This is a genomic window from Alcaligenes sp. 13f (assembly GCF_020496585.1).
Classification (GTDB): domain Bacteria; phylum Pseudomonadota; class Gammaproteobacteria; order Burkholderiales; family Burkholderiaceae_B; genus Alcaligenes; species Alcaligenes phenolicus.
On sequence record NZ_JAHKKC010000006.1, the window covers coordinates 172779 to 224380 of the forward strand.

General features: G+C 53.5%; 57 protein-coding genes and 3 pseudogenes (1 of these 60 only partly in view). 30 read left to right on the top strand and 30 right to left on the bottom strand.

What is annotated here, in order from left to right; translation table 11 throughout:
* Positions 1-1629, bottom strand: partial view of an ABC transporter substrate-binding protein gene (locus KOE80_RS07125; protein WP_226348736.1) — the 5' portion only. Its footprint begins 30 nt before the window's first position; 1629 of the gene's 1659 nt are visible here — the first part of the coding sequence; its start codon is at positions 1627-1629; the stop codon falls past the left edge of the window.
* Positions 1630-1697: 68 nt separating this feature from the next.
* On the bottom strand, positions 1698-2855 hold the full coding sequence (locus KOE80_RS07130; protein WP_226348737.1) for a mandelate racemase family protein: 1158 nt from the start codon (positions 2853-2855) through the stop codon (positions 1698-1700).
* A gap of 271 nt (positions 2856-3126) precedes the next feature.
* Here KOE80_RS07130 and KOE80_RS07135 point away from each other — a divergent pair, with 271 nt between their 5' ends.
* Together KOE80_RS07135 and KOE80_RS07140 are read left to right on the top strand one after the other, a co-directional pair.
* Positions 3127-3840, top strand: coding sequence for a FadR/GntR family transcriptional regulator (locus KOE80_RS07135; RefSeq protein WP_226348738.1), 714 nt, complete (start codon positions 3127-3129; stop codon positions 3838-3840).
* Positions 3841-3905: 65 nt separating this feature from the next.
* Positions 3906-5492, top strand: a complete 1587-nt coding sequence (locus tag KOE80_RS07140) for an IclR family transcriptional regulator C-terminal domain-containing protein (protein ID WP_226348739.1) — start codon at positions 3906-3908, stop codon at positions 5490-5492.
* Between the two features lie 156 nt (positions 5493-5648).
* Here the strand turns inward: KOE80_RS07140 and KOE80_RS07145 are convergent, their stop codons facing one another.
* Positions 5649-6842, bottom strand: a complete 1194-nt coding sequence (locus tag KOE80_RS07145) for an L-talarate/galactarate dehydratase (protein ID WP_226348740.1) — start codon at positions 6840-6842, stop codon at positions 5649-5651.
* A gap of 70 nt (positions 6843-6912) precedes the next feature.
* On the bottom strand, positions 6913-7908 hold the full coding sequence (locus KOE80_RS07150; protein ID WP_226348741.1) for a Bug family tripartite tricarboxylate transporter substrate binding protein: 996 nt from the start codon (positions 7906-7908) through the stop codon (positions 6913-6915).
* 298 nt (positions 7909-8206) lie between these two features.
* On the opposite strand from KOE80_RS07150, the gene KOE80_RS07155 reads away from it, so the two are divergent.
* From KOE80_RS07155 to KOE80_RS07190, 8 genes and pseudogenes are all read left to right on the top strand, one after another.
* Positions 8207-9247: a LacI family DNA-binding transcriptional regulator gene (locus KOE80_RS07155; protein WP_226348742.1), complete on the top strand. Its 1041-nt coding sequence runs from the start codon at positions 8207-8209 to the stop codon at positions 9245-9247.
* Positions 9248-9439: 192 nt separating this feature from the next.
* A pseudogene (locus KOE80_RS07160) lies at positions 9440-9622 on the top strand (SprT-like domain-containing protein); the annotation flags it as partial.
* A 426-nt stretch (positions 9623-10048) separates the two neighbouring features.
* Entirely contained in the window at positions 10049-11209 is a 1161-nt protein-coding gene (locus tag KOE80_RS07165; RefSeq protein ID WP_226348743.1) for a CaiB/BaiF CoA transferase family protein, read from the top strand.
* 61 nt (positions 11210-11270) lie between these two features.
* The gene (locus KOE80_RS07170) at positions 11271-12245 is read left to right on the top strand and encodes a Bug family tripartite tricarboxylate transporter substrate binding protein (protein ID WP_226348744.1); all 975 of its coding nucleotides are present in this window, start codon (positions 11271-11273) and stop codon (positions 12243-12245) included.
* A gap of 9 nt (positions 12246-12254) precedes the next feature.
* Complete coding sequence (locus tag KOE80_RS07175) at positions 12255-13103, top strand: fumarate hydratase (RefSeq protein ID WP_226348745.1); 849 nt, start codon at positions 12255-12257, stop codon at positions 13101-13103.
* An 18-nt stretch (positions 13104-13121) separates the two neighbouring features.
* Entirely contained in the window at positions 13122-13688 is a 567-nt protein-coding gene (locus KOE80_RS07180) for a fumarate hydratase C-terminal domain-containing protein (protein WP_226348746.1), read from the top strand.
* Position 13689: 1 nt separating this feature from the next.
* A complete protein-coding gene (locus tag KOE80_RS07185; protein ID WP_226348747.1) occupies positions 13690-14496 on the top strand; it encodes an HpcH/HpaI aldolase/citrate lyase family protein in 807 nt (268 codons plus the stop codon).
* A gap of 21 nt (positions 14497-14517) precedes the next feature.
* Positions 14518-15432 carry a LysR family transcriptional regulator gene (locus tag KOE80_RS07190; protein ID WP_226348748.1) on the top strand — a complete coding sequence of 305 codons (915 nt, stop codon included), beginning with the start codon at positions 14518-14520 and terminating at the stop codon, positions 15430-15432.
* A 30-nt stretch (positions 15433-15462) separates the two neighbouring features.
* On the opposite strand, the gene KOE80_RS07195 is transcribed toward KOE80_RS07190, so the two are convergent.
* The gene (locus KOE80_RS07195; protein WP_226348749.1) at positions 15463-15789 is read right to left on the bottom strand and encodes an FAD-binding oxidoreductase; all 327 of its coding nucleotides are present in this window, start codon (positions 15787-15789) and stop codon (positions 15463-15465) included.
* Between the two features lie 104 nt (positions 15790-15893).
* On the opposite strand from KOE80_RS07195, the gene KOE80_RS07200 reads away from it, so the two are divergent.
* Positions 15894-16727, top strand: coding sequence for an amidohydrolase family protein (locus KOE80_RS07200; RefSeq protein WP_226348750.1), 834 nt, complete (start codon positions 15894-15896; stop codon positions 16725-16727).
* A gap of 281 nt (positions 16728-17008) precedes the next feature.
* On the opposite strand, the gene KOE80_RS07205 is transcribed toward KOE80_RS07200, so the two are convergent.
* The 3 genes from KOE80_RS07205 to KOE80_RS07215 all read right to left on the bottom strand — a co-directional run bounded on the left by KOE80_RS07205 (position 17009) and on the right by KOE80_RS07215 (position 20332).
* Entirely contained in the window at positions 17009-18427 is a 1419-nt protein-coding gene (locus tag KOE80_RS07205; protein WP_226348751.1) for an aspartate ammonia-lyase, read from the bottom strand.
* Between the two features lie 98 nt (positions 18428-18525).
* Positions 18526-19794 carry a cation:dicarboxylate symporter family transporter gene (locus KOE80_RS07210; protein WP_226348752.1) on the bottom strand — a complete coding sequence of 423 codons (1269 nt, stop codon included), beginning with the start codon at positions 19792-19794 and terminating at the stop codon, positions 18526-18528.
* 112 nt (positions 19795-19906) lie between these two features.
* Complete coding sequence (locus KOE80_RS07215; RefSeq protein WP_226348753.1) at positions 19907-20332, bottom strand: VOC family protein; 426 nt, start codon at positions 20330-20332, stop codon at positions 19907-19909.
* 271 nt (positions 20333-20603) lie between these two features.
* Between KOE80_RS07215 and KOE80_RS07220 the strand changes: the two genes are divergently transcribed.
* Positions 20604-21494 (top strand): LysR family transcriptional regulator, encoded by an 891-nt coding sequence (locus KOE80_RS07220; RefSeq protein WP_226348754.1) that lies wholly within the window; start codon positions 20604-20606, stop codon positions 21492-21494.
* A 1132-nt stretch (positions 21495-22626) separates the two neighbouring features.
* On the opposite strand, the gene KOE80_RS07225 is transcribed toward KOE80_RS07220, so the two are convergent.
* The 6 genes from KOE80_RS07225 to KOE80_RS07250 all read right to left on the bottom strand — a co-directional run bounded on the left by KOE80_RS07225 (position 22627) and on the right by KOE80_RS07250 (position 25843).
* Positions 22627-23211, bottom strand: coding sequence for a flavin reductase family protein (locus KOE80_RS07225; protein WP_226348755.1), 585 nt, complete (start codon positions 23209-23211; stop codon positions 22627-22629).
* Positions 23212-23223: 12 nt separating this feature from the next.
* Complete coding sequence (locus KOE80_RS07230; protein ID WP_226348756.1) at positions 23224-23859, bottom strand: NAD-dependent dehydratase; 636 nt, start codon at positions 23857-23859, stop codon at positions 23224-23226.
* Between the two features lie 22 nt (positions 23860-23881).
* Positions 23882-24541 (bottom strand): SDR family oxidoreductase, encoded by a 660-nt coding sequence (locus KOE80_RS07235; RefSeq protein ID WP_226348757.1) that lies wholly within the window; start codon positions 24539-24541, stop codon positions 23882-23884.
* A gap of 65 nt (positions 24542-24606) precedes the next feature.
* Entirely contained in the window at positions 24607-25188 is a 582-nt protein-coding gene (locus KOE80_RS07240) for a TetR/AcrR family transcriptional regulator (RefSeq protein ID WP_226348758.1), read from the bottom strand.
* Positions 25185-25448 carry a hypothetical protein gene (locus KOE80_RS07245; protein WP_226348791.1) on the bottom strand — a complete coding sequence of 88 codons (264 nt, stop codon included), beginning with the start codon at positions 25446-25448 and terminating at the stop codon, positions 25185-25187. The genes KOE80_RS07240 and KOE80_RS07245 overlap by 4 nt, the downstream gene beginning before the upstream one ends.
* Complete coding sequence (locus tag KOE80_RS07250; protein ID WP_226348759.1) at positions 25406-25843, bottom strand: LysR family transcriptional regulator; 438 nt, start codon at positions 25841-25843, stop codon at positions 25406-25408. Before KOE80_RS07250 ends, KOE80_RS07245 begins: the two co-directional genes overlap by 43 nt.
* 152 nt (positions 25844-25995) lie before the next feature.
* Between KOE80_RS07250 and KOE80_RS20520 the strand changes: the two are divergent.
* The 8 genes and pseudogenes from KOE80_RS20520 to KOE80_RS07285 all read left to right on the top strand — a co-directional run.
* Positions 25996-26259: pseudogene (locus KOE80_RS20520) on the top strand (Bug family tripartite tricarboxylate transporter substrate binding protein); the annotation flags it as partial.
* A gap of 50 nt (positions 26260-26309) precedes the next feature.
* Positions 26310-26651, top strand: coding sequence for a Bug family tripartite tricarboxylate transporter substrate binding protein (locus KOE80_RS20525; protein ID WP_413228925.1), 342 nt, complete (start codon positions 26310-26312; stop codon positions 26649-26651).
* Positions 26652-26699: 48 nt separating this feature from the next.
* Positions 26700-26903, top strand: a complete 204-nt coding sequence (locus tag KOE80_RS20530; protein ID WP_413228926.1) for a hypothetical protein — start codon at positions 26700-26702, stop codon at positions 26901-26903.
* A 28-nt stretch (positions 26904-26931) separates the two neighbouring features.
* A pseudogene (locus tag KOE80_RS20425) lies at positions 26932-27105 on the top strand (hydroxyacid dehydrogenase); the annotation flags it as partial.
* 85 nt (positions 27106-27190) lie between these two features.
* The gene (locus KOE80_RS20430) at positions 27191-27412 is read left to right on the top strand and encodes a hypothetical protein (RefSeq protein ID WP_226348792.1); all 222 of its coding nucleotides are present in this window, start codon (positions 27191-27193) and stop codon (positions 27410-27412) included.
* A 137-nt stretch (positions 27413-27549) separates the two neighbouring features.
* The gene (locus KOE80_RS07275) at positions 27550-27765 is read left to right on the top strand and encodes a hypothetical protein (RefSeq protein WP_226348760.1); all 216 of its coding nucleotides are present in this window, start codon (positions 27550-27552) and stop codon (positions 27763-27765) included.
* Positions 27765-28079: an SLC13 family permease gene (locus KOE80_RS07280; RefSeq protein WP_226348761.1), complete on the top strand. Its 315-nt coding sequence runs from the start codon at positions 27765-27767 to the stop codon at positions 28077-28079. The genes KOE80_RS07275 and KOE80_RS07280 overlap by 1 nt, the downstream gene beginning before the upstream one ends.
* 104 nt (positions 28080-28183) lie before the next feature.
* Positions 28184-28330 carry a hypothetical protein gene (locus KOE80_RS07285; RefSeq protein WP_226348762.1) on the top strand — a complete coding sequence of 49 codons (147 nt, stop codon included), beginning with the start codon at positions 28184-28186 and terminating at the stop codon, positions 28328-28330.
* A gap of 42 nt (positions 28331-28372) precedes the next feature.
* Here KOE80_RS07285 and KOE80_RS07290 read toward each other — a convergent pair whose 3' ends face one another.
* From KOE80_RS07290 to KOE80_RS07310, 5 genes are all read right to left on the bottom strand, one after another.
* The gene (locus tag KOE80_RS07290; RefSeq protein ID WP_226348763.1) at positions 28373-29419 is read right to left on the bottom strand and encodes an aldo/keto reductase; all 1047 of its coding nucleotides are present in this window, start codon (positions 29417-29419) and stop codon (positions 28373-28375) included.
* Positions 29420-29492: 73 nt separating this feature from the next.
* Positions 29493-30596, bottom strand: a complete 1104-nt coding sequence (locus KOE80_RS07295; RefSeq protein WP_226348764.1) for an alkene reductase — start codon at positions 30594-30596, stop codon at positions 29493-29495.
* Positions 30597-31003: 407 nt separating this feature from the next.
* Positions 31004-31996 carry a zinc-dependent alcohol dehydrogenase family protein gene (locus tag KOE80_RS07300; RefSeq protein WP_226348765.1) on the bottom strand — a complete coding sequence of 331 codons (993 nt, stop codon included), beginning with the start codon at positions 31994-31996 and terminating at the stop codon, positions 31004-31006.
* 2 nt (positions 31997-31998) lie between these two features.
* On the bottom strand, positions 31999-32346 hold the full coding sequence (locus KOE80_RS07305) for a cupin domain-containing protein (RefSeq protein ID WP_226348766.1): 348 nt from the start codon (positions 32344-32346) through the stop codon (positions 31999-32001).
* Between the two features lie 17 nt (positions 32347-32363).
* Positions 32364-33023 carry a TetR/AcrR family transcriptional regulator gene (locus tag KOE80_RS07310; RefSeq protein WP_226348767.1) on the bottom strand — a complete coding sequence of 220 codons (660 nt, stop codon included), beginning with the start codon at positions 33021-33023 and terminating at the stop codon, positions 32364-32366.
* A gap of 264 nt (positions 33024-33287) precedes the next feature.
* Here KOE80_RS07310 and KOE80_RS07315 point away from each other — a divergent pair, with 264 nt between their 5' ends.
* Positions 33288-34448, top strand: a complete 1161-nt coding sequence (locus KOE80_RS07315) for an NADH:flavin oxidoreductase/NADH oxidase (protein WP_226348768.1) — start codon at positions 33288-33290, stop codon at positions 34446-34448.
* 74 nt (positions 34449-34522) lie between these two features.
* Positions 34523-34906 (top strand): nuclear transport factor 2 family protein, encoded by a 384-nt coding sequence (locus tag KOE80_RS07320; RefSeq protein WP_226348769.1) that lies wholly within the window; start codon positions 34523-34525, stop codon positions 34904-34906.
* A gap of 70 nt (positions 34907-34976) precedes the next feature.
* On the opposite strand, the gene KOE80_RS07325 is transcribed toward KOE80_RS07320, so the two are convergent.
* From KOE80_RS07325 to pcaC, 6 genes are all read right to left on the bottom strand, one after another.
* Entirely contained in the window at positions 34977-36674 is a 1698-nt protein-coding gene (locus tag KOE80_RS07325) for an MFS transporter (protein WP_226348770.1), read from the bottom strand.
* Positions 36675-36791: 117 nt separating this feature from the next.
* Positions 36792-37919, bottom strand: a complete 1128-nt coding sequence (locus KOE80_RS07330; RefSeq protein ID WP_226348771.1) for a zinc-dependent alcohol dehydrogenase family protein — start codon at positions 37917-37919, stop codon at positions 36792-36794.
* On the bottom strand, positions 37919-39394 hold the full coding sequence (locus tag KOE80_RS07335) for an aldehyde dehydrogenase family protein (protein ID WP_226348772.1): 1476 nt from the start codon (positions 39392-39394) through the stop codon (positions 37919-37921). The genes KOE80_RS07330 and KOE80_RS07335 overlap by 1 nt, the downstream gene beginning before the upstream one ends.
* 36 nt (positions 39395-39430) lie before the next feature.
* Positions 39431-40399, bottom strand: coding sequence for a tripartite tricarboxylate transporter substrate-binding protein (locus KOE80_RS07340; RefSeq protein WP_226348773.1), 969 nt, complete (start codon positions 40397-40399; stop codon positions 39431-39433).
* Positions 40400-40520: 121 nt separating this feature from the next.
* Positions 40521-41384 carry an NAD(P)-dependent oxidoreductase gene (locus tag KOE80_RS07345; protein WP_226348774.1) on the bottom strand — a complete coding sequence of 288 codons (864 nt, stop codon included), beginning with the start codon at positions 41382-41384 and terminating at the stop codon, positions 40521-40523.
* Positions 41385-41394: 10 nt separating this feature from the next.
* Positions 41395-41796 (bottom strand): 4-carboxymuconolactone decarboxylase, encoded by a 402-nt coding sequence (gene pcaC / locus KOE80_RS07350; RefSeq protein ID WP_226348775.1) that lies wholly within the window; start codon positions 41794-41796, stop codon positions 41395-41397.
* Between the two features lie 142 nt (positions 41797-41938).
* Here pcaC and KOE80_RS07355 point away from each other — a divergent pair, with 142 nt between their 5' ends.
* The gene (locus KOE80_RS07355; RefSeq protein WP_226348776.1) at positions 41939-42610 is read left to right on the top strand and encodes a GntR family transcriptional regulator; all 672 of its coding nucleotides are present in this window, start codon (positions 41939-41941) and stop codon (positions 42608-42610) included.
* A gap of 57 nt (positions 42611-42667) precedes the next feature.
* Here the strand turns inward: KOE80_RS07355 and KOE80_RS07360 are convergent, their stop codons facing one another.
* The 3 genes from KOE80_RS07360 to xerC all read right to left on the bottom strand — a co-directional run bounded on the left by KOE80_RS07360 (position 42668) and on the right by xerC (position 45024).
* Positions 42668-42841 (bottom strand): hypothetical protein, encoded by a 174-nt coding sequence (locus tag KOE80_RS07360; protein ID WP_226348777.1) that lies wholly within the window; start codon positions 42839-42841, stop codon positions 42668-42670.
* A gap of 517 nt (positions 42842-43358) precedes the next feature.
* Positions 43359-43820: a GNAT family N-acetyltransferase gene (locus tag KOE80_RS07365; protein WP_226348778.1), complete on the bottom strand. Its 462-nt coding sequence runs from the start codon at positions 43818-43820 to the stop codon at positions 43359-43361.
* Positions 43821-43899: 79 nt separating this feature from the next.
* Complete coding sequence (gene xerC, locus KOE80_RS07370) at positions 43900-45024, bottom strand: tyrosine recombinase XerC (RefSeq protein ID WP_226348779.1); 1125 nt, start codon at positions 45022-45024, stop codon at positions 43900-43902.
* Between the two features lie 181 nt (positions 45025-45205).
* Between xerC and KOE80_RS07375 the strand changes: the two genes are divergently transcribed.
* Positions 45206-45571 carry an SH3 domain-containing protein gene (locus tag KOE80_RS07375; RefSeq protein ID WP_226348780.1) on the top strand — a complete coding sequence of 122 codons (366 nt, stop codon included), beginning with the start codon at positions 45206-45208 and terminating at the stop codon, positions 45569-45571.
* Between the two features lie 158 nt (positions 45572-45729).
* On the opposite strand, the gene KOE80_RS07380 is transcribed toward KOE80_RS07375, so the two are convergent.
* Positions 45730-46314, bottom strand: coding sequence for a hypothetical protein (locus KOE80_RS07380; protein WP_226348781.1), 585 nt, complete (start codon positions 46312-46314; stop codon positions 45730-45732).
* A gap of 215 nt (positions 46315-46529) precedes the next feature.
* Here KOE80_RS07380 and KOE80_RS07385 point away from each other — a divergent pair, with 215 nt between their 5' ends.
* Genes KOE80_RS07385 through KOE80_RS07395 form a run of 3 tightly spaced genes read left to right on the top strand, consistent with a single transcriptional unit; the run spans position 46530 to position 48285 of the window.
* Positions 46530-47099, top strand: a complete 570-nt coding sequence (locus KOE80_RS07385) for a cytochrome b (RefSeq protein ID WP_226348782.1) — start codon at positions 46530-46532, stop codon at positions 47097-47099.
* Entirely contained in the window at positions 47096-47659 is a 564-nt protein-coding gene (locus tag KOE80_RS07390; protein WP_226348783.1) for a YceI family protein, read from the top strand. Before KOE80_RS07385 ends, KOE80_RS07390 begins: the two co-directional genes overlap by 4 nt.
* 53 nt (positions 47660-47712) lie before the next feature.
* Positions 47713-48285: a YceI family protein gene (locus KOE80_RS07395; RefSeq protein ID WP_226348784.1), complete on the top strand. Its 573-nt coding sequence runs from the start codon at positions 47713-47715 to the stop codon at positions 48283-48285.
* Positions 48286-48316: 31 nt separating this feature from the next.
* Here the strand turns inward: KOE80_RS07395 and arsC are convergent, their stop codons facing one another.
* Positions 48317-48661 (bottom strand): arsenate reductase (glutaredoxin), encoded by a 345-nt coding sequence (gene arsC, locus KOE80_RS07400; protein WP_226348785.1) that lies wholly within the window; start codon positions 48659-48661, stop codon positions 48317-48319.
* Between the two features lie 122 nt (positions 48662-48783).
* On the opposite strand from arsC, the gene KOE80_RS07405 reads away from it, so the two are divergent.
* From KOE80_RS07405 to KOE80_RS07420, 3 genes are all read left to right on the top strand, one after another.
* Positions 48784-49482, top strand: a complete 699-nt coding sequence (locus tag KOE80_RS07405) for a glutathione binding-like protein (protein ID WP_226348786.1) — start codon at positions 48784-48786, stop codon at positions 49480-49482.
* A 12-nt stretch (positions 49483-49494) separates the two neighbouring features.
* Positions 49495-50286, top strand: coding sequence for an RsiV family protein (locus tag KOE80_RS07410; protein WP_042480716.1), 792 nt, complete (start codon positions 49495-49497; stop codon positions 50284-50286).
* Between the two features lie 167 nt (positions 50287-50453).
* Positions 50454-51293, top strand: coding sequence for a DUF2789 family protein (locus KOE80_RS07420; protein WP_319002386.1), 840 nt, complete (start codon positions 50454-50456; stop codon positions 51291-51293).
* Positions 51294-51602 lie beyond the last annotated feature (309 nt).

Genomic DNA, 51602 nt, shown 5'->3' on the forward strand with positions numbered 1-51602 from the left:
CGTGGTAGCGGCGGGATGCCCGACATATCCTTGCAGATCACGGGCATGAACGGCCGTGTCAACCATCTGTGAAATCGGAAAAATAGCCCCGACCTCGTCGTCGTAGGCTTGCTGCGCCTGCTGGTACAACGCCAGTTGATGCCGCGCATCCGTCTCCACGACAGCCTGCTCAATCAAGGTGTTGATCCGAGGGCTGTGAAAGGAGGTGCGCCAGCCCTGGAAGTTGGTCAGCTTGGCGGCATCAGTATTGTTTGGGTTGTAGACCAGCGCACGCAGGCTGCTATGCGGATGCGGCTCGGCTCCACCCCCTCCCCGTCCCACAATGATGTCGAACTTGCGCTCGCGCATGGCGCCGTAAACCTGATTGCCTGTACCGGGCAATATGGCGGCTTCAATTCCCGCCTGCGCCAACGTTTCCTGAACGCTGGTCGCGATATTGATAAAGGGGGCATCCGCCAACACGCGTATGGTGGTGCTAAAGCCAGAGGCATAGCCCGCCTCGGCCAGCAAGGCCTTGGCGGCCTCCACATCCAGTCGATAACCCGGATCCGGCAGCGTCGCCTCCAGCCCCATCTGCACGGGGCGTTGGTGCAACTTCCCATAACCAGGCATGATGCTGCGATTAATACCTTGATAATCAATCAGGACTCGCACCGCCTGTCGCACCCGGCGATCCGCAAAAGGGCCTTCTTTAGCACTGACGGCCACGTAATACATCGTGCCGCGTCGCACCGATTGACTGCCTAAGTCAGGATTGTCCTGCAAGGCTCGTATATCCGGCTGTGACATGCCTGTCGCAATATCAATATCGCCACGCTCCATCATCAAGCGCAACGCCTGCGACTCGGTGATGTGGCGCATCACGACCCGTTTGAAGTTGGCTGGGCCTCGCCAATACGCGTCAAACCGACTCATCAGCAACACATCTTTAGCGCGCCACTCATCCAATGTGAAAGCACCAGAACCGGCGGCACGTGTTTTCAGCCACCGGTGCCCCATATCCCCATTGCGTTCATGCGACATGATGGTCTTGCGATCCAGTACGGCGGCACTAACACTGGTTCCCAGTGTGTAAATCACCAACTTGGGATCCATAGGCTGCGCCAGTGCGATACGTACGGTACGCTCATCGGGCGCTGTGATCAGGGAATCCACATTGTCAGCGGTAAAACCGTAGCTTTTCCAGGCGCTGGCCAGCGCCAAATTCAGCTTCAATACGCGCTGTAAAGACCAAACCACATCCTGTGCAGTGACGGGATTGCCAGACTGAAACCGTACCCCTTCACGCAACTGAAACACAATGCTTTGGCCCTCAGGATCCACCTCCCATTGATAGGCCAGCCCGGGCTGTACATTTTCTGGATTGCCAGGATCCAGCTCCACAAGAAAGTCATAGAGATTGGCAATGATTTCCACCACATCATTACCTGTTGCTGCCGCAGGATCCAACGACAGCACATTATTCATACTCATGCCCATAATGAGCTGATCCGGCGGTGTGCGCGCCCATGCGCCCGTCGTTGACGCCAACACGACCGCCGCCGCCAGCGTCGTCATCGCCGCCACCTTGCCAGCCAAGCGTCCCGAATGACCACCAACTCGGTGAAATAGATCCGATACCTTCTGCACCTTATGTCCCCTTCATCCTGCCTTTTTTTTGGAAGGTGTGCGCCACCAGGGCGCACAATACACGCCAATTAATAGGTACTGATCGTATGGGCGTCGATATAGTCCAGGTTCAGGTCCTCGCCCAGCCCCGGCTCCTGCGATAGATGGACAAATCCTTCCGAGTCCATCGGATCCCAGATCGTGTTCAGGTACGGAGGCGGCTCGTCATACTCAAGGAAAGGGTGCAATAAACCCCGCTCGTACCAACGGCAATTGGCAATGGCCGCGCACGCGGCCAGGTTGCCGGCACTGCTGCCATGCACTTCGCAATCCATGCCAAATGATTCGGCCAGATGCGCTACTTTCAGCACGGGGCCAATCCCACCCACGCCGGGAACCCCCGCCCGCAAAATATCCGTCGCGCCGGCCCGTACCCAATCGGCACGCGCCCAATGCTTACCCGCTGCGGATTCAGGCCCAAGAATCGGCACATTGAGCTGGCCTGCCAGCCACGCATAGGAGTCGATGCTTTGCTCATTCATCATTTCTTCAAACCAGGTGAAATTGAGCCGCTCCAAGGCGCGGCCAATCGTCAAAGCATCCATGCGGCTGTACCAGTGAAAGCCATCCAGCATCAAGGGCACATCAGGCCCGACGGCCTCGCGCACCGCTTCACACGCCTTGATATCCATCGCCACACTGGGCGCAAAGGACACCGGCGGCATCCAGGTATGCAATTTAATGCCCTTGTAACCTCGCTTCACCATCTTGACGGCAAAATCGGCGTACTCATCAGGCGTGGACAAGCCTCCTTTGAGCTCATCACCGCACATCGTGCTGCCATAAGCGGGCACCTTGTCCCGAAAGCCTCCAATCAATTTATAAACAGGCAAACCCAGCTTGCGCCCGGCCAAATCCCACAATGCCTGTTCGAACGCGGCCAGTGCCCGATCTGTTAACTGACCGGCGCTACCGCGCTGCCATTGCTCTAAGGCATGCCATAAGCGCTCCCGATCAAAGGGGTCCTGACCAATCAACACCTTGCGCGCAAAGCTGTCCAACACAAATGGTCGGATAACCTCGACAGGCGCTAGAATTCTGCCTTGTGTGCCATCATCCGCCGTGATGGTCAGCAGGGCCATTTTTGCTTCGGTAACCGTTTCACTCGGGTGCGAATGACCTGCACTGTCAGAGCAGCGATAGGATGGAAAGACAAACACCTGACCCTGGATTGTTTCAATTTTCATGCATGTACCAGCCAACGTATTCATAGAAGGAAAGAGCGGCATATCGCCAAGTCATATGACATCATACTTAATGACAATTTATAGAAAGCCATATGATGGGTATACTAGTACTATCCCTGATTCAGACGGTGATGCCCTTTCAACACCCCTAAAATAGCCCCTCTCACTCATCCTACGGGTTTCTCATCGAGCAAGTTTCATCGTCCATCCTGCTTTGTCGTATGATGAGCGCTGGGATAAACCCAACCACAGATATCCATTTAGAAGAAACATGAGCCGACGCGAAACACTGACTGAACGAGTCACCCGCATTCTGGCGGAAAACATCCGCAGCGGGACTTACCCGCAAGGCCAACGCTTACCCAGTGAGCAAGCCATGGTCGACGAGTTTGGCGTCAGCCGAACCGTGGTCCGCGAAGCCATCGCCAATTTACGCGCCAGTGGCAAAGTATCCACTGTGCCAGGCATCGGTATTTTTGTGCGTGAGTCCATCGCACCGGTCACCGATGCGTTTGCCATCCGTCCGGAAAGCCTGACAGCGGCGGCCTCCTTATTGAATGTGCTGGAGTTGCGCCTGGCAGTCGAGTCCGAAGCCGTGATGCTGGCCTCTCAACGGCGCACACAACAGCATCTTGATGACATGCGTCAAGCCATTGCCGACATGCTGACGGCCATTGATCAACAACGGGAACCATTCGAGGCCGACCTGCGCTTTCATCGCACCATTGCGGAGGCGACCGATAATCAGGAGTTTGTGCGGCTTTTTAATTATATTGGCGGCTTACTGATCCCCCGCACACAGCTACGCTCCCAAAAACTGGATGACAAAGCGCGACTGGCATTGCGCAATCGTATGGAAACGGAACACGAGCACATTTGCTATGCGCTGCAACGACATGATGCCGATGCCGCCCGTGCCTTGCTGCGACTGCACCTGTCCAGCAGCCGCAACCGGCTGCGTGAAAGTCTGTCACGCACATCCTGAACGACACTCTCTGATAAGGTGCTGGATCAAAACGCCACATAGCACGACACGGGCAGGAGCATGCCATGAGTCAGTCCGTAGAAGGAACCAAGGTACTGGACAAAGCCCTGGATGTTATTGAGGCGGTTGGCAGCACGCCTACAGGGTTGAGCCAGCGTGAGCTGGCCGACCAACTGGGCTTGCCACGCAGTACCGTTTACCGACTGCTGTCTACCCTGCTTGCTCGCGACCTGCTGTGGCGTGACCCGGTGCGCAAGGTCTACTGCCTGGGAGTAGGATGGTTCAAAATAGCAGGGACCATCCACACAGCACCGGACATCCAGGCTGCGGCGGCACTGGAGATGCGTCAATTACGTGATTTGACTGGGGAAACGTCCTATCTTGCCACTCTGGATGGTCTGGATGCCTTGTCGCTAAGTCGTTGCGAAGGCGCGCACAACCTACGCTCTACAGCCATCCCAGGTCAGCGCAAACCCCTTTATTGCACCAGTCAGGGTAAAGCGATGCTCGCAACGCTGCCCAAGCAAGATCGTGAGCGCTTGGTGCGCTCGCTCACCCTCAAACCCATTACCAGCAAAACCATTGTCGACCGCCGCCGCTTGAACACGGAACTACGCCTGACCGCAGAACGCGGCTATGCCCTGGACGACGAAGAAAACGTATTGGGCATACGCTGCGTTGGAGCAGCCATCATCGACGTGCAAGGACAAGTGCGCGGCGCCATCAGTGTCGCAGGCCCCGCCTACCGCCTAACACAGGCGCGGCTGGCACTACTCGGCCCGGAAGTGGCCGATGCTGCCCGACGCATTGGCGCGCAATTACCTACGTCTTCGCCCCTTTGCGATGCAACGGACCTGAGCTTGGTATCCGGACGCTGGGCTTTTCATGGTGCCTACGCCCAATGGCACACGCCAAGCCAACAATTGTTTTGGGCTGATGTACTGGCCCCTGCCCTGCACCTCACACGACAAACTCCAACGGGCACCTTTGAAGACCAGGTACTGCTTAGCGTGGATCAGCCTATTCTTGGGCTACTGGTCCGTGACCATGAACTGCTGCTGATACAGGAACAAGGCGCTTTCACGCTGTCCTTACAGGGCCAGAAACGCAGTCCCCGCCCTTGGCCGCAAGGCGTCTTGCAAGCGCTGTGCCAAGATGATCGTGGCCGGATCTGGGCGGCCTTGCAAACACGCTCAGGCTGCGCCGTGGGCGAAATTACGGCAGATGGACGGCTGAGCATACACTGGTATCTAAATGAAGTCTTGCAGGACTTATGCTGGCACACTCCTCAAAACGCCTTATATGCCACGGCACCCGAATCGGGCAGCATTCTCATCTTGAGTCCCGCACGACCAGCCCCACGCCGTCTGGCCTCTATCCCAAAAGGATCGGGTAGGCTCAATGGGCTCGCTTTGGATGCGCAGGGCGGCGTCTGGACGGCGTTACGCGACGGCTGGAGCATCGTACGCTTAAGCCCGGATGGTGCCATGGATCGTGTTATTGGCCTGCCCGTACCCTGCCCCACCGCACTGGCCCTCTCGCATGACGAACGTCAACTCTTCGTGGTGTCAGCCCGCCAAGCGGTTGCGCTGGATACGCTCGGCAATGCGCCATTGTCCGGCCAAGTCTTTAAGCTAACACTATTAGCCTAAGTCAGTACATCTTCATCAGCCCACAAGCTAACCAGTCCTATTGCCCCAACCCAGTGGCGATGCCACCTTGATACAAACAGCAAACAGCCCGAACACAGCGAAGCATGTGCTCGGGCTGCACGGGCAAACCCGCTAAGCCCATTAGATATGAGCCGGTCAGGGCTGGTTATCGAACTCCTGATAATCCGCACGCCAACCTAGCGCTTGCTCGGACAGAGAGATCCCCAGCCCAGGCCGATCACTGACATGCATTCGACCCTCTTTTAACTGCATTTGCTCATTGAACAACGGCCCCAGCCACTCAAAATGTTCCAGCCACGGCTCAATAGGATACGCTGCAGCCAAATGAAGGTGAATTTCCATCGCAAAGTGTGGAGCCAGCTTGCAACCTTGCAACGCCCCCATCGACATAATCTGCAAAAAGGGCGTAATACCGCCGACACGCGGTGCATCCGGCTGAATGAAATCCCCACCGCCCGCCTGAATCAATTGAGCATGCTCAGCCGCACTGGTCAGCATTTCTCCTGTTGCAATCGCCGTATCAAACCGGTCTGCCAATTGCGCATGACCGGCAAAGTCATACGCATCCAAGGGTTCCTCAATCCAGGTCAAGTCAAATGCCTCCAGCGCTCGACAAGCACGGGTGGCCTGCTGACGATCCCACTGCTGATTGGCATCGACCATCAACGGAAAGTCTGCTCCCAGCAGGGCACGCACTTCGCCCACCCGTTGGATGTCAACCGACAGATCAGGGTGGCCCACCTTCAACTTAATACCGCCAATACCGCTTTCCCGAGAAATCTGCACGTTTTTCAACACTTGCTCTAAGGGTGTATGTAAAAACCCACCCGACGTGTTGTAGCACTGCACCGAATCGCGATGTGCGCCCAGCAACTTGGCCAGCGGTAAGCCAGCACGCTTAGCCTTCATATCCCACAGGGCAATATCAAAGGGCGCAATCGCCTGGGTGGTCATGCCGCTCCGTCCAACAGAGGCCCCCGCCCAGAGCAATTTCGTAAAAATACGGGAAATATCATTGGGGTCTTCACCCAATAAATTGGGCGCAATCTCTTTGGCATGCGCATACATGCCCTGCCCACCGGCCCGCTTGGAATATCCAAAGCCAATACCGTCATACCCGTCCCGCGTACGGATCTCAGCAAAGACAAAAGCAATTTCTGTTAGCGGTTTCTGACGACCAGTTAACACTTTGGCATCTGATACCGGCGTGGCAAGCGGCAAGTAAATCAAGGAAACCTTGACCCACTCGATACGATCACCACTTTGTGCTGCGGTGCGGGTATTCTCTGCCGTCCTGGCATACGACACAACATTTGACTCAACAGCCATTTCTGCTTCCTTTCAAAAACATGGGGACAAACGGTCTGGGCCACTCCTGACCCAGCCTGCCATCAGCTCACTAATCAAACTGAATGCCAGATGCACGGATTACTTCCATCCAATGATCAATTTCCTGGCTGACAAATGCACTGAAGTCCTGAGAATTGGAAGCCACAACCGCAAAACCCAATTGTTCCAAACGGCTGCGAACCGCCGGGTCGGCAAACCCTTGCTGCATGGCCTTCTCCAACTTATCCAGAACCACTTGCGGCGTTCCAGCGGGCGCAGACAATCCAAACCACGACACAGCCTGGAACCCTGGGTAACCCGATTCCGCTACAGTGGGCACATCCGGAAACAAGGGGTTACGCTCAGCTCCCGTCACCGCCAATGCCCGCAAGCGGCCGCTCTGCACATAGGGGTACACAGAATCCTGGTTGGTAAACATGCCGGAAATCTGATTGGACAGTACATCCGTCAAAGCAGGCGCACTGCCACTGTAAGGAATACCGACGATATCAATGCCCGCCGCCTGCTTCAGATACTCACTGGACAGATGACCAGACGATGCGTTGACTTGTCCATAATTAAAAACGCCCGGATTTTCTTTGGCATAAGCAATGAACTCCTGGAAGTTCTGCGCCGGGAAAGACGGATGGACCACAAAAACATTGGGGCCAGCCGCCAATTGGGAAATATGCACAAAATCTTTCTTCGAATCATATTTCGGTGCAGGCTTGTAACCATGCAAGATGGCATTACTGCCAATACCCGATAGCAACAGGGTGTAGCCATCCGCCTTGGCTCTAGCTACCTCGGATGTCCCAATAATGCCCCCAGCCCCGGCTTTGTTCTCCACCACAAAGGCTTGCCCTAATTGCTTACCTAATTGTTCACCCATAATACGCCCCATCAGATCGCTGGCTCCTCCCGCAGGGAAAGGCACAATCAAGCGCACAGAGCGATTGGGGTAGTCGTCATCATTGGCGACGACAACGCTGCTACTCGTTATTAACAACGTGGCTATGCCTGCCCTGATCGCTATGCGCAGGGTACGACGAGTAATGCCGAACATGTCTTGTCTCCTTATCGCCCGAAGGCTTGTCTTTACTTTTTTTGGTTCACTACCAGATCAATGAAAGCGCTTTCATATTAAGCCGTCAAAATACATATTCGCTATACGTGCTCCCTTCCCGGCTGCACAGAAATGCAAATTTGTCCCACCTAGTGGGATAAACCAAGGAGTTAACCACATTCCTGCTCAAACTCGAGCCGGATTATCCGCGCACGCTTATACTGAGCCACATTGAAAACAGGCCCTTTCCATCGTGTCATTGCAACGGGGGTTGCGTTGTCAGCTTTTGAGAAACACAGTGAATAACCCACGCAAATCCGCTAGTTTTAACGGTACGATCCGTATGAGTGATGTGGCACGTGTAGCCGGGGTCTCCCTGGTCACCGTTTCCCGCGCGATCAATCAGCCCGACAAACTGGCAACAGAAACCCTGGCTGCCGTGCAGCAAGCCATCACGCAATTGGGCTACGTCCCCAACCTGATGGCCGGTAGCCTAGCCTCCAGCCGCTCCCGTATCATTGCAGCAATGGTGCCAACTATCTCCAATCTGGTTTTTGCAGAAACCATTGAAGCCCTGACAGAACGTCTGAATGCCAGCGGATACCAATTGTTGTTGGCACAGACCCACTATCGCCAGGAAAGTGAACCTCACCTGTTAGACACATTCCTGGGTCGTCGGGTTGATGGCGTTGTCTTACTTGGCGATGTACGGCACACACACGCGCCCCAGGGGCCTGGCCCGAGTATCGAGCAACGCTTGCGCGAATCTGGCATTCCGGTCGTTCAGACCTGGGACCTGCTCCCTAATCCCATCGACATGCAAGTCGGTTTTTCCAACTTCGCTGTCGGTCAGACGGCCGGCAATTATCTATGCCAGCAGGGGCACCGCAACATCGGCTTTATCGGAGCGGATGAACCTCGCTCCCACGCCCGTTTACAAGGGCTGCGATCGGCCGTATATGCGCAAGGCGGTACGGTATTTGCTGCTCCGACAGCGCCACCGGCTGGCATCGAGGCAGCCGCTCCTCAATTGACTCGATTACTACAACAAGAAGCTCATTTCAGCGCGGTGTTCTGTAATAGTGACCTTCTGGCCGCCGGGGTACTGTTTGAGTGCCGAGAACGGGGCCTGAACGTCCCGGAACAGTTAGCCGTCATGGGATTAGGAGACATACCCATCGCGGCTGCCGCCTCACCCAAAATAACGACTATACGGCTACATCGCCGCCAAATTGGCGAAATCACGGCTCAACTATTAATTGACAGCCTGCAGAATAAATCGGCACGAGAGACAAGCATTGATATCGGATTCGACATCATCCAGCGTGCCAGTGCTTGAATACTGTCAGGCATCTGGCTTGAGTTAGAGCAAAGAACATCTTTACCCAGCAGGCATCAATTCGCTCATTAACCCCGGGCTCAGCGCCCTAAGACTAATTTTTGGCCCCCAGTTCAAGCGATGAGATGTCGCTCAAGATTCTACGAACTTGGACAGTCCGTATAAGCAAACGTAGCGATGACCATGAAACTGGGCTACTTCTCAAGCCTGCGATTTGTAGATGCTCAAGGCACCTATACAGACGAAATAGTGATGAACCCGGCCTACTTTGCCGTCGTGTCCTTGATCGAAACCATGCAGACTTTGGTACATGAAATGTGCCATCTCTGGCAATTCCATTTCGGCAAGCCTGGCCGTGGCACTCGGGTTAACGAGCGACACCTTGGGGTGCCTTTGCAACACTGAACGCCATTCTCAATCGGATGGAGTACTTCATGAGCTGGACTGATGTCTTAAATGCACTCGTAGGTGAGACCTGGCGCTGGGATGAGGACCCCATCCGTCGCAGACTGTGGATCAGTCTAGCGGCACAGCCGACTCTGTCAGGCGTCGAACTGACACAGAATTGGCTCCGGGCCCAGACCTACCCCGTCACAGTTGACCCTAAAAAGCCGTGGGTGCCCCTGACCGAGCGCATCAGCGGGGTGCAGCCAAGAACTGACAGGATCAACACTGGCACCAGCAACAGGTGAGCGACTGTAATGGGTTCGAAAATATCGAAGCCGTCTATGCCAACTAGCTATTCCTAGCACGTATTAGCCGCACCTAGAATAAGGCCAACCTTTCATTATTAACGGCCTTATGACTCTTCCATTAGATGACATCACGGTAGTTTCCCTTGAGCATGCTATAGCGGCCCCCTTCTGCACACGGCAATTAGCTGACTTAGGTGCTCGCGTTATTAAAATTGAACGCCCCGGTAGTGGCGACTTCGCAAGAGGCTATGATCAACGCGTTCTTGGACAGTCGTCTCACTTCGTATGGGTAAACCGATCTAAGGAAAGCTTAGCCCTGGATCTGAAGCATCCTGCTGCTGCACTCGTCATGTCAGAACTACTATCACGCGCTGACGTACTGGTACAGAACTTGGCGCCTGGTGCGACGGCGCGTATGGGATTGGACGCGGCGACATTGATGCCCAAATATCCGCATTTAATCCTTTGTGACATTTCCGGCTATGGGCAAGGCGGGCCCTATCAATTTAAAAAAGCGTATGACCTTCTTATTCAAAGCGAAGCTGGTTTCTTATCTGTAACTGGCTCAGAAAACGAGCCTGCCAAATCAGGTAATTCCATTGCAGACATTGCCGCCGGCATGTATGCCTACACTAATATATTAGCAGCGCTCCTTCAACGCTCCAAAACAGGCCGCGGCTCGCATATAGATGTCTCAATGCTGGAGTCGCTTGCCGAATGGATGGGGTTCCCGATGTATTACGCTTTCAATGGAGCCCCTGCCCCTCAACGCAACGGGGCTTCGCATGCAACTATTTACCCCTATGGCCCGTTCGAGGTTGGCGACGGTGGATCTGTGATGTTCGGCGTACAAAATGAAAGGGAATGGGAGGCCTTTTGCAAGCTTGTACTCAAATCAGACGCACTATTTGAAGACGAGCGTTACAAGGGGAATCATCTGCGGCAAGCCAATCGCAGCTCACTGCAGAAACAAATAGACGCCGTACTGAAAACATTAACAACATCACAATTAATACAACGATTAGACCAAGCTCGGATTGCTAATGCGAGGGTTAATGATATGGCTGGTCTATGGACCCACCCCCAACTTCAGGCCCGCGAGCGCTGGTGTCAAGTGCACACGCCGCAGGGCCCGATCCCGACCTTGCTGCCGCCGGGCAAGCAAACCGCCTTCTCCCCCCGAATCTCCCCTATCCCCAGCGTAGGACAACACACCAGTGCCATCCTAGCGGAGCTAAACATCGACCCAGACATTTTCAAAGAATAAAAACGGCACCATACACTCACTACCTAAAACAACTACTTAAATTTTTTGGATGGAGACATACATGATCATCAAAAAAGTAGGCGTCGCATTACTTAGCACCATGGCATTGGGTATTGCCAAAGCGGAAACTGTAGAGAGCTGGCCGAATCGGCCAGTTACCATTATCGTCCCCTTCGCAGCAGGGCAAACAGGGGACATCGTCGCTCGTATGCTGGGTAAGGAACTGCAAAATAAGCTAAAACAATCTGTCATTGTTGAGAATCGACCAGGTGCCGGTGGGCGCATAGGAACGACCTACGCAGCACGATCCAAACCTGACGGCTACACGCTCCTTATGACTAGCACCGGCCCCTACGCCATTACTCCCGCGCTATATCCGGAAAGTACACAATATAACTCCACAGCTGACTTCACTGGAATTGCAGAAGTGGGATCAACTCCCCAGGTCATCGTAGTTTCAGCAAACGCCGGCGTCAGCACTTTCAATGAGTTGGTCGCAAAAGCAAAAACAAACGACTTGTCGTATGGATCTGCAGGTAATGGTTCACTCCAGCACTTAACGATGGAGCTACTCAAAGATCAAGTAGGATTTCCAATGCTACACGTTCCATTCAAAGGAAGCTCGGAGTCAAAAACGGCATTGATTGGAAATACACTAGACGCCAGCACTGACTCTTTACCGGCATTGATATCATCACTTAAATCAAACCAACTACATGCCGTTGCTGTAATTAGTCCACAACGCTCTTCTCACTTACCCGATGTCCCTACATTAAAAGAATTAGGCTATGCGCCACTGAGCGCAATTGCATTTTTTGGCTTAGTCGCTCCCAAAGGCACACCTGAGAAAATTGTTGACTTACTCAATAATGAGATTATCTCGATCTTTCGTGCCCCCGTTTTCCAAGATCAAATGCACGCTCAAGCGCTAAGTTTGCCGACAGAACGTACTGCGGCGGAATTTTCGGATTATTTGAAAGAAGAGTCTACGTACTGGAAAACAGTTGTCGATCAGGCCAACATAACCATTGAATAAGAAGAGGACATGATGATCAGAGAAATAACCGCTGCAGAGATTACAAAAGCAGTCGCGCAACTCTGTATAGATGCCTGTCATTTGCTGCCAGACAATCTAATTGAAAATTTTCACTCAGCGGTAGAAAAAGAAATATCACCGCAAGGAAAAAGGGTACTGCTTAAGCTGATCGCCAATGACCAAATCGCACGCAACAACCAAGTCTCATATTGCCACGATACGGGTTTGACCATTGTATATATCGAGCTGGGTCAAGATGTTCATGTACAAGGCGGCGACTATGAGCAAGCCATCCAAGCTGGTGTAAGAAAGGGATACAAGGAAGGATTCATGCGCAAGTCAGTCGTCGCTGACCCTTTACTGCGGGTTAATAGCAACGATAATACTCCTGCGGTTGTGCATACCGAAATCGTACCAGGCGACCACATACGCATTACCGTGGTGCCTAAAGGAGGGGGGAGTGAGAACTGGAGCACAATGAAGTTTTTGCTACCAGGAGAAGGCCCTGAAGGTGTAAAAAAGTTTGTGCTCGACGCCATCAAAGCGGCCGGAGGGGCTGCTTGCCCACCGTTAACCGTCGGCATCGGTATTGGCGGCAGCTTTGACAAAGTCACCGCTATCGCCAAAAAAGCAATTCTTCGAGATATTGGTGATCATCACCCGGCCCCCCATGTTGCACAGCTGGAGAAGGAAATTCTGGAACAGATCAACCAAACGGGAATTGGGCCACAAGGCTACGGCGGTTCTACGACAGCGCTTTGGGTGGCGATAGAAACATACGCCTGCCATATCACAGCACTTCCAGTCGCTGTAAACATTCAGTGCCACGCTGGGCGTCGCGCCAGCATCACCTTATAAACGAACATCGACATTATTATGGCCACCTATCATCTTCACACCTTACTCGATGAAAGCGCTCTGCTAAACCTGAATGTGGGCGATGAGGTTTATTTGTCCGGGACGATTATCATGGCTCGTGATGCGGCGCACAAGCGCTTTGTGGACACGCTTAGCGCAGGGGGCACTTTGCCAGTGGATCTGCGTAATCAAGTCGTTTTTTATGGTGGGCCCGGGCCCACCAAACCGGGCCATGTTATCGGTGTGGTCGCGCCTACATCCGCCTATCGCATGGATCCTTACGCCTCGGTACTGTTTGACTATGGGGTCAAGGGTACCATTGGCAAAGGGCCCCGCAGTCCGGCGATACGTGCATCGTGCCAAAAAAATCGGGCTGTTTGTTTCTCCGCCATAGGAGGCATCTCTGCAACGCTATTTTCGTGCATACGATCGGCTCAAGTCATCGCCTACGAAGACCTGAAAACCGAAGCTGTTCAACAATTGACCATTGAAGACTTTCCATTGCTCGTGACAAACGACGTACACGGGCGTGATTTGTATGCAGAAGAAGTGGCCAAGTACCAATCCTTACTACAAGAGAGATAACATGCAGATCCCGATTTCATATCTCTTTGTGCCTGGCAATCGTCCGGAGCGTTTCGATAAGGCGGTCCGAACAGACGCTGATGCCGTGATCATAGATTTAGAAGATGCGGTACCAGTACATGCCAAAGACCAGGCCCGTACGCAACTGCATGCCTGGCTGCAGAACACGTCTCAAGCTGTCATCGTACGTATTAATAGTTACGACACGCCCTGGTTCAACGACGATCTGCTTGCTTGCGCTCACCCCATGGTATCTGCCATTATGGTTCCCAAAGCCCAGGCAGTTGAACAGTTAACGGCATGTGCAAAAGCGGCCCCTCAAGCACAACTACTCCCTCTCATTGAAACTGCCATCGGTTTTGCTTCATTAAAAGAGATCGCCAGTGCCCCCCATGTGGCACGTCTAGCATTTGGCTCTATCGATTTTCAATTGGACTTGGGGATAGATGACGAAAACGAAGGCCTACTTTTCTTCCGTTCACGTCTTGTATACCTTTCAAAGTTATATGAACTCGCCGCTCCGATAGATGGAGTAAGTGTCGAGATAAACGACAGTGATCGCGTACGGGCTGATGCTGAACGGTCAAAGCGATTAGGCTTCGGAGCAAAGTTGTGCATTCACCCCGCGCAGATTGCTGCCATTCATGCGGGTTTTTGTCCTACCCAAAAAGAATTACTATGGGCTCGGCGCATCATAGAACGCTGCGAAGGCGGCCAAGAAGATACCTACATGTTGGATGGAAAAATGATCGATAAGCCTGTAATATCGCGTGCCAGAGCCTTGGTTAAACAGGCTAGGTCACAGTAATCGTATCGTTGCCACATCCTCATGCTACCCGATCTCAATTCCATCGCTCTTTTTGTCAAAGCTGCGGAGTTGCAAAGTCTAACTCGGGCTGCCGAGTCCTCTGGCATGGGGCTGGCAGCAGCCAGCCGTCGCATTGCGCTGTTGGAGCATCGTTTAAAAAGTAAATTATTTGATCGGACTCCTCAGGGAGTCCAGATGACAAGCGCTGGCAAGCTGGTTTTAAGGCACGCAAAACACTTGCTGATACAGCTTAACCAAATGCAGGCTGATCTTGATGAGCATCACTCCGGGCGTAAGAACGTCTTACGAATTCAAGCAAATACGTCCGTCATGGCCCAGCATCTGCCTGCGGATATCGCGCGTTTTAGCCTACTTCGCCCGGATATCACGTTGACCATGAAAGAGCGTTGGAGCAAGCAAATCGTAGATGCCTTGCGGCTAGGGGAAGCCGATGTGGGCATCATCAATGCAAGTGGTTCTCTAGACGGTTTAGAATGCTGTCCGTATCGGCATGATCATTTATGTGCAGTACTCCCAAACAACCACCCGTTGGCTAAACATGATGAGCTCCAATTTATACGCGTTCTTGACTATCCGATAGTAGGATTAGAGCACGGATCCTCCTTAATGCATTTACTCACGACACAAGCGGGGATTGCAGAAAAACCGCTTAAACTACACGTGCAGATGCAGGGGTTTGAGGCTGTCTGCCGGATGATTGAAGCTGGAATGGGACTGGGGGTTCTACCACAACACGCCGCACAAGCCTACTTGCCTGGCATGAAGCTCCAACTACGCCCCCTCACTGATAAATGGGCCCACAGAGAAATGTTGATTTGCACGGCGTTGGGACGTGAAAAAACTGAGCCACTGAATGCTTTTGTAAGCTCATTGACTCAGGCCAAGAACATATTCCCTGATCTGACGAATGAATAGAAAAACTGACTTTTTGCTATTTAAAGTCGGTCAGCCCCCTTCTCTGTAATCAAATATCCTTCCTTGATTCAAAATCGACAGTGGATCGAGCAAGTGTTTTATTTGTCTTATTAAGTCGACCTCATCGAAAGATCGACTATAGAGCCAATAATCTTTCTTCACGACTCCAATGCCATGCTCAGCGGATATAGAGCCTTTTACATGAGCGGTGGCCCTGTAGACCAGATCCTCTACGACATGTAAGCTGTGCTGCGTAAGATGGGGGCCTGAGAGTATATGAAGGTTACCCAACAAATTCCATTCAATGCGGCGAGCAACGACATTCTCCACGCTGTTGCCGCTACGATTGCAAACCATGAATGCACCCGAGATGTCGGTGGGCGCCTAGGTACTCGAGAGACCGGCGAGGCGCTCATCGCCCGCCTGTGCGGCGGAACCTGGACCATCAACGCGAGGACGCCGTGACCACCCTACTCTCTTACTGTGCGACAGATGGTCATGTGCATGTTTTTGGTGATCGCCAAACCTATCCAATGACGCCAAACCGGCACTACACGCCAGGTCAAGCAGATGTCCCGGCACTGCGAACGCATCTGTTAAACTGTAACATCGACCGCGTCGTGCTGATTCAGCCCAGTGTATATGGCACGGACAACCGGTGCATGCTCGATGCCGTTAAACGGCTGGGCAATGCGACACGCGGCGTGGCTGTTGTTGATTCAGATGCGTCGTATAGCGTGTTAGAACGCTTGGTCGAGCAAAATGTACGCGGACTGCGCCTTAATTTGGAAAGCAGCGGACAGCACGCATCCGAACAAATCCAACGTAACGTGTGCGCTTGGTTAGCGGCCATGCGGGCACTGGGAATGCATCTACAAATTTATGCCGCTTTCAGCACCATTATTCACTCGCTAACGTGGCTGGATACGTTGAAAACCCCCGTGGTATTAGATCATTTCGCCATGATTCCCCTAAGCAAATCTGACAAAGAGTTAGATATACGCGCTCTCTGTGACCGTATAGCAGAGGGAAATTATTACATCAAGTTATCGGCACCCTACCGAATTTCTAATGACGATCAGGACCAGGGCCACATCATTGAACTGGCGCATCGGCTGATTCAATCGAATCCCAACCGAATGTTATGGGCCAGCGATTGGCCGCATACGAATCGAGTCCCCAATATTCACCCCCTGGAAGTCAGCCCCTTTCGCAAGGTGTCATCAAAAAGTATTTGCGCACAATGGGAAGCATGGGGAATAGATTCCCAACGATGCAGCGCATACTGCGTTTAAATGCCCAAGAGCTTTATCAATTCAATACTGGCCCACTTTTAGAACACCCACCTTGCCCACATTAACCATAAATTTAGTTATATAGCACAGAAATCCGAGCATGATGTAACCCAACTATTCTTAAGCAAGCTTTTCATTAATCCTTCAAAATTAAATATGCCATTGAAGCTTTCACTTCAATGGTATATTTAAAATCTCAAATCTCAAATCTCAAAAATTAAAATGATCTGGATATAAACTTGAAAAACCAACCCAATATAAAGTATATGTATATTTGGAAATTAATTTCCAGCAGGAATTTTAGGAGCTTGCGTCAGGTTTTCTGGCACCAGCAGTGCCATCACCTCCTCGGCTCCCATTATGCCAAGTCGCTCCGCAGTATCGGCAATATTATCTCCACTTTCCAAAGCAGCCTTTGCAATTGCACATGCTTTGTCATAGCCGATAATAGGGTTGAGTGCGGTAACCACAGTCACTGAGTTCTCCACACGTGAAGAAAGCACTGAATTATTTGGCCTTATGTCTTGAACACAGTTTATAGCCAATATTTTGCACGCATTACTTAAGTGCTCAATACTTTTAAAAAGACTCCATCCAATAATGGGCTCAAACGCATTAAGCTGTAGTTGCCCTGCCTCAGCGGCCATCGTGATGGTTACATCATTCCCGATCACTTCAAATGCAACCTGATTCACCGCCTCCGGAATAACCGGATTTACCTTTCCTGGCATAATTGAAGACCCGGCCTGTCGAGCAGGTAAAAAAATATCCCCCATCCCTGCCTGCGGTCCAGATGAGAGTAAGCGCAAATCATTGGAAAATTTAGAAAGCTTGCTTGCCACTCGTTTTAATACCCCAGAGAGCAAGACAAATACTCCCGTGTCTTGCGTCGCAGCAATCAAATTGGATGCACTGACCACTGGCACACCGCTTAGCTGCGCCAGGATAGGTATTACTAAGTCCTTAAATTTTGCAGGGGCATTAACCCCGGTTCCGATTGCGGTGCCACCAAGATTAACGTGAGTAAGCATTTCTCGAACGCTCTGAAGCAGGAGCTTATCATCTTCAAGCAAAACAGCAAACGCCCTGAATTCCTGCCCCAACGTCATCGGTACAGCATCCTGCAACTGGGTGCGACCAATTTTTAAAATAGCATCAAATTCGACCGCCTTTGACTCGAATGTCGTTCTCAGCACTTCCAGAGACTCTAAAAAACCACCGATCTCGCTCCAAATTGCCAAGCGGAGCGCAGTAGGATAAACATCATTGGTACTCTGTGATGCGTTGACATCATCATTAGGATGTAATTTCGAGTAATCGCCGAACTCCAAACCCATATGCTCCAGAGCTCGGTTAGCAATCACTTCATTGACATTCATATTAGTAGATGTGCCTGCCCCACCTTGAAAAACATCAACAACGAATTGATTCTGTAATTCTCCAGCCAATATATCATCGCAAGCTTTCAGGATAGCCGACGCTTTATGATGGCTTAATATTCCTAATTCTAGGTTTGCAACCGCAGCTGCTTTCTTGACATAGGCTAGCCCTTTCACCAAGCTGCACATACTTGAAATATTATTGCTCGATATTGGAAAATTCTCAATCGCTCGTGATGTCTGTGCGCCCCAATAAACATCCACAGGGACAAGCCTGGATCCAAGTGAATCTTTTTCCAGTCGCAGGTGATTGTTATCCATAACCATTAAAAATATTAAATAAATTTATACAATGTTGGTTTTTTATCGATTCTCATCATTAAAAAACCAACATATTTCACCTCAACACCGTAAACAATTTAATTTACATGCAGTTGCGACGGTAAAGTCGGGCTTGATTGAGCAGCTTCCGCACCATTTTCCCATTTGGCAATCACTAAAGGGGCAATAGCATTACCTAAAACATTTAGTGTCGTCGTGCCGCTATCAATAATCCGAAATACACCTGCAATTAACGCAACTCCCTCTAAAGGAAGACCCGATGAGGCCAACGTAGCGGAAAGAATAATAATGGCAAACCCAGGAACACCTGCTGCACCTTTGGATGTAAGGACCATTGTCACCACCAACAATAACTGCTGGGTGATTGTTAAATCAATACCATACAATTGAGCAATAAAAATGGTAGCAACACCGAGAAAAATAGAAGCGCCATCAAGGTTGAATGCATATCCCACCGGCACGACAAAGCTCACAATTCGGCGTGGAACTCCGTAAGATTCTAACTTACTCATCAATTGAGGCATGACTGCCGCAGAAGCAGCACTGGAAAATGCCAGAACCAGCTCTTGACGAAAATATCGCATTAACTTGAATATATTCTCGTTAATGAAATAACACACTGCTCCAAGCACTATTAGCGAAAATAGTATTAGCGAAAAATAAACTACGCCGATCAATTTAAGCAAAGGGAACAACGATGAGAAGCCGAAGGTGGAAACAGTAGCGCCTATCATCCCAAAAACCCCAATTGGAGCATACGCCATGATATAGCCAACTACTTTGAACATGGCATCCGCTGTTCCCTGAAGCACTCCTATGACTGGCTTACTTTTTTCAGAGGGCAATGCATTCAGTGCCAGCCCAAATAGGACGGCAAAAAACAAGATTGACAGCAGCTTCCCTTCTGATAGAGCCTGAAAAATATTTTCAGGGACGATATTCTGCAACAGCACAAATACCCCCCTTGAGGGCTCCATTTTCATCACAGCATGCTCTTGGTTCATCCCCGTGATACTGGTACCCACCCCGGGCTGTAATATATTGGCAACAATAAGACCAAATACAGCAGCCAGGCACGTAATGAAAAAAAAGTAAGCTAAGGACTTTGCGCTCATTCGACCAAACGACTTGTTGTCCCCCCCTCCCGCGATACCTAAGACCATACAACACAGAACGATAGGGACAACGACCAACTTCATCATCCTGATGAAAATATCCCCTAGGGGCTTAAGTATCTGTCCATTTACCCAGTCCTGATGCAAGGGATGGTTATTGAAATACCAACCGACCACCACTCCCAACAGTAGTCCAATGACGATTTGCCAAACCAATGAAACACGTTTCATTACCTAACTTCCTATTCATATTCTTATTGCACAGCTAGCAACCATCAGCCGTAAAGTCCCCAGCCACCAAAGAAAAACCAAAGACACGGGAAAACGTGCCTTTGGCACATCACTACTTCGCAAATAGTTGGTTGATATCCTTAAATGCCTTAAATTCCAACGCGTTACCGCAGGGATCCAGGAAGAACATGGTGGCCTGCTCCCCTACTTGCCCTTTAAATCGGACGTATGGCTCGATAACAAATTTAGTGTTGAATCCTTTGAGACGCTCAGCGAGCGCCTCCCACTCATCCCACTCCAGCACCACACCAAAATGCGGCGCCGGAACCGCATGCCCATCCACGGGGTTGGTATGCGCCTCTATTTGAGAGGCCGTTTTGGGATGCTCGTGAATCACCAGTTGATGACCGTAAAAGTTAAAGTCAACCCACTGATCGCTAGACCTGCCCTCAGTCAAACCGAATACTTCATTATAAAAACGGCGGGCCGCCGGAACGTCATATACAGGGATAGCCAAATGAAAAGGACGAAGACTCATAACAACCTCTCAAGTAGTTAACGGTGAAATTCATAGGTTGACAGCAGCTCCGAAGCAACACGCTTGGGCATGGGCGAAAGCAAGGATGCCCCTCGCGTAATAAACACATAGCCACAGCCCATCAAAACCGATGCGCCACGCCTCCAAGTCACTGTTTTAATTATAAATTCCAATTTTCTGGCATCTGAAAATTGGTAAACACTATTGTAGAAACATAAATTAATAAATAAAATCAATATATATTTTTCATACATACAAATTTTATCTATCAATGATCAGAGAACTTAAGACACTGCTGGCGGTATCTCGCGAGAACTCGTTTGCCGCAGCAGGGGCCAAAATCGGCCTGACGCAGGCTGCCATAAGCGCACAGATGCAACGCTTGGAGAACGAATTAGGGGTAAAGCTATTTGATCGTGTCGGCCGCTCGGCGCGGTTAAACCGGGTTGGGGAAGAGATACTACTGCAAGCTCAAGAAGTACTTAAGATGTATGAAAATCTCGGTACGTTTTCCACACAGCCAGAGCCTGCCACATTGGTAAGAACGGGAGCAATCGCGTCCGTCCAGCGCTCACTGCTACCCAAAGCAATAGCCATGTTTCATCGTCAGTTACCCACGTCACGCACCCATATTGTTCCGGGTGTCTCACTGTCACTGCTTAACGCTGTAGACGCAGGCGAGCTCGACATGGCTGCCATAATCCGCCCCCCCTTCTCACTTCACAGTGACCTAAGATGGACGTCCCTTGCTCGAGAACCCTTTCGCCTTCTGGTGCCAAGTACTGAACAAGAAGATGACTGGGCCGAATTGCTCTGTAGCAGACCATTCATTCGATACGACAAAACGTCGTTCGGGGGCCGGCAAGTCGATCGGTTTCTGCGCGAGCGCAACCTTCGCGTGAAGCAGGTATGCGAACTTGACGAGTTAGAGGCCATTACCCAGTTGGTCATTAACGGGGTCGGGGTTGCATTGGTTCCTCAAACATTCACACAGCACAGATGGCCAAACTCAGTGCGTGCGCTTGATCTTGGCGTTGCGACTTTTCACCGCGATATCGGCTTGGTACACCGCGCCACTAATCTTATGAGCACACCTGCAGGAGTTTTTGCACGCTTAATTTGTGATTTGGCACAAGATCAAGGCAATACTCACGATTTTTAATCGACCGTAGCGCTCCGGTAAGGCCAATTCGTGAGAAATACGTTCTCCTCTGAACGGCTAGTCCCACGCAGGACTAAGAGGCAAACTCAATTGCCGCTAGGGCGTAGCGAAGGCAACGGACCACGCTAGGAGGCAGGTTTGCGACGCGTGCCCGCGGCGCTCCTGACAGTGATGGCGGTGACAACCCAGCATGCCGGCTTTCTTAGCCCACAAAATACAAACATACAGGGAGTTACGCAGGTCAAACCGCAGCGGTTTGAGCACCAAGCCCTCACCAACGAAGTCATGCCAGACCGATTCACCATCCTGATGTACTGATCTTCAATGCCGCATGCCTGCCAACGATACGCCGCTCATCGGTCATCATCATGCTTTCGGAATGACAAACCAGGGGTTCCGAAGAACGGCCCAGAGTGTGTGTCTCCTTTCTTTGTCGTTTCATGCCCTTATACGACGTATGAGGGCAATCCATTCTAGGGAGACGGCAAACTGCCCCATCATCAGACGTGACGGCTAAGACGTCATTATGCAAGCGCAGCGCGCCGATTGCTCCATAAACGTTGCATGGTCGGGTGCCTATTATCCACGCGCACCCCAGCTAGGGAGACAATGCCTATGCCGGCATCGATTACCTCACAGGCTCCCGGTCTATAAATGCCGTCAACGAGTGTCGCAAAACCACCATCCGCACGAGCACAAGCCATCAAGTGATGCGGCCATTCAATGCTACATCGCCACGCCACCTGCAAATCATCAAGATGCAAAAGGAGATAAGCGGCCAGATCCCTGCCCTCGGACCAGGGGAGGTACGACCGGCTCAGTAAACGTCGGCGCAAACTACGCTGAACCGCCAAATAATTATCAGGATTGGATTTAACCGGCACGGACTCACTCTCCTAAGCAACGCACGGGAGCAACCTTAATCCATGCAGCCGCAAGTTTGAATTAGGAGAAGTCAGAAGCAAGAGGCAAAGCGAGGGTATGTCCTTAGACCAAAGCCCAAGCCAGCGACGTTTGAGGAGCGATCACGCTACGGGTCGCGCAACACGTTCAGGGGCATGAGCATAGCTCAACACCGCCATCAGCGCGGGGAACGAACGGCAATGGCAGCCACCGGCCCCCACGAAGCCATTCAAGGGGCCCCCTCTTGCACAGGCAGCGCCTCGCCTGTGGCATAAAAATGTCCGCCGGCGATGTAGTGCAGGCTGCGCCAGGCCGGATCGGCCCGCTCGAAATGCCAATGCCCATCTCGAAACACACGGGTATCCGACCAAGCACCCACGATCTCACCGATGAACAGGTCATAGGTTTGCTGGTTATGCTGCTCGGGGATTACCCGGCAGGCCAACCAGGCCGAGCAGCCAGCGACAAATGGCAGGTCGAATCCGTCAATGCCAAATAGCTGCACGCCACAGTTGGCCAACTTGTTCGGGTCGGTCGCAAGACTGTGCGTGCCTACGGCGCTGGTCAGTTCAAGCTGAGAAACCGTCGGCACCTGGATAACAAACAGACCACTTTGTTCAACCAGTTCGCGAGTCTTGGCAGCCTTATCCAGCACCACCGTGAGCTTTGGCGGGACATAGTCCAATGCGCAGGCCCATGCTGCAGCCATGACGTTGTCCACCCCGCCATGACGGGCAGAAACCAGCACGGAGGGACCGTGGTTAATGAGCCGGTGCGACTTAGGCAGTGGTACTGGGGCGATGTGCGTGTTCATAGGTTGGGATATTCATTGCGACATAGCGGCAAAAGGGACAACATGGATACCAGGCTGCGCCTTAAGTGCCGATTCAATCATGGCTTGGGCGATCTTCTGCGGTGGACACACGCGCCAGCGCTGGGGCAGCAGCGGCGAGAGCACCCCCAGAGTTAAAACCATGGTACGCTCGGCGGGGCGTGATTCCGCCCGCTTTCCGCCAATTAGCCCGGGCCGGGCAAAAGTCAGCGACGCAAAACCCACCTGAGCCAGGTCCTGCTCCAATGCCGCTTTAACGCGATTGTAGAAAAAATGCGAATCGGGGCTTGCCCCGACAGCGGAATTTAGCACATAGGTCGACGCTCCGTGACGGTGCGCCACCTGTCCGAACACCAAGGGGTAATCGTGATCCACACGGCGAAAGGCTGCCTTCGAGCCAGCGGCTTTCATGGTGGTGCCCAGTGTGCAGATCACGGCATCCGCTCGCCACCAATCAACCTCTGCGGGCAGTGCCTCGTAGTCCACGACAGGCGCAAGCAGCTTGGGGTGAGAAAAGGGCAACGGTCGACGAACCGGCGCCGTCACCCGCGCAATGCGCGGATCATCAAGCGCCAGACGCAGCACATGGCTACCGACCAATCCAGTGGCACCGGCGAGCAAAAGCTTCATGGGCGTGGGCTCCGAGCAAACATCAACGGCATGTCAAGCGCTGCACGGCTTCAGCGATGGGCGTGTCGCCCTGCGTCAGCTCGATGATGCAACGGCTCACTGACGGCTGCTCGATAATTTCGGCCAAGGTGGCGGCGACATCATCGCGCGATATTTCACCATAAGGTACGGCAAGATCCGCGCGAATGCGGCCACTGCCGGGTGAGTCAAGCAGCGTGCCGGGCCGGATAATGACCCAGTCCAGGTCTGTGGCGACGAGATGCACCTCGGCGCGCTTTTTGACCGCAATGTAGTTCTCGAACGTAGCAGAGACACTCGTGCCGCGCAGTGCTTCCGGAAACACCGATACCAGCAGCAAGCGGCGGATACCTGCCAGGTGTGCTGCCGCGACGGTCAGCTCGAGACCACGTCCATCAATGGCATCGGTCATCTCGGGGCCGCCCTTGCCGCCAGCTCCTGCAGAAAACACCACGACGTCGCTACCGGCCATCCGTTGCGCCAGGGCATCGGCATCGAGTTCCAGCAAGCTACCGAGCACAGGCTCAGTGCCCAGTGCGCTCAATACTTCAGTCTGATCGGGGTGCCGATACAGCGAACGTGGCTGATGGCCACGGCCGGCCAACTGTTGGGCTAGACGGCGACCGACCTTACCCGCCCCGCCGACGATGAAAACACGACTCATGAAAGAATCCTAATTAATGACAACATAAATTGAGTCAGACCTTGTGTAACTTTCGGTCCAGGGGGTCAGACTAATAGTTGCTCCGTAGCGATACGGGCCGTGTCAAAGGAGACTGACTGACCCACTTTGCCCAGCAGCGAAGCGCCCAGCCAAAGCTGATACAACGCCGATGCCAGAACTGGCGCGGATGCCGAAGTGCCAATCGAGCCGTCCGCCTGACCTTGCTCGATGCACTGCGCAATACGGCTTACCACCGCCTCGGTGCCCTGCCGCAAGACTAAGCGCATATCCTCGGACAAGTCACACACTTCAGGACCGAGCTTGACCACCAGGCACTTGTCCAGGGCCAACCCCATGCCTTGCGTATCTGCCCAGAATTGAAAATAAGCCATCAATCGCTCGCGTCCTGAGCCAGGGCCACGCAAGTGCACATCGACTTTAGGGAGATAGGTGGCGAAATAATCTTCCAGCAACGCCTGCCCAAACTCCTCTTTCGATTTGAAGTAGTAATAGAACGAGCCCTTAGGGATGCCAGCGGCCATGACGATCTCGGCCAAACCCACGGCGGTGTAGCCCTTACTGGACATCAGCGCACGGGCCACATCTACAATATGCTGGCGGGTATCTTGCACGGTTTTCTTCTTCATTTTTCAATTCTACCATCTAAACTGACCGGTCGGCTACTCAATAAGGCATAGACCGTCACGGACGAGATAGCAACATCGTTCTCGCATGTGGGCCGATCCTGAACGGTAATCTTCGGAAGATCAAATATCGGGGGCTGGCCGCTGGTAGCAACGACAACGACATCGTCAACAATGGCATGCGATACCAGTTCGTCACAGTCCTCGGCCATCAGGCCGATCAACCGATCCAGCGAGCCTTCCTTGAGACGCTCTCTGAGCATAAGGCTCGGTCCAGTGGCAATCCAGATAGTCGTGCCCTGGGCCTGGGCCAAGAGCAAATTGCAGATTTCGGGCAAGACATAATCAGCGGCGATGGGCCGCTGCCAATCCTCACATGGCCGGCTTGACCACGAGAGAAATCATTAACCTCCCGCAGCACTTCTTCAGTCGCTCCACGCAGCAGTCGCGCTCGTGCCAGCAGGACCTCTCCCACGGCGGTCAGTTGAATGCCTCGGCCTTTGCGCTCGAACAGTTCGCACTCAAAGGCATCCTCAAGACGATGAATCGCCTTGCTCAACGCCGGTTTCGTGCGTCCCAACTTATCCGCAGCCAAACCGACATTCCCGAGTTCGGCCACTATCTGAAAATATTTAAGGTCCCGAAAATTAAGATTCATTGATAACTTTTAGGAATTGTTTGATGAAAACTATCCAATAGACGGAATGATTTGTCGACTGAACAATGCGAGCTCATAACAGTTATTAGAAATGGCAATCGCGCCTTGACCAGAGAAGGTGGATTGGTCTGACAGCTAACAGGAGACAAAACATGCACACGTTAAGCAAACTAGCAGCCATAGCGGCGCTGGCCCTCTCTAGTTCAGGGGCCTTGGCACAAGACTGGCCGACTCGGGCCATTACGGTGGTGGTTCCGTTCGCACCGGGCGGAAATATTGATTTCACAGCGCGGGTCATCTCGGATTTGATGGGCAAATCGTTGGGTCAACCCGTCATTGTTGAAAACCGTCCTGGTGCCGGCGGTGTGGTCGGCGCAGCGTATGTGGCCCGTGCGAAACCCGATGGCTATACCTTACTGCCGGGCAACTCCGGACCCAATGCGGTTGCCAATGCAGTCAGCAAAAAATACCGTATGACGGCGTCAACAGTTTCACAATCATCGGCGGTATCACGGCCAACCCCGCAGTACTGGCCATTTCCACCCACATTCCGGCCACTAATTTTGCTCAGTTCAACGCTTATGCAAAGAGCCGTACGGGCCGGGTCAACGTCGGCACGGCTGGTAACGGCTCATTCACACACTTGCCCATTGAGTTGGTGCGCACGGCCACCGCCACGCCGATCACTGTTATCCCGTACAAAGGCACCGGTCCTGCGGCAACTGACCTGATGGGACATACGCTTGATGCGATGGTCGAGCAGATCACTACCGCCCTGGGGCTGGCTTCTACAGCTCCATGGCGGTAGTGGGCATCGGGCGGTCGACGTGCTTGGCTCAAACTGTCTGGCGCGGAGCTGGAAGGCGCGGCAGAGGCACCGTATTACCGGTCTGCTGTAGACGTCGCCCAGCAATTTATTGCGCTGGCCCCTGACCGTTTGGTGTGGGGCAGCAATTGGCCGCATCCGGCCATTCACAAAACCGACGATGCGGCCCCTGATGACGCAGCACTGCTGCGTTGGTTGTCTGTCTGTGCCCCGCGTCATCTACCGTACAGATAGCAATAGCGTCGAGGAGGTGGAGCGCATCATGTCGACCGAACCGGTCGATGCCGTCATCTCTCGCACGGTTGCGCTCACGACCAAGGCCATTACATCCTGCTCCACGCTCAAGGTCATCTCCAAGCATGGCGTAGACATCAGCAATATTGATGTCGAGGCGGCAACGGCGCGCGGCATCCCCGTCTATGTGACGCCTGGCGCCAATGCACAGTCCGTTGCAGAAATGACGCTGGGCTTGATGTACGCTGCTGCCCACCGGGCACCCACTGACCCGCTTGCCCAATGTGGTGCTAACACCGCATGTAGGCGGCCTGATCCGTACCACTTGCGTGGCCAAGAAGCTCGACGGCCTGGGCATTGCCATTCCCGCCGCCGATGCGCCCCGAGCGCTGGAGCTTGGGCGCGCACATCTCATTAAAGAAGCGAAGATTCGCGCCGACAATCAGGCCGGACGCTCAGACCCCGAACGCTTTGATGCCACGTTGCGCGCCAAAGGTTTGCCCGTCTGATCAGTACATCTGATCAATCCAAATCCAACTTGAGCCACTGATATTAAGAAGGTCAGCAGGACACCTCGCTGCCCCCCCAACCAAGTCATATATTCCTCCTTTGGGCCAGCGCCTATGGGGGACGGAGGAACACGACCATGCTCGTCGCATTGAGCTTTGCCATGTTTGCTTGTTTTATCTACCTACTGATCAGCGGAAGGATGTCGGCCGTGGCCACCCTGATTCTGATTCCGAGCATTTTTGCGCTCATCGGCGGATTTGGTCCCGAAATGGGAGTCATGGTCATCAAAGGGGTTCGCACCATCGCCCCGACCGGTGTCATGCTGATCTTCGCGTGGCCTATTTCAGGCTAATGACCGATACCGGTCTGTTCGATCCTATTATCCGTCGCATCGTTGCTGCGGTCGGCGGCGATCCGGTCAAAATTTTTGTCGGCACGGTCGCACTCGGTTACCTGGTCGCCCTCGATGGCGATGGTGCCACGGTATATATGATTGTGCTCTCGGCTTTCCTGCCGACCTACAAACGCTTAGGCCTGTCCTTGCCTCTGGTGGCTGTGCTGCTGCAATGCACCGGTATTGGTAATCTGCTTCCATGGGGAGGGCCGACGGCGCGGGCGGCCGCCTCAATGAAAGTGAAGATGTCCGGGGGGAATTTACGCCCTTGATCGCCCCGCTGCTGGCCTGCGTTCTCTGAACCTTCTTTCTGGCCTGGCTATTTGGCAAGCGCGAACGTCGTCGCCTGGGCATTATCCAGCTCGACACCACACAAATGTTGGAGCCGCACCCGCCTGCAGGATGGAAGCTTTATTTCAACTGGGCGTTGACCATTGGCCTGATGCTTGGCTTGGTGTTGGAAGTGCTGCCGCTGTCTTATGTGTTCGTGTTGGCAACCGCCAGCGTTTTTTCATCACGTTAACTTACCCTTGAAGCTAACGAGATGATCTCATTGAGGAATACTTTAGGTGTTCGATACACTTGTGTCAGTCGGTGCCTGCTCGGGGATCAAACCTTGTGCCTTCAATGCCTGCCAGAAATCCTTCGGTGCTTGCTGGGACGCAGCCTGAATGTTCTGACGTACAGCTTGAGCGCTGTGAGCACCGAGCAAGACGGTGCTCACAGCGGGATGCAGTTTAACGAACTCAATCGCTGCCGCGACCAACGAAACACCAAACTGTTCGCAAACCACTTCGATTCTACGGACTCGATCACGTATTTCCTCAGGAACTTTCTGGTAGTCGTAAGCCCCCTCCGTGCTGGATCCCGTAGCCAGAATGCCCGAATTAAAGACGCCAGCAGCGATAATCGCTACGTTTCGCTTATGCAGTTCGTCGAAGGCGCCCTCAAGCGGTGCGTGATTGAGCAACGAGTACCGCCCTGCAATCAGTGCGCAATCAAAATCAAACTCTGACGAAGCGCGCAGCACAGCCTCTGTTTCATTCACGCCTAGCCCCACGGCATGCACATAGCCGTTGCGCCGCAGCTCATCCAACGCCTTATAGCCACTGTCTGCAAGCTGCTTCCAATAGATTTCCGCCTGGTCGCCATGCCAGGCCTCACCCACATCGTGCATCAGCAACACGTCGATAAAATCCTGCCCCAAGCGGAACTGGCTGCCTTCAAACGATCGCATAATGCCATCATACGAATAGTCATACTCGGCGACAAAAGGCAGCGCATCGACCCATTCAATAGCATATCGCCCCTTGATATCTGGATACCGATTGGCCGGCTTGAGGATACGCCCGGCCTTGGTGCTCAAGGTGACCTGGTCACGAATTCCAAGCTCACGCAGCGCATGACCCAGGTAATACTCAGCCTTTCCATAGCCGTAAAACGGCGCGGCGTCAAAATGGCGAATGCCTCCTTGGAAGGCCGCGTCGATGGCCTGCTCGAACTGCCGATAATTCACCTTACTGTTGAAGCCCGCCATGCCAACGGTGCCAAGCCCGATGGAGCTCACACGCGCTGGTGATTTGCCAAGGGGGCGAGTACGTAAATCAGTCATTGCTAGATCCTTTCAAGAGTCGATGTTGATAAACGGCTCGACTCGCACAGAGCCTGCGCGAGTCGGCATTGAATCAATAGTTGCCAGTCGCCCAATCGGTGTAGCCCTTGGCCCCGCCGCCATAGTACGATTCGCGCGGAGCGATGGTCAGCTCAGCGCCGCGACGTAGGCGTTCGACCAGATCGGGATTACCGATGAACAGACGACCAAAAGCCACTGCGTCGATCTTGCCTGCAGCTCGACGTTCAATGGCCATTTCCAGGTCATAGTTGTTGTTGCCGATGAAGGGTCCGTTGAACTTCGCGCTCAACACATCAAGGTCCACGCCTTCGGGGATGAAACGCGACGTTGCGGTGGCCCCTTCAACGAAATGCAGATAAGCCAGATCGAACCGATTGAGCTGTTCAATCAGGTAGCCATACATGGCCATGACATTGCTATCGGTCGGGGTATTGCCAGCGTCAGGCGTGACGGGCGACAGGCGGATGCCCACACGTTCATTGCCCCAAATCTTGACGATGGCTTCAGTTACCTCAAGCGTCAGGCGGGCCCGGTTTTCAATAGAGCCGCCATATTCATCGGTGCGATGGTTAGTGGAATCACGCAGAAATTGATCCAACAGATAGCTATTTGCCGAGTGTACTTCCACGCCATCAAAGCCTGCGCGCTTGGCATTTTCGGCAGCCAGTTTGTATTGTTCAATGATGCCTGGAATTTCGCTGGTTTCCAGAGCACGCGGCATCGACACAGGCACGAAACCTTCCGTGGTGTAGGTATCGCCCTCGGCCCTGATAGCCGAGGGCGCGACTGGCGCCTCACCATTCGGTTGCAGTTGCGTGCTAGAGAACCGACCAACGTGCCAGAGTTGGCTGACGATCTTACCGCCAGCCGCATGGACAGCATCGGTCACCTTCTTCCAACCAGCCACTTGCGCTTCGTTCCAAATACCTGGAGTTGCTGCATAACCGCGGCCTTGAGCGGAAATGTTGGTGGCCTCGGCGATGATCAACCCAGCGCTCGCACGCTGCGCGTAATAGGTGGCGTGCAACTCACCCGGAACGCCATCTTCGCCATAGCGGCTACGTGTGATCGGTGCCATCACGATTCGGTTGGCAAGATGAATGAAGCCCATTTGAGTGGGCGAAAATAAATCGGTGCGAATGCTGTTATCTGTCATAAGTGAATTCCCAATTAACTGACCAGTCGTCTATTTACAGGTTTAAAATATGCGGCTAACGTCCGTAGCCGCTTCGTGATATCTAGCGCGATGCCAAAGGGTGCTGTACCTTTTCCAAGTTTGACGAGTAACGAAGCCTCCAGCCCTCACTGACTGCACGCTGTCATTCGGCTCATGTGCGGCTGCTTGCCAAATCTCTTCCTTGGACTTGAAATAAAGCGCACTTGAGCACGCCAGCCGCAATGACGAGCTCGGCAAGACCGGCTGCAGTGCAGCCCCACCACGGGATCAATCTCTTGCCAGAACGAAAATAAGCTGACGAGACTCGGTTCAGGCCTTGCTCATGACGACACTATAGACAAAAACCGACCAGTCGTCTAGTTTCTGTGGATGATCGTCACCTTGACTCAGTTTCCGGTCGTCATAACAACTTTTCCAAACTGCCGACCGCTTTCCAGATAGCGGTGCGCCTCGGCCACCTCTTCCAGTGGAAAGGTCCTATCAACATGAGGAAGCAATGCCCCCACTCGCACACCTTCCGTGATAAATGCCTGAGCGCGGGACAGGCAAGCGGCATTACGGACAACTTCTGTATAAACGAATCCGCGCAGGATCAGGCTATGACGGATGGCCAGCTTGAGCGGGAAAGGGGTTTCATCAGAACTGAGCGCACCATGCAACACGATGCGCCCACCGGGCCGCAATGCCTGAGCCCACGTCATGACATCCGGGCCTGCCACAGCATCGAAAACAACATCAATCCCCTCGGGCACTGTTGCCAACAATTGCTTATGCAATGCATCTTCGCGTGTGGCAATGACAATATCGGCACCAACAGCTTGCAATGCCTCATGCTTGTCGCGGGTAAGTGTTGTCGCGACGACCCGTGCTCCCATGAGCCGCGCGATCTGGATTGCCGCCAATCCAACGCTGCTGGAAGCGGCAGTGACAGCCACGGTCGCGCCAGGGCGTAGCTCTCCTGCCTCGACAAGACCGCCATAGGCGACCAAGCTGGACATCCATAGGGCTGCGCCTTGGATCGGTGACAGGCTGGGTGGATGCTTTACTACGAATGCGCTAGGTATAAGCGCATGATCGCCATACGTTCCATAGCGCCCCACTTCAAAGCCCGGAAGCACGGCAACGCAATCACCAACGGAAAACAGTGTGACATCAGCGCCAACGGCTTGCACCGTACCCACGCCCTCGAAGCCAAGCAAGGCCGGCAGTGCCGGCTTGTCGATGTACTGCCCGTTACGCAGCATCACATCGGCTCGATTCAAGCCAATCGCCCGCATGCAGACAAGCACCTCGCCAGTAGCGGGCATCGGCCTGTCGCGCCGCTCGATTGATAACACATCAGCTTCGCCCAAGCGGCTCACCTGCACAAAACGCGACATACTCAAGACTCCCTTACCACATACTCTTTGCGCGTGGTCTCCACGACCTCCCAAGTGCCCTGGAATCCTGCACGCAAGATCACGCTATCGCCAGCCCGCACGGTACGCGCCTGCCCTCCTGCTTCAGTCACAATCGAAACCCCACTGCGTACATGGAAGTACTCCCAGTGCTGATTGGAAAAGCGCCATTTGCCTGGGGTAGATTCCCAAACACCCGCTGACATGCCTTCGCCCGCGCACTCCAGTTCCCATAAGCGGAACTCGGGGGTGCCAGAAATGAGATCAGCTTGATCGACAGTGCTGATGTCAGGCGGCGTGGCTTCTGTACAAAGGGTCGCAAACAAAGTCATGATGTGCTTCCTATTGGTTATTTGTCATGGTGTGAGGTTTCGCCGTGTTCATTGCCTGGAAGCAAGCGCACAGCATGCGCAGCAAGGCGCCTCATTTCTGCAATGCTCAATCCATCGCGCGCCTGAATCGACAACCCCTCAAGCAGGGTGTTAAGTGCCCCGGCCAAGGACTTCGCATCCGTGCGAGCGGGCAATTGTCCCTCCTTCATGGCGCGTTTGAGCCGCTTGACAAACAACGCCTTGCCCTCACGGCGCAATGCCTCAATGGCCTGCTTGACCTCCACGGAGTCATCGGACACATTGACCGCTGCTAACGCTACAAGACAACCACAAGGTGCTTGGGGCGATAACAGGATGCGGGCGGACGCGTCAAAGAAATCGGCAATGGCGCGATAAATACAGGGCTCCGCATCCAGGGCTTTCCACGTCGCATCCCAGTAGCGATGCTCATAAAAATCCACAGCCTCAAGAAAGAGCTTGGCTTTGTTCCCAAAGGCCGCGTAGAGACTGGGGGGATTGATCCCCATCGCGCCGCACAGCTCGGCCACGGACGCTAACTCATAGCCGCGCCGCCAAAACACATCCAGCGCCAGCGTCAACGCTTGGTCGCGATCAAATCCGCGTGGCCGCCCACCTTTGCTGCGCAGGGCACCATCCAGTTTTTCTTCACGTGACATGACAGCCCGTCCCTCATTTTTAAATTGACTTGACACCATCTATAGCGATCACTATACAATACATAAATTCTGTAGCAATCACTATAATTCATCGGTTCTTGAAGCCCTGTGATGAATAGCGCATTCAGGCGTGACTAGGTACTGTGGTTCTGCACGCTCTTTGCAATGCCCACGTCGCTTTTCATACTGGCCTGTTTACTAACAGCGATCACAGGATTTTTGTACGAACCGCAAGATGGAAATCAATCAACAAAGAAGAGAAACATGAGCAAGTTATTTGAATCCCTGACCCTTCGCAGCGTGACGATGCGCAACCGTTTTGCTGTCAGCCCGATGTGTCAGTACACGGCCACTGACGGCTTGGCCAACGATTACCATGCGACCCACTATGGGCGCTTTGCCCTGGGTGGATTCGGCTTGGTCATGCTTGAGGCCACGGCTGTTTCGCCGGAGGGACGTATCACGCATGGTGACCTAGGTCTGTGGAGTGATGACCATATCGAAGGGCTGGCGCGCATCGCCTCGTTCTCTAAAGCCTACGGAGCAGTACCCGGCATACAGCTCGGTCATGCGGGTCCCAAAGCCAGCATTCAACGCGCGTTTGAAGGGAACGGACCTCTCGATGAGCTTGATGCGGCTCGTGGCGAACTGCCTTGGCCAATCGTGTCGCCAAGTGCACGGCCAGCAGCCAAGGGCTGGTTAGTGCCATCCGCGCTAGACGAAGCAGGCATCCGCAAAGTACGTGCTGATTTTGTTGCAGCAGCGCGCCGGGCGTTACGTGCCGGCTTCGACGTGCTGGAGTTGCACTATGCACACGGCTTTTTGCTCAATGCCTTCCTTTCACCGCTGACCAATGAGCGCGACGATCAATATGGTGGCACTTTCGAAAATCGCATTCGGCTGCCCTTGGAGATCGCACGAGAGGTGCGCGAGGTATGGCCTCAGGACAAACCTCTTTTTGTGCGTATTTCTGCCGTCGATGGCAGCCGCATTGGTTGGACAGTTGACGATAGCATCGCTTTTTCCCGTGCATTAAAAGACGTGGGTGTCGATCTCATCGACTGCTCTTCCGGCGGCTTTGGCGTTTTTGAATACCCTAGCGGTTACGGATTCCAGGTGCCATTTGCCGAACAGATTCGCCACGAAGCGGGCATCGCAACGATGGCGGTGGGCCTGATTGTTGACCCTCATCAAGCCGAGGCTATCGTCGCCTCAGGCCAGGCTGATTTGGTAGCGCTTGGCCACGAGGCCCTTCGCAACCCCCATTTCCCCCTGCATGCACAGCAGAGACTGCATGCAATGCGGCCCGAAGCCCCTTATGCAGACTGGAATATTCAGGCTGGATGGTGGCTGAACGCACGCGAGCACCGACTGGCTAAATGGGGCCCTTGGACGCCAGGCGCGAGCGACGAATTGAGTAACTAACTGACCTGAATTTCTATATGGCCCGTAGCGGCCGCTTTATTCAAACCTTGACCAACCAACACAGGAATACACCCGTGAGTAAACCGACCTACGTACAGGAATACCAAGCTATTGTCGATGTCTTGAATCAATACAATGAGGGCGGCAAACAAGCAAAAAGCAGCCTGATGAAGCCAGCGTTCAGCGATCAGGCCACCATTTTCGGTGTTGATGGACAAACGAAGCTGACCGGCGGCCCGATTCAAGGCCTGTTCGACACCATCGACAACGCATTTCGTCCCTCCCCTGAGGCCCAGGGCGTAATCGTGTACATTGACATCGTCGGCACAGCTGCCAGCGCCCGTATCGACACCAATGACATTTCCGGCTTTTGCTTCACCGATTTCTTCAATTTGTTGAAAGTTGAAGGTAAGTGGACGGTGGTCAGCAAGATCTACCACACCCATGTAGCACCATAAGCAAGCGTGCTGATTACGAGAATGTCACCACTCCAGCAGAAGGGGTGACATTCTTACGTGCCAATACCGGCTACCGATAATCACTTTCCAGATCGATATATCGTGTTTCCTTCAGGAAAAAGAGCGCGATCAGGAACGCCACCGCCACCCACCCCAATGGATACCACAAACCAAAATAGCTATCACCGTTTTGTGCTGCCATCGCAAACGTGAAAGTCGGAAGCAGACCGCCCACCCAGCCACTGGCAAAGTGGTAAGGGAAAGACATCGAGGTATACCGGATACGGGTAGGGAACATCTCGACCAACATTAATGTGCTTGGAACCAACGTGAGCGCCATATAAAACAGCAGTACGGCCAACAGCAGTACGACCAAAGGCTTATTCATCGTGGCGGGGTCAGCCTTATCTGGATAACCCGCTGTAACTAATGCTGCTTTTAGCCGCGTCTGAAATTCTTTTACCTTAGCGCTGGCCTCATCGGCCGGCAAACCAAACGTAGAAACGGACTCAAGGCTGACTGTCTGGCCAATACGAATGTCGGCTGCCCCTTTTGGACCTACCTGTACCTCGTAGCTCACACCCTGTTGAGTCAGCGCCTGCTTAGCAACGTCGCATGCGCTTGTGAAGCGGCGGCTACCGAGCGGGTTAAACATGAACGAGCAGGTGTCCAGGTCAGTCGTGATGACAACAGGTGCGGCGGCTTGTGCGCTCCCAAGCTGCGGATTAGCCAGGTTTGTGATGCCCTTAAAAATAGGAAAGAGAGTCACCAATACCAGCGCGAACCCTGCCAATAGAACTGGTTTACGCCCTAACCTGTCGCACAACCAGCCCGAGAAAGCAAACAAAGGGATGCAGGTCAGTGTGGCAAAGGTAACAACTGCAGTGACCTCTTGCGGATCAACCTTCAACGTCTGAGTAAGAAAAAAATTGGGATACAGCACCGCGGTGTAGTACACGCAGGTCATACCGCCGCAAATGCCAAAAAAGGCCACCAGCAAGCGCTTGACGTTGGTCCAGTCCAGGAACGTTTCCCTCAGTGGCGACTGTGCGAGCTGCTTTTTATTCTTTAACTGTTCAAACGCCGGAGACTCATGCATCGTCCTCCGGATCCGCACAGAAACGACGAGCAAGACAAGGGAGAGAACAAACGGAATCCGCCAGCCCCACACATCGAAGTCCTCGCCAACAAGCTTACGGACGGCATAGATCACGCCAAATGATGAGAGTAATCCGATTGTGCCCGTCGACGAGATCCACGACGAGTTGAAACCGCGCCTATGGGCGGGAGAATGCTCCACAACATACGTGGCCGCACCACCGTACTCACCGCCAAGGGCCAAGCCCTGCAACATCCGCAATACGATAAGCATGATAGGCGCTGCGATACCGACCATTTGGTAAGTGGGCAGCAATCCGACGGCAGTTGTCGATACTCCCATGATAATTACCGTGATAAGAAAGGTTTTCTTGCGTCCGATACGGTCACCGACCCGGCCAAACACCAATGCACCAACAGGCCGCATGATGAAGCCAACAGCAAAGGTCAACAGCGCAAAAATAAAACCTGTCGTCGGATCGACGCCTGCAAAGAAATTTTTTGCCAATACCGTCGCAAGGGCGGCATACAAGGTAAATTCGTACCATTCAAAGACGGTTCCTAGGGACGCAGCGATAACCACTTTACGGGTCTCCTGCGCCGACACGGGATCCGGGCTTACAGGGGTAGGTGATACAGATGCGTCCATGGGTATTTCTACGACGGCCATACGGGGGTCTCCTGTTTCTGCATTGTTTTTTGTAGTTAAAAACCGTTGTTTCACCGCGCTCAAGGCAAGCGCAGTGCCGAATCCGGCGCTGCGAAACCTAGAGACAAACAGTGAGCATTAATTCATTAGAACGATTTGCCTGATCGCCGTGCCCTGCTGCAGACGGTCCATGCCTTCGTTAATATCATCCAAGCTCAACCGGTGGGTCACCAACCGGTCAATAGGCAGGCGCCCGCGGCGATAGAGCTCGATGAACCGTGGCAAATCCCGCACTGGGACGCTGCTTCCCATATAGCTGCCACGAATCGTCCTTTCTTCCGCCACGATGGAAACCGCGGGGATCTGCCACGTGGCGGCAGGCGGCGGTAATCCGGCAGTTACCAGTTGCCCCCCTCTACGGGTGATCGCATAGCCAAGCTCAAGCGCCGCTACCGCACCGGCCACTTCAATGACAGTATCGACACCACCGCCTGTACTATCACGTACTGCATCGACGACATTGCTGTCCTTGGCATTAAAAATATGGGTCGCTCCAAGGGACTGGGCAAGACTGAGTTTTGCCTCATTCGTGTCCAATGCCACGACCATACTTGCCCCTGCCGCCAGCGCTCCGAGCAGGGCGGCCATGCCAACCCCCCCCATTCCGATGACCGCGACCTTACTGCCTGGCTGCACCTGGGCGGAGTTAACGACTGCGCCAACGCCAGTCAGCACAGCGCAGCCAAAGAGCGCTGCTTCCTCCAACGCGAGATCCTTGTCGATCTTCACAAGGGAAAACTGAGAGACCGTAGCGTATTCAGCGAACCCGGAAATCCCAGAATGATGATTGATGGGTTCCCCAAACAACGACAGCCGACGATGTCCCCCCAACAATGCGCCAACGGCACCTGCTTGGGCTCCGGGCTCGCATAGCACTGGCCGCCCTCCTGAGCAGGGAACGCAGTGACCGCAGCCGGGCACAAACACCGAAACGACATGATCGCCAACCTGTAACCCTGTCACGAAAGGACCTACCTCTACCACTACACCCGCCGACTCATGACCAATAACCATAGGCAAGGGCCGCGGACGAACCCCTTCAATGACCGACAAGTCAGAATGACAGATACCCGCTGCCGAAATTTTTATCATCACCTCGCCGGGCCCCGGCGGTGCCAGATCGACTTCCTCAATAGACAGAGGGCGCGACTGCGCGAATGGTGCAGGCAAACCTGACTCTCGCAAAATGGCGGCACGTACTTTCATTATGTTGACCTCTTGTTGTTCGTAAACTCCGTCTCGGACGGACAAAATCCAACCATGGACTTCACTTCCAGGTATTCGATCATGCCAAACTCACCCCACTCCCGACCATTACCTGACTGCTTGTAGCCACCGAACGGAGCACCAAAATCCGCGGGTGGGTAATTGATGTGTACACTGCCCGCCTTGAGTTGCCGCGCTACGTGGCGAGCACGCTCCTGGTTTTCCGACTGCACGTATGCGGCCAGACCATAGCGAGTGTCGTTGGCAATCTGAATGGCCTGCTCTTCACTGTCATAGGGGATGATTGATAAAACAGGCCCAAAAATTTCCTCCTGTGCGATCCGCATCTCAGGGCTGACATTGGCAAATACCGTGGGTTTGACAAAATAACCCTGCTCCAAGCCCGCCGGTCGTCCAAGCCCCCCAGTGACCAACTGTGCCCCCTCATCAATTCCGGACTGGATGAGCTTTTGCACACGCTCGAACTGGCTCCGATTAACAAGAGGGCCAAGTTGCGTCTCAGGATCCTGCGTAGGACCGACGACATACGCCTCGGCCACCGCTCTGGCCTGCTCAATTACTTGCCCTATACGGGTGCGGGGAACGAGCATGCGAGTGGGAATCGAGCATGATTGCCCCGAATTGGTAAAGCAGCCTGCCACACCTTTGGCCACCGCACTGTCAAAGTCCGCATCCTCCAACAAAAGATTCGCAGATTTACCGCCTAACTCTTGCGCGACTCGCTTCACGGTTTCTGCCGCCGTCTTGGCGACCTGAATTCCAGCCAGGGTAGAGCCCGTAAAGGAGACCATGTCTATATCAGGGTGCGCCGCAATCGCATGACCTACCTCATCACCATAGCCATTGACCAGATTGAAAACACCCGGGGGCACGCCCGCCTCCTCCAATACTTCAGCAAACAACAGCGCACTTAAGGCGGAGAATTCGCTGGGTTTGAGAACCATCGTGCAGCCAGCCGCTAATGCTGGTCCGATCTTGACCACGATCTGATTAATGGGCCAGTTCCAAGGGGTGATCAATCCACATACCCCAATAGGCTCGTAGCGCAAGCGGGTCGTCCCCCGCTCTACTTCGAACTTGAAACGCTCAAGCACACGGATAAGCTCCTTAAGATGAGCAGGTCCGCGAACCACCTGGCCATGGCGTGAAAAAGTGATCGGTGAACCCATCTCGACACGCATTGCCTCGGCAAATTCCTCCTCCCGCCGGGTGTATATATGCAAGATACGCGTGAGCAATTCGATGCGTTCTTTGGCTGTCGTTCGCGAGTACGCGGGGAACGCTGTTCGAGCGGCCGCCACAGCGCGATCAACATCGTCGGCCGTCCCCATAGCCAGGTCAGCCACAGGTGCTTCAGTTGCCGGGTCCAGCAGCGCCAATTTCTTCGCGCTGCTAGCATCGACCCATTGACCGTTGATATAAAAAGAGTTGACTCGATGAAGATAGTTCGACATTGCGTTTAAGCTCGGTATATAGCAGGTCGGCGAAGCTCAATCAGCCTTCGCCCCAACCATTCTGAGAATAGGAGACCACTTCAGGATTTCCGTGGCCGTGAAAGTCTGTGCAACTGTTGGAGTCTGGTGCTCTTTGTCAGGCAGTTGGACACCAAACTCTTCGTACCGCTGGACCACCTCCGGTTGGCTCAGTGCGACTTGCACCGACCGACTCAAACGGGCGACGATCTTTTGCGATGTCTCTTTGGGGACATACATGGCATGCCATACAACAGGGCGGAAATCACCCAGGCCTTCTTCGGAAAATGTCGGCACATTTGGCATGGCGGACAAACGGCCCTCGCCAGAGATTGCATAAGGGAGCACTCCCCCCGATTGAATAGGCGATGCGGTAGCGACGGGCTGATCGCAAATCACATCGACGGTGCCGGCAAGAAGATCGATCAGAGCGGGTCCTGTGCCTCGGTATCCCACTAGGGTGGATATCGTGCTTGTAGCCTGAGAGAAAAGTAATGCACACAAATGGGAGGTACTACCCACTCCGGCATGTGCAAAATTGACCGTACCAGGAGTGCGTCGCATGTGAGCCACCAGCTCATTGACCGTAGCGGGCACGAAGTTTTTGCTCCGTACCAGTATCATTGGCACATTTGCAAACAGCGCGACAGCCTGGAAATCCTGCTCTACATCATAAGGGGGGTTACTGTAGAACTCCGGTGCGGTGACCATCGCCATGTTATGCAGCAATATCGTATATCCATCCTTTTTCGCCTTTGCAACTTTCGCTGCACCCAACGTCCCTCCAGCACCGCCCATGTTCTGCACCACAATAGGCTGCCCCAAGTCTCGCCCCAATGCATCGACCAAAATGCGGGCTAAAACATCTGTCGAGCCTCCTGGGGCGTAGGGTACGACCACGGTTATGGGTCGATCAGGGAAAGCATGGCTGATCGCCGATCCGCCCATCAGCATCACAACCACCACTGCTTTTTTTATATTGATCACGCTTGTCTCCTCGAAAGCTCTGCGCCCCCACGCCTGCGCCTGACCAATCACCCGAAAACGATTGATTCACAGGGGGGCAGAGGTACTGAAACTTATGTCATGCCATCCTCGTACAGGTCGCTTATCGTTTGCCAACAAACTTGTAGAGTTCTGTATGATCTGCCGCCGGGCCGAGCACTTGCGAGGCTTCTAACGTCATCTGAGCAATCTTTTGCGCCAGTGTCATCTCCAGTCCTAACTCAGGCCCCAACTTCGCCGCTATGCCGACATCCTTTGCCTGCAAGCGCAAAGAGAAACCAGAATTGAACGCTTCATTCAACATGAACTGATGCGCCTTGTTTTGTGTTGTATTGTTCTTGCCAGTTGACGAGTTGATGACATCCACGAGCGTTGAAGGGTCAATACCAAACGCGGCTCCCACGTGAATAGCCTCTGCCGTTGCAATAAGAGCAGCGGCTGAAACATAGTTATTCAACGCCTTAAGCGCATGCCCCGCCCCCACCGGGCCAACATAAGTAATCGAGTTGCCCAGTAACGCCAGTATGGGCTGCCATCTTTTGACGACCTCCGGTTTTCCTGCCGCCATGATTGCCAGCGTTCCACTTATCGCGCTTTTTACCCCCCCCGACACGGGCGCGTCGATCAAACCCACCCCCTTTGTGGCGAGCTTCTGAGCCAGGGCGCGTGTCCGCCTTGGATCGGCGGAACTCATTTCGATAATGGTTGTCCCGGACGTGAGATGAGGCAGCAGGTCTCCCACAACCTGATCAACAATGTCGGAGTTGGGCAACATCGTAAAGATCGCTTCACTCTGACTAAAGCGACGACGTTCATCACCCGACACCACCCCCGCATGGCTGCCAACGAACGCTTGTACGGCGGGTTCCCGCTCATCATGTACGATCAACTCATGCTGAGCTTGATGTAAACGATGCGCCATGGGGGCTCCCATCATCCCCAGCCCGATAAATCCGATTCGGCTCATAGTGCTCTCTCTACTCAACATTCATTTCATTCAGAACGTCAGACGCCAGCCGGAATGAATCAATAGCCGCGGGAACACCACAATAAATCGCCGCCTGTAGAAAGACCTCCTTGATCTCCTCCTTTGTCACACCATTATTAATAGCCCCTCGTACGTGGAGCTTTAATTCATGAGGCCGGTTCAGTGCCGTGATCATGGCAAGGTTAAGCAACGAGCGTGTCTTGCGCTCCAATCCCGGCCTGTTCCAGACATCCCCCCAGCAATATTGCGTGACCAGCTGCTGCATCTCGATATTGAACTCGGTGGCACTTTTTAACGAAGCATCAACATACTCCACACCGAGAACCTCTCGGCGGGTCTTCAAACCCTTTTCAAATAGCTGGGCATTAAGGGGAGCGAATTGACTTGTCATCGGATCATTCCTATTTCAATTAAGTAAGAACGTATTCTATTAAGATTGTCTTACAAAATAAAAAGGTAAATTCCCTTATTGACAAAAAACCATGTTTTTTGTATTACAATAAATTGTCATATAACTTGCATAACGGTATATCATGAGACAACTTACTCGCATTTCCCGGGAAGCTTCTTCCTTGAGGCAGCGCACAACCGACGCCTTGCGCACGGCAATTTTGGATGGCGTTTTCGCGCCAGGACAAAAACTGTCCGAACGGGAATTGTGTGAACAGCTTGATGTCAGCCGTCCCTGCATTCGCGAGTCCTTGCAGCACTTGCAGGCTGAGGGCTTGGTGAACATCGTGCTTCATCGGGGGCCCGAAGTGTCCACGATGAACAAGGACGAGGTGCGCGATCTGTACGACGTTCGAACAAGTCTAGAAAGTCTGGTCATTCGAGGATTTGTGCGCCATGCGACGCCTTTACAAAAAAAGGCTATGCGCTCCTGTTTCGATCAGCTCGCCGCACAGGTCAAAGACGGTGACAGCTCGCAATTGCTCAACACGAAAAGTGAGTTTTACGAGATTCTGATTGAGGGCTGCGGCAACAGTGTTGTTGGGCAGTTACTGCGTCAATTAAATAACCGTGTAACGGTCTTGCGCCGCAGGTCCATGTCTCGACCAGGGCGACTACCGAAAATGCTCAAAGAACTGGACGCTTTGGTCTGTGCTCTCGAACTGGGCCACGAAGATCAGGCCGTGGCGCTGTGCACAGTACATCTGCAAAATGCTTGTGCCCACGCGCTCGATATGCCTACCGAGGTGCAATAATCGTTTCTGGCTATGACAGTTCTCCAATGCAGGTGCCCTACATGAAGGCGACCACCTCTATACACGACGTACGGTCAACACGTACCGTAAGTCCAGACGATGCGCCAACGATTGAGTCAGTTGTCGTGTTTGTGCGCTTTCCGCATCGCCGGCCATCAATAACAAACGCTTACCCACCAGATTGATCTGACCAGCGATAACCCGAGCAGTAAACTCCCTTTCTCTTTCCATAAAAAATGGTCTTGCCACAACAAGGACGGACTAATAGCCACAATCTGCCCAAATAGCACTGGCTGGCGATACAACAGGCCAAGTCCAAACATGCCGCCAAACAAATGCCCCACCAAGGCTGGCTTAAGGTCAGGGCATCACTATAGCGATGCTCCAGCTCGTAACCCATCTGGTATTCGGTTTGCTTATGATAGTCATAGTCAGGGTTACTGATACGCAGGCTGGTGGCCCTGCCATCATCAACGTAGGCTCCTACTCCGCCGTCGGTCTCATCCTTGATGAATCGCCCCGGGTTTTGCGCAGGCTCCATTCTTTGAGAAAATGGAGCCACTATGAGCAAGCAAAACAAGGTTTATCAATAATGCTCCTGCCGCATCCAGTGTTCGACAGAGGGCTTCCAAAAGCACAGAGCACAGAGCACAGAGCACAGAGCACAGAGCACAGCATTCAGCCTATGCGGCTTTTTATAGTTGTTGTTTGCACCGCGTCAGGGCCGATTGCTCAAGAGAAAACCGCCTTACAGAGTAAGCTTGAAACCCTTGTGACTGGCCGTGAAACCCAGCTGCTCATAAAACCGATGAGCATCCGTTCTAGCCCTATCCGAGGTCAGCTGCACAATGCGGCATTGACGCTGACGGCATTGCTCGACCGCCCACTGAATCATCAAACGGCCCAATCCGGAGCCACGCGCCGAGCTGGCGATACGTACAGACTCAATTTCCCCACGCCAGGCACCTTGATGCGACAGGCCGGGCATATAGCTGATCTGCAAGGTTCCGACCACAGCGCCATTCAGCTCTACAACGGCCAGATACTGGTTTGGATCCGCTTCTATCGCCGCAAAAGCGTCCAAATAGGACTGCGCCAGAGGCAGCCTGGTATTTTCACGCTTTTGACCCAGAATATCGTCCGCCAACATGGCCACGATCGCTTCCAGATCCGCTGCTACAGCACGACGAAAAACAGGGGTAGACGTCAATTCAAACTCCTCATCAAGAAATGGACGAAATGGACCTGAAATTATGCATCCTGGAGCTGAGCAATCTGTGACTAGCCCTTCATCCCGACTGCGTATTCTCTGTAATTACCGGCTTATCAGGCGTTTTCTGTGCGTCCAGCCAGGCCAGCCAGGAAGCTTGCAGGCGCCAGGCACTGGCAGCACCGGGAGCGTAGCCCATGATTTCCTCGATATCTGGCAGAGAAAAACCACGCTCGATCAAACCTGCACCAAAAGTATTACGCAAACGCTGTGGCGTCATTAACAGATCCATCTGCTTGATCCCCCATTTGCTGACGATACGAGCCAGCGTGGCAGGATTCATCTGTGCCTGGGGACGCGCAGCGCTGATCTGACGGCTACCAGGAAAGACCCGGCTATCTTTTACCCAAGCGGAAGCATCTTCGGCTCCGCTAAAGATCAACCAGCTACGCAAAATGCCTTCGCACCAGACAGGCACAACAACGTCGCGTTTTGCCGCGCCAGCAAGCCTGAGCAAAAAAGTGCCATCACGCCAAAGGGCTGTCTCCTCGTGATCTGAGTCGTCTGTTTCTGAAGACTCTGCAGTGCGTTTGGCTACGCCTACCGCGCAAGGGTGCAACTGCCCCAACTCCACCGGGCGCAAGCCTGTGCCCAGCATCACAGCCACAATCGTCATATCCCGATATTCACGCCAGCGGGCAGCAATGGTCATATCACTGGCCAGCTCCAGGACTTGCAACCGGGAGCGCAGGGCTTTGATCGTGGCAAGGCATTGATCTACGGAAAGAAACTGGGTGGCCTGGTTGTCGGGCGCCTGACGCCAGCTTTCCTTGAAAGGATCATTGATGGCGGGGGCCAGTGCGGGGTTCTCCGAGCGGCCATCCTGGCGGCAGAGCTCCTCATAAGCACGGGCGATGACTTGTTGATAGCGCTCGCGCTGCGGCCGGCGCACCTCGTCCAGATTGCTCAAAAAATCCCGGATATCCACGGGTTTGATCTGGGTGTACTGCTTTTTGTGATCTTGCAGCGCCTGCAAGAAGCGTCGCCACAAGGTGCGATAAACCCGCTGCGTGCTGGGCGCCATGGGCGGGCGTTGATGCTGCAACCACGTGTCAAACAAGGCCTCCGCCGAGATATCGGCGGCCTGCGTACCCAAAATGGGCAGCTCAAACTGCCCTTCTTCTCTTGTAGACCGTTTTTTCATTTCATACCGCCTTTTCCGTTAATTGCATTTTATTGGCAGACTGGACAGTATGGCAAGACGCTTTGTAGCGGTAAGGCAAAAGTAAATAAAGAGAAAATAGGAAAATCCTGATCTGCATGATGGACACTTAAGCAAATATGTATGATGCTGCAGCCTGACAACCTTTACGAGCCACGCCACGATGAAGTACTTGGTCACCACCCCACATCGCTCTGAATATCCGAACCCTTTGGTCCTGAGAAAAGGCGACTTTCTGAAGGTCGGAGAGCTGTATCAAGGTCCGGAAAATTGGGATAACTGGATTTATTGCTCTACCAATGAACATTCCGGCGGATGGGTGCCTGAGCAAATTATTGAACGACTGCCCGAGGTGGGTACAGGGCGCGCACTGCAAGACTACAGCGCCCAGGAAATGGACGTGGATGAAGGTGATCTGGTTCAAGGGGAGAACATTCTGAATGGCTGGTGCTGGTGCCGGCGCCCCCAGGATGGCGCCCTAGGTTGGGTGCCTGTCAGCTACCTCTCCGCCCTGCTTTCAGAAGCCTGATTCCTTGCGGCACGGCTGGCAACAGCAGCAACAACGATACCAAGGCAGACATTTGCATCAATAAACGTGGCAACTTCCGCATAATTGCAGCACTTGTCACGCGCAGCTCACTTGCCCCCCAGCCCTTCAACAATGCCAAGCCTCACTATTGAATCGGGCTATCTATAAAGATTCTGATGGACCCAGCCCTTATTGGTCAGAATCATTCTCGCCTGCCCCTCTACTTCCTGGGCCGTCAACGCAGGCAGATCCTCGTAAGTATCCTGAACCCCACTATCCTTGATCCAGCCCGCCGCATCGGCCAGATGATAGACATAGTTCACCTGACTGACCGTAAACCCGCCCGCGCTGGCCGGTTCTGTAAAGTAGCTGATGCGGTCCAGAACCAGGCGGCCTGTACAAAATGCATCATGCTCGCCTTGGGACTGCTCGGAGCTGGAGCGACGCAAATAAGTGTCCGCATTGGCATCCAGCTCGTAGCGCGGCGCATCTTCTTTTCCTACCTGACGCAGTAAACCCACCTTGGCCAAGGCAGCCAGACGAGCCCGATCTTCAACGATCAAGGGCGAATCATGCTCAGCCTGATAGGGATACACACGTCCGGGCACGCCTACACACAAACCATCTCGGGAATCCAGGTAGCTTTGGATCGCACTGCTGAAATTGTCCTCATTGGCCTTTTTAGAGTCCTGGCACCCTGCCAACATACCGGCAACCATAACGACCAACGCTGTTTTCCACATAAATACTTCCCTTGCTTGCGTGCTGAAAGAACGAGTTTAGCCCGCCCCCATGGCGCACTAAAAGCCTTGTCACAAGAAGACAAGAAAATAGTGGGCTGGCACGCTAAAAGTCCCATACCCCTCAATATTGCATTACTGCATTGCAAAATCTGGCCTTTTACGATGCTTACAAACAGGTTAAAGTTTCTTGGCTTCGTAAATGAAAGGCATTATCAATGAGCATCACCCCCGTTCCCGTTGCCACTCTACGCTACACCCTCGTAGCACGCATCTTGCATTGGCTGATGGCACTGGGCCTGACCGCCTTGGTGACCGTGGGCTACACCATGAAAACCTTGCCCCTGTCCCCGCTGAAACTGCAAGTCTATTCCTGGCACAAATGGGCCGGTATTTCCCTGCTGGTACTGGTGATCCTGCGCCTGCTCTGGCGTTTGCTGAACCGCCCCCCTGCTCTGCCCGCCGGCATGTCGTCTTTCAGCCGGGCTCTGGCCCACTGTGGTCATGCCGCTTTGTACCTACTGATGATTGGCATCCCCCTGACGGGCTGGTTGATGAGTTCGGCCAAAGGTTTCCAGACGGTGTGGTTTGGCGTGATCCCCCTGCCCGATCTGGTTTCCAAAGATAAACCTTTGGGGGAGTTGCTGGTCCAAGTCCACATCTTTTTGAATTACGCCCTGATTGCCATGGTCAGCCTGCACATTCTGGCGGCCTTGAAGCATCAGTTCATCGACCGTGACGGCTTGCTACGCCGCATCACCTTTACTTTAGGCAAAGCCAAATCATGAAAAAATCTGTCTTCGTGTCCCTGTTGATCGGCTCTCTGGGCCTGAGCGCCAGCCTGGCGGCCAACGCCAAGAACTACCAGGCCCTGGACACCCAAAATAGCGAAATCGGCTTTCAATATTCCCAAATGGGCGTGAAGCTGGATGGCCAATTCCGCAAATTTGAAGGCGAGCTGAACTTCAACCCCGAAGCCCTGGATCAGTCCAAGGTGGTGTTGAAAGTGGCACTGGATAGCGTTGATACCGGCTCGGAAGAAGCCGATGACGAATTGCAGGACGTACGTTGGTTCGACATTGACGCACATCCGAAGGCCGTTTTCAGCTCCAAGAGTTTCCGTGCCGTCAGCGCCCAGCAATATGAAGTGCAAGGCACGCTGCAGATCAAAGGCCGTGAACAGCCAGTGACTGTCATGGCGACCATGGCTCCCGAAGGCGACAAAGCGACCTTTAGCGGTGCCTTTGAAATCAAGCGTGGCGATTTTTCTATCGGTGAAGGCTCCTGGTCCACTTACGACATCGTGGCCAACGAGATCACCGTCAACTTCAAGATTGATGCGAAGTAAGCACACGCATCAGCGCCCCCTCTCCCTACCTGCATAACAAGGATTACACCCTCATGATCAAGCCAGTGATTGCCCTGTCCGCCAGTTTTCTGTTTGCTTTTGCCGCTCAGGCAGCGCCGGTGACCTATCAGGTTGAACCCAGCCACACCTTTGTGCACTTCAGCTACAAGCACTTGGGCCTGAGCACGCAAAGCCAGCGCTTTGACAAGGCACAAGGCATCGTTACCCTGGATCTGGAAGCCAAGACCGGCAGCATCGACATGAAAGTTGACACCCGTTCGGTCAGCACCGGCTTTCCGCTGTTCAACGAACACATCCAGGGCAAGGACCACTTCAACACTGAGCAATTCCCCGAAGCGACTTTTGTGTCCAAGGACATTCAGTTCGACGGTGACAAGCCTGTGTCCGCCAAGGGCGATCTGACCATCAAGGGTGTTACCAAGCCCGTGACCATGACCATCGAGTCCTTCCTGACCATGCCCAAGCACCCCATGATGAACAAACCCGCTCTGGGCGCGGACGGTAAGATCGAGATCAAGCGCAGCGAGTTTGGCATGGCTGCCAACGTGCCTTACGTGGGTGATGAGGTCACCATCCGCATCGCATTGGAAGCCATTGCCCAGTAATAGCGAACCTCTCGCTATTCAGGCAGCCTGATTACAGGATTTCCTGAACCACTTCCAGGGGACGCGCCAGACGCGTCCCTTTTTCTGTCACCACGATAGGACGGTTCAACAAAATGGGGTTGGCCTCGATGGCAGCCAGCAAGTCCTCGTCGCTCAGATCCGGATTGTCCAGATTCAGCTCGCTGTAGATGGCTTCTTTGCTGCGCATGGCCTCACGTACGGTCAAACCCGTGTCCGCAATCAGCGCTTTGAGTTCACTGCGCGACAAAGGCGTTTTCAGGTATTCGATGATCTCGGGTTCCAGACCTTTTTCACGCATCATGGCCAGGGCATTACGTGAAGTACTGCAGCGCTGATTATGATAGATTTTGCTCATGACAGTCTTTGACTTCCTATAAACCGTATTCAGGCGAACAATAGTAGCCCAGCGCCGCCGGATACGTCATCTGGGTAGCTTGCTGCAGACAGGCCAGCGTCTTCACTTAGCCAGGAGAACACATGATCGACCTGTATTACTGGACCACTCCCAACGGACATAAAATCACGATGTTTCTGGAAGAGTCCGGTCTGCCTTACACCATCCACCCCATCAATATTGGCCAGGGCGATCAATTCAAACCCGAGTTCCTGCGCATCGCCCCCAATAACCGCATTCCCGCCATTGTCGATCAGGCCCCGCAAGACGGCGGCGAGCCTATCTCCCTGTTCGAGTCCGGCGCCATTCTGCAATATCTGGCAGAAAAAACTGGCCAGTTCCTATCTGCCGACTTGCGAGTCCGCACCGAAACCTTGCAGTGGCTGTACTGGCAAATGGGGGGTTTGGGCCCCATGGCGGGTCAGAATCACCACTTCAACGTCTATGCGCCCGTAAAAATCGAGTACGCCATCGATCGCTATGTGCGTGAGACAGGCCGCCTCTACGGTGTGCTGAACAAGCATCTGGAGCAGCGCGACTTTATCGCCGGGGACTACTCCATTGCCGATATGGCCAGCTACCCCTGGATTGTCTCCCATCAGCGCCAAAGCCAGAACCTGGACGATTTCCCGCATTTGAAGCGCTGGTTCCAGCGTATTGGCGAGCGCCCGGCGACCCGGAGCGCCTATGCCCTGGTCGAACAGATCAACCCTGGCTCGCCTGCGCATGACGACAAGGCCCGTCAAATCCTCTTTGGCCAAGATTCCAAAACTATCCGATAGGACTACGATTCCATGACCTTACAGCGCCCCTATCAGCTGCTGCTTATTGGCCTGACAGCCATGGCTCTGTCTGCGTGTTCCAGCACGCCCAGCAATATTTCCCTGATTCCGACGCAAACCCAGGATCAGACTGAAAAAGATGGTGTGTTCACGCAGCCGCTGGACTACAAGCACGTCAAACCGGGCTGTACCGGTGAATGCCCTCGTCTGGAGGTGAAGTCCCTGATTTTCCCTGGCAACTCCGAACTGACCCGCTTGGTTGATGAAAGCCTGGCACATATGACGGTCATCACAGATCGCCATCCTGGCTACCGTGGCCTGAAGGAATTCGAGAACTACTATTGGGCTACCGCCAATAATCGCGACGAAGTGCATTTGTCTGCCCGTACGCGTTACCGCAACCGGGATCTGACCGTTGTAGAACTGAGCTCGGGCATTTACATGACCGGTGCCGCGCATGGCATTACCGCCACCCAGTTCATCAACTGGGACAATCGCCTGAAGACCGCCCTGCCTCTGGATCGCATTATTGCTCCCGGCAAAATTCGGCCGTTTCAGGAGCTGGTTCGCCAAGCCCATAACAACTGGGTTTCCAGCCTGAGTGAAGCGCGGGAAGACCGCGCAGGCTGGGACAGAATGTGGCCCTTCCAGCCTGCCCAGAATGTGGCTCTGACCGATCAGGGTCTATTGGTGAAATACAACCCTTACGAGGTCGCCCCCTATTCGTTCGGTCAACCCGAGTTGCTGCTGCCTTATTCGGAACTGCGCGGTATTCTGCGTCCTGACTACCTGCCCGCCAATTAAGCGTTCGGCTCATATAAAGCACACAGGCAGCGCGTTTCAGGCTGCCTGTTAATAAATACAGTATTTTTTGCACGCTAGGCAAAGCCCGGAATCTTGAGCCCTGACAAGCCGGAACCGAGCCTGTCCTTAGCGTCCGATTCCCCCCTCTTTCAAGCTCCCATACCATCATGTCTGATAACTTGTTCCGCTTTCACGACCTGTTTGCTCAACTGGGTCTGCCCAACACCCCCGAGGCGATTGCCAGCTTTCTGGAAAAACACCGTCCTTTGCCCAATGACGTCCTGCTGGCCGACGCTCCCTTCTGGAACGCGTCGCAGGCTGAGTTCATTCGGGAAAAACGACTGCAGGACTCTCCAGAGTGGATCCAGATCATTGACCAGTTAAGTGAAGCCCTGCGTCAAACGACAGGCGTGCTGAACCTGTCCGGCCCTTGCCGCGTTCTGGCCCTGTCCGGCAGCCTGCGTCAACGCTCCTTCAACACCGCCCTGGCACATGCCGCTCAAGCCCTGGCCCCCCAAGGCATGGCCATTGATGTGGCTACCCTGCATGGGATTCCCTTGTATGACGGCGATATCGAGAGCAAGGACGGCATTCCAGAAGCCGTGCTGAGCTTGAAGGAAAAGATCCTGAACGCTGACGCCCTGCTGCTGGTCACCCCGGAATACAACAACGGCGTCCCCGGTGTGTTTAAAAACGGGATCGACTGGTTATCCCGCACGGACATGAAAGCCATCTTCTCGGGCCGCATTACGGGACTGATCGGTGCCTCCATGGGTGGCTTTGGCACGATTTCCTCCCAAGCAGCCTGGTTGCCTACGCTGAAAATGCTGGGTGTGTCCCTGTACAGCGGCGGCTCTTTGCTGGTGTCTCGCGCGCAGAACTCCTTTGATGCGGAAGGCAAGCTGCAAGATGAGAATATTCAGAAAATGCTGAGCAGCTACCTCCAGGGCTTCCAGACCTTTGTGCATGCTTCGCATATGGCCAAGGCGCAAGAAAAAGCTAATTAAGCAGCAACAGCTCAAAAAGCTTATAGAACTTTGCCTATAGGGCTGCTACAACCTGAGCCGATAAGTGGGGTTATGTCGTAGGAAGCCCGTATCACTACACACCCTCAGAACCGCAGCAACAAAAAAGGAGCCTTGAAGGCTCCTCAGACTGCTGATAAACCCCTGGTTTTGCGCCCTGGGGTTTATTTTTTTGTTCTCCCGCCCAGGCGATGAGGTGTCGCTCACGATTCTACGGTTTTCGGTCGATCAGGCCTCAGATCACACCATCAGGCCGTTTGCGGGCCGGGGGCAAGCTCGCAGGCGCGTGAA

Coding starts and splice junctions, on each gene's coding strand:
- KOE80_RS07275 (WP_226348760.1), top strand. CDS start 27,550: ATGCTCGTCGCATTGAGCTTTGCCATGTTTGCTTGTTTTATCTACCTA.
- KOE80_RS07220 (WP_226348754.1), top strand. CDS start 20,604: ATGATCAGAGAACTTAAGACACTGCTGGCGGTATCTCGCGAGAACTCG.
- KOE80_RS07245 (WP_226348791.1), bottom strand. CDS start 25,448: ATGCTCAGAGAGCGTCTCAAGGAAGGCTCGCTGGATCGGTTGATCGGC.
- KOE80_RS07405 (WP_226348786.1), top strand. CDS start 48,784: ATGATCGACCTGTATTACTGGACCACTCCCAACGGACATAAAATCACG.
- KOE80_RS07135 (WP_226348738.1), top strand. CDS start 3,127: ATGAGCCGACGCGAAACACTGACTGAACGAGTCACCCGCATTCTGGCG.
- KOE80_RS07305 (WP_226348766.1), bottom strand. CDS start 32,346: ATGACTTTGTTTGCGACCCTTTGTACAGAAGCCACGCCGCCTGACATC.
- KOE80_RS07310 (WP_226348767.1), bottom strand. CDS start 33,023: ATGTCACGTGAAGAAAAACTGGATGGTGCCCTGCGCAGCAAAGGTGGG.
- KOE80_RS07345 (WP_226348774.1), bottom strand. CDS start 41,384: ATGAGCCGAATCGGATTTATCGGGCTGGGGATGATGGGAGCCCCCATG.
- xerC (WP_226348779.1), bottom strand. CDS start 45,024: ATGAAAAAACGGTCTACAAGAGAAGAAGGGCAGTTTGAGCTGCCCATT.
- KOE80_RS07280 (WP_226348761.1), top strand. CDS start 27,765: ATGACCGATACCGGTCTGTTCGATCCTATTATCCGTCGCATCGTTGCT.
- KOE80_RS07235 (WP_226348757.1), bottom strand. CDS start 24,541: ATGAGTCGTGTTTTCATCGTCGGCGGGGCGGGTAAGGTCGGTCGCCGT.
- KOE80_RS07175 (WP_226348745.1), top strand. CDS start 12,255: ATGATGATCAGAGAAATAACCGCTGCAGAGATTACAAAAGCAGTCGCG.
- KOE80_RS07330 (WP_226348771.1), bottom strand. CDS start 37,919: ATGAAAGTACGTGCCGCCATTTTGCGAGAGTCAGGTTTGCCTGCACCA.
- pcaC (WP_226348775.1), bottom strand. CDS start 41,796: ATGACAAGTCAATTCGCTCCCCTTAATGCCCAGCTATTTGAAAAGGGT.
- KOE80_RS07230 (WP_226348756.1), bottom strand. CDS start 23,859: ATGAAGCTTTTGCTCGCCGGTGCCACTGGATTGGTCGGTAGCCATGTG.
- KOE80_RS07380 (WP_226348781.1), bottom strand. CDS start 46,314: ATGTGGAAAACAGCGTTGGTCGTTATGGTTGCCGGTATGTTGGCAGGG.
- KOE80_RS07420 (WP_319002386.1), top strand. CDS start 50,454: ATGTCTGATAACTTGTTCCGCTTTCACGACCTGTTTGCTCAACTGGGT.
- KOE80_RS07390 (WP_226348783.1), top strand. CDS start 47,096: ATGAAAAAATCTGTCTTCGTGTCCCTGTTGATCGGCTCTCTGGGCCTG.
- KOE80_RS07170 (WP_226348744.1), top strand. CDS start 11,271: ATGATCATCAAAAAAGTAGGCGTCGCATTACTTAGCACCATGGCATTG.
- KOE80_RS07165 (WP_226348743.1), top strand. CDS start 10,049: ATGACTCTTCCATTAGATGACATCACGGTAGTTTCCCTTGAGCATGCT.
- KOE80_RS07295 (WP_226348764.1), bottom strand. CDS start 30,596: ATGACAGATAACAGCATTCGCACCGATTTATTTTCGCCCACTCAAATG.
- KOE80_RS07190 (WP_226348748.1), top strand. CDS start 14,518: ATGCTACCCGATCTCAATTCCATCGCTCTTTTTGTCAAAGCTGCGGAG.
- KOE80_RS07210 (WP_226348752.1), bottom strand. CDS start 19,794: ATGAAACGTGTTTCATTGGTTTGGCAAATCGTCATTGGACTACTGTTG.
- arsC (WP_226348785.1), bottom strand. CDS start 48,661: ATGAGCAAAATCTATCATAATCAGCGCTGCAGTACTTCACGTAATGCC.
- KOE80_RS07315 (WP_226348768.1), top strand. CDS start 33,288: ATGAGCAAGTTATTTGAATCCCTGACCCTTCGCAGCGTGACGATGCGC.
- KOE80_RS07290 (WP_226348763.1), bottom strand. CDS start 29,419: ATGACTGATTTACGTACTCGCCCCCTTGGCAAATCACCAGCGCGTGTG.
- KOE80_RS07180 (WP_226348746.1), top strand. CDS start 13,122: ATGGCCACCTATCATCTTCACACCTTACTCGATGAAAGCGCTCTGCTA.
- KOE80_RS07325 (WP_226348770.1), bottom strand. CDS start 36,674: ATGGCCGTCGTAGAAATACCCATGGACGCATCTGTATCACCTACCCCT.
- KOE80_RS07215 (WP_226348753.1), bottom strand. CDS start 20,332: ATGAGTCTTCGTCCTTTTCATTTGGCTATCCCTGTATATGACGTTCCG.
- KOE80_RS07150 (WP_226348741.1), bottom strand. CDS start 7,908: ATGTTCGGCATTACTCGTCGTACCCTGCGCATAGCGATCAGGGCAGGC.
- KOE80_RS07205 (WP_226348751.1), bottom strand. CDS start 18,427: ATGGATAACAATCACCTGCGACTGGAAAAAGATTCACTTGGATCCAGG.
- KOE80_RS07375 (WP_226348780.1), top strand. CDS start 45,206: ATGAAGTACTTGGTCACCACCCCACATCGCTCTGAATATCCGAACCCT.
- KOE80_RS07385 (WP_226348782.1), top strand. CDS start 46,530: ATGAGCATCACCCCCGTTCCCGTTGCCACTCTACGCTACACCCTCGTA.
- KOE80_RS07195 (WP_226348749.1), bottom strand. CDS start 15,789: ATGGTTTGCAATCGTAGCGGCAACAGCGTGGAGAATGTCGTTGCTCGC.
- KOE80_RS07285 (WP_226348762.1), top strand. CDS start 28,184: ATGTTGGAGCCGCACCCGCCTGCAGGATGGAAGCTTTATTTCAACTGG.
- KOE80_RS07225 (WP_226348755.1), bottom strand. CDS start 23,211: ATGAACACGCACATCGCCCCAGTACCACTGCCTAAGTCGCACCGGCTC.
- KOE80_RS07410 (WP_042480716.1), top strand. CDS start 49,495: ATGACCTTACAGCGCCCCTATCAGCTGCTGCTTATTGGCCTGACAGCC.
- KOE80_RS07355 (WP_226348776.1), top strand. CDS start 41,939: ATGAGACAACTTACTCGCATTTCCCGGGAAGCTTCTTCCTTGAGGCAG.
- KOE80_RS07140 (WP_226348739.1), top strand. CDS start 3,906: ATGAGTCAGTCCGTAGAAGGAACCAAGGTACTGGACAAAGCCCTGGAT.
- KOE80_RS07395 (WP_226348784.1), top strand. CDS start 47,713: ATGATCAAGCCAGTGATTGCCCTGTCCGCCAGTTTTCTGTTTGCTTTT.
- KOE80_RS07145 (WP_226348740.1), bottom strand. CDS start 6,842: ATGGCTGTTGAGTCAAATGTTGTGTCGTATGCCAGGACGGCAGAGAAT.
- KOE80_RS07240 (WP_226348758.1), bottom strand. CDS start 25,188: ATGAAGAAGAAAACCGTGCAAGATACCCGCCAGCATATTGTAGATGTG.
- KOE80_RS07360 (WP_226348777.1), bottom strand. CDS start 42,841: ATGGAAAGAGAAAGGGAGTTTACTGCTCGGGTTATCGCTGGTCAGATC.
- KOE80_RS07130 (WP_226348737.1), bottom strand. CDS start 2,855: ATGAAAATTGAAACAATCCAGGGTCAGGTGTTTGTCTTTCCATCCTAT.
- KOE80_RS07185 (WP_226348747.1), top strand. CDS start 13,690: ATGCAGATCCCGATTTCATATCTCTTTGTGCCTGGCAATCGTCCGGAG.
- KOE80_RS07300 (WP_226348765.1), bottom strand. CDS start 31,996: ATGTCGCGTTTTGTGCAGGTGAGCCGCTTGGGCGAAGCTGATGTGTTA.
- KOE80_RS07250 (WP_226348759.1), bottom strand. CDS start 25,843: ATGAATCTTAATTTTCGGGACCTTAAATATTTTCAGATAGTGGCCGAA.
- KOE80_RS07335 (WP_226348772.1), bottom strand. CDS start 39,394: ATGTCGAACTATCTTCATCGAGTCAACTCTTTTTATATCAACGGTCAA.